Origin of the sequence: Streptomyces sp. PA03-1a (assembly GCF_033792805.1) — a bacterium.
Taxonomy (GTDB): domain Bacteria; phylum Actinomycetota; class Actinomycetes; order Streptomycetales; family Streptomycetaceae; genus Actinacidiphila.
Map to the genome: position 1 here is coordinate 1 of NZ_JARAVO010000010.1, position 57,671 is coordinate 57,671.

Annotated in this window: 48 protein-coding genes (1 of these 48 running past the window's edge); 31 read left to right on the plus strand and 17 right to left on the minus strand. The window is 71.4% G+C overall.

Translation table 11 applies throughout. From position 1 onward, the window contains the following. The 8 genes from PV341_RS03650 to PV341_RS03685 all read left to right on the plus strand — a co-directional run. Positions 1 to 296 (plus strand): LAETG motif-containing sortase-dependent surface protein (locus tag PV341_RS03650; RefSeq protein WP_500356679.1); only part of this gene is annotated, 296 nt, incomplete at its 5' end. A 162-nt stretch (positions 297 to 458) separates the two neighbouring features. Beyond that, on the plus strand, positions 459 to 1,745 hold the full coding sequence (locus PV341_RS03655; RefSeq protein WP_500328038.1) for a M14 family zinc carboxypeptidase: 1,287 nt from the start codon (positions 459 to 461) through the stop codon (positions 1,743 to 1,745). A gap of 90 nt (positions 1,746 to 1,835) precedes the next feature. Next, a complete protein-coding gene (locus tag PV341_RS03660) occupies positions 1,836 to 2,591 on the plus strand; it encodes a GntR family transcriptional regulator (protein WP_500328037.1) in 756 nt (251 codons plus the stop codon). 253 nt (positions 2,592 to 2,844) lie between these two features. Next, positions 2,845 to 3,282 carry an RpiB/LacA/LacB family sugar-phosphate isomerase gene (locus tag PV341_RS03665; protein ID WP_500328035.1) on the plus strand — a complete coding sequence of 146 codons (438 nt, stop codon included), beginning with the start codon at positions 2,845 to 2,847 and terminating at the stop codon, positions 3,280 to 3,282. Next, positions 3,279 to 3,446 carry an SPOR domain-containing protein gene (locus PV341_RS03670; protein WP_326572633.1) on the plus strand — a complete coding sequence of 56 codons (168 nt, stop codon included), beginning with the start codon at positions 3,279 to 3,281 and terminating at the stop codon, positions 3,444 to 3,446. Before PV341_RS03665 ends, PV341_RS03670 begins: the two co-directional genes overlap by 4 nt. A gap of 50 nt (positions 3,447 to 3,496) precedes the next feature. After that, positions 3,497 to 3,913, plus strand: coding sequence for a (deoxy)nucleoside triphosphate pyrophosphohydrolase (locus tag PV341_RS03675; protein WP_499513742.1), 417 nt, complete (start codon positions 3,497 to 3,499; stop codon positions 3,911 to 3,913). Positions 3,914 to 4,053: 140 nt separating this feature from the next. After that, positions 4,054 to 6,675: a SpoIIE family protein phosphatase gene (locus PV341_RS03680; RefSeq protein WP_500328034.1), complete on the plus strand. Its 2,622-nt coding sequence runs from the start codon at positions 4,054 to 4,056 to the stop codon at positions 6,673 to 6,675. 145 nt (positions 6,676 to 6,820) lie between these two features. After that, on the plus strand, positions 6,821 to 9,439 hold the full coding sequence (locus tag PV341_RS03685; protein WP_500328033.1) for a SpoIIE family protein phosphatase: 2,619 nt from the start codon (positions 6,821 to 6,823) through the stop codon (positions 9,437 to 9,439). Positions 9,440 to 9,473: 34 nt separating this feature from the next. Here PV341_RS03685 and PV341_RS03690 read toward each other — a convergent pair whose 3' ends face one another. From PV341_RS03690 to PV341_RS03705, 4 genes are read right to left on the minus strand one after another with little or no spacing between them, the layout of a single operon-like run. Further along, positions 9,474 to 10,241, minus strand: coding sequence for a succinate dehydrogenase/fumarate reductase iron-sulfur subunit (locus PV341_RS03690; RefSeq protein ID WP_500328032.1), 768 nt, complete (start codon positions 10,239 to 10,241; stop codon positions 9,474 to 9,476). Then, positions 10,238 to 12,151, minus strand: coding sequence for a fumarate reductase/succinate dehydrogenase flavoprotein subunit (locus PV341_RS03695; RefSeq protein ID WP_500328030.1), 1,914 nt, complete (start codon positions 12,149 to 12,151; stop codon positions 10,238 to 10,240). Before PV341_RS03695 ends, PV341_RS03690 begins: the two co-directional genes overlap by 4 nt. Beyond that, entirely contained in the window at positions 12,151 to 12,996 is an 846-nt protein-coding gene (gene sdhC, locus PV341_RS03700) for a succinate dehydrogenase subunit SdhC (RefSeq protein ID WP_500356681.1), read from the minus strand. The genes PV341_RS03695 and sdhC overlap by 1 nt, the downstream gene beginning before the upstream one ends. A gap of 9 nt (positions 12,997 to 13,005) precedes the next feature. After that, on the minus strand, positions 13,006 to 13,299 hold the full coding sequence (locus PV341_RS03705; protein ID WP_499513748.1) for an Rv0250c family protein: 294 nt from the start codon (positions 13,297 to 13,299) through the stop codon (positions 13,006 to 13,008). A gap of 352 nt (positions 13,300 to 13,651) precedes the next feature. On the opposite strand from PV341_RS03705, the gene PV341_RS03710 reads away from it, so the two are divergent. From PV341_RS03710 to PV341_RS03740, 7 genes are all read left to right on the plus strand, one after another. Next, positions 13,652 to 15,412: an ABC transporter family substrate-binding protein gene (locus tag PV341_RS03710; RefSeq protein ID WP_500356683.1), complete on the plus strand. Its 1,761-nt coding sequence runs from the start codon at positions 13,652 to 13,654 to the stop codon at positions 15,410 to 15,412. Between the two features lie 250 nt (positions 15,413 to 15,662). Beyond that, positions 15,663 to 17,558 carry a translational GTPase TypA gene (gene typA, locus PV341_RS03715; RefSeq protein ID WP_499513750.1) on the plus strand — a complete coding sequence of 632 codons (1,896 nt, stop codon included), beginning with the start codon at positions 15,663 to 15,665 and terminating at the stop codon, positions 17,556 to 17,558. A gap of 705 nt (positions 17,559 to 18,263) precedes the next feature. Next, positions 18,264 to 19,898: a peptide ABC transporter substrate-binding protein gene (locus PV341_RS03720; RefSeq protein ID WP_500356684.1), complete on the plus strand. Its 1,635-nt coding sequence runs from the start codon at positions 18,264 to 18,266 to the stop codon at positions 19,896 to 19,898. Positions 19,899 to 20,052: 154 nt separating this feature from the next. Next, complete coding sequence (locus PV341_RS03725) at positions 20,053 to 20,985, plus strand: ABC transporter permease (RefSeq protein WP_500328025.1); 933 nt, start codon at positions 20,053 to 20,055, stop codon at positions 20,983 to 20,985. Next, on the plus strand, positions 20,978 to 21,940 hold the full coding sequence (locus tag PV341_RS03730) for an ABC transporter permease (RefSeq protein ID WP_500328023.1): 963 nt from the start codon (positions 20,978 to 20,980) through the stop codon (positions 21,938 to 21,940). Before PV341_RS03725 ends, PV341_RS03730 begins: the two co-directional genes overlap by 8 nt. Positions 21,941 to 21,951: 11 nt before the next feature. Continuing rightward, the gene (locus PV341_RS03735; RefSeq protein ID WP_500356686.1) at positions 21,952 to 23,007 is read left to right on the plus strand and encodes an ABC transporter ATP-binding protein; all 1,056 of its coding nucleotides are present in this window, start codon (positions 21,952 to 21,954) and stop codon (positions 23,005 to 23,007) included. Continuing rightward, positions 23,000 to 24,112 carry an ABC transporter ATP-binding protein gene (locus PV341_RS03740; RefSeq protein ID WP_499513755.1) on the plus strand — a complete coding sequence of 371 codons (1,113 nt, stop codon included), beginning with the start codon at positions 23,000 to 23,002 and terminating at the stop codon, positions 24,110 to 24,112. The genes PV341_RS03735 and PV341_RS03740 overlap by 8 nt, the downstream gene beginning before the upstream one ends. Positions 24,113 to 24,175: 63 nt before the next feature. On the opposite strand, the gene PV341_RS03745 is transcribed toward PV341_RS03740, so the two are convergent. The 5 genes from PV341_RS03745 to PV341_RS03765 all read right to left on the minus strand — a co-directional run bounded on the left by PV341_RS03745 (position 24,176) and on the right by PV341_RS03765 (position 31,119). Further along, positions 24,176 to 25,144, minus strand: a complete 969-nt coding sequence (locus PV341_RS03745) for a phosphotransferase enzyme family protein (RefSeq protein WP_500328020.1) — start codon at positions 25,142 to 25,144, stop codon at positions 24,176 to 24,178. A 155-nt stretch (positions 25,145 to 25,299) separates the two neighbouring features. Continuing rightward, entirely contained in the window at positions 25,300 to 26,997 is a 1,698-nt protein-coding gene (locus PV341_RS03750) for an ABC transporter family substrate-binding protein (protein WP_500328019.1), read from the minus strand. Positions 26,998 to 27,028: 31 nt separating this feature from the next. After that, positions 27,029 to 29,101 (minus strand): ABC transporter ATP-binding protein, encoded by a 2,073-nt coding sequence (locus tag PV341_RS03755; protein ID WP_500328018.1) that lies wholly within the window; start codon positions 29,099 to 29,101, stop codon positions 27,029 to 27,031. Next, on the minus strand, positions 29,098 to 30,084 hold the full coding sequence (locus PV341_RS03760; protein WP_499513759.1) for an ABC transporter permease: 987 nt from the start codon (positions 30,082 to 30,084) through the stop codon (positions 29,098 to 29,100). The genes PV341_RS03755 and PV341_RS03760 overlap by 4 nt, the downstream gene beginning before the upstream one ends. 54 nt (positions 30,085 to 30,138) lie before the next feature. Continuing rightward, on the minus strand, positions 30,139 to 31,119 hold the full coding sequence (locus tag PV341_RS03765) for an ABC transporter permease (protein ID WP_499513760.1): 981 nt from the start codon (positions 31,117 to 31,119) through the stop codon (positions 30,139 to 30,141). A gap of 409 nt (positions 31,120 to 31,528) precedes the next feature. Between PV341_RS03765 and PV341_RS03770 the strand changes: the two genes are divergently transcribed. Genes PV341_RS03770 through PV341_RS03790 form a run of 5 tightly spaced genes read left to right on the plus strand, consistent with a single transcriptional unit; the run spans position 31,529 to position 37,132 of the window. Further along, entirely contained in the window at positions 31,529 to 33,151 is a 1,623-nt protein-coding gene (locus PV341_RS03770) for a peptide ABC transporter substrate-binding protein (protein WP_500356687.1), read from the plus strand. 5 nt (positions 33,152 to 33,156) lie between these two features. Beyond that, positions 33,157 to 34,080 carry an ABC transporter permease gene (locus PV341_RS03775; RefSeq protein WP_500356689.1) on the plus strand — a complete coding sequence of 308 codons (924 nt, stop codon included), beginning with the start codon at positions 33,157 to 33,159 and terminating at the stop codon, positions 34,078 to 34,080. Continuing rightward, the gene (locus tag PV341_RS03780; protein WP_500328014.1) at positions 34,073 to 35,074 is read left to right on the plus strand and encodes an ABC transporter permease; all 1,002 of its coding nucleotides are present in this window, start codon (positions 34,073 to 34,075) and stop codon (positions 35,072 to 35,074) included. The genes PV341_RS03775 and PV341_RS03780 overlap by 8 nt, the downstream gene beginning before the upstream one ends. Beyond that, on the plus strand, positions 35,074 to 36,099 hold the full coding sequence (locus PV341_RS03785) for an ABC transporter ATP-binding protein (protein ID WP_500356691.1): 1,026 nt from the start codon (positions 35,074 to 35,076) through the stop codon (positions 36,097 to 36,099). Before PV341_RS03780 ends, PV341_RS03785 begins: the two co-directional genes overlap by 1 nt. Continuing rightward, a complete protein-coding gene (locus tag PV341_RS03790; RefSeq protein ID WP_500328011.1) occupies positions 36,083 to 37,132 on the plus strand; it encodes an ABC transporter ATP-binding protein in 1,050 nt (349 codons plus the stop codon). Before PV341_RS03785 ends, PV341_RS03790 begins: the two co-directional genes overlap by 17 nt. A gap of 86 nt (positions 37,133 to 37,218) precedes the next feature. Here PV341_RS03790 and PV341_RS03795 read toward each other — a convergent pair whose 3' ends face one another. The 5 genes from PV341_RS03795 to PV341_RS03815 form a co-directional block, all read right to left on the minus strand. After that, complete coding sequence (locus tag PV341_RS03795; protein WP_500328048.1) at positions 37,219 to 38,289, minus strand: ABC transporter ATP-binding protein; 1,071 nt, start codon at positions 38,287 to 38,289, stop codon at positions 37,219 to 37,221. A 35-nt stretch (positions 38,290 to 38,324) separates the two neighbouring features. Beyond that, positions 38,325 to 39,416 carry an ABC transporter ATP-binding protein gene (locus PV341_RS03800; RefSeq protein ID WP_500328010.1) on the minus strand — a complete coding sequence of 364 codons (1,092 nt, stop codon included), beginning with the start codon at positions 39,414 to 39,416 and terminating at the stop codon, positions 38,325 to 38,327. Positions 39,417 to 39,453: 37 nt separating this feature from the next. Continuing rightward, positions 39,454 to 40,431 carry an ABC transporter permease gene (locus PV341_RS03805; RefSeq protein WP_500328009.1) on the minus strand — a complete coding sequence of 326 codons (978 nt, stop codon included), beginning with the start codon at positions 40,429 to 40,431 and terminating at the stop codon, positions 39,454 to 39,456. Between the two features lie 80 nt (positions 40,432 to 40,511). Beyond that, positions 40,512 to 42,293, minus strand: coding sequence for an ABC transporter substrate-binding protein (locus tag PV341_RS03810; protein ID WP_500328008.1), 1,782 nt, complete (start codon positions 42,291 to 42,293; stop codon positions 40,512 to 40,514). 86 nt (positions 42,294 to 42,379) lie between these two features. Further along, the gene (locus tag PV341_RS03815) at positions 42,380 to 43,408 is read right to left on the minus strand and encodes an ABC transporter permease (protein WP_500328006.1); all 1,029 of its coding nucleotides are present in this window, start codon (positions 43,406 to 43,408) and stop codon (positions 42,380 to 42,382) included. 435 nt (positions 43,409 to 43,843) lie between these two features. On the opposite strand from PV341_RS03815, the gene PV341_RS03820 reads away from it, so the two are divergent. Further along, positions 43,844 to 44,860, plus strand: a complete 1,017-nt coding sequence (locus PV341_RS03820) for a hypothetical protein (protein WP_500328005.1) — start codon at positions 43,844 to 43,846, stop codon at positions 44,858 to 44,860. On the opposite strand, the gene PV341_RS03825 is transcribed toward PV341_RS03820, so the two are convergent. Further along, positions 44,857 to 46,989, minus strand: coding sequence for a S9 family peptidase (locus tag PV341_RS03825; protein ID WP_500356693.1), 2,133 nt, complete (start codon positions 46,987 to 46,989; stop codon positions 44,857 to 44,859). The genes PV341_RS03820 and PV341_RS03825 overlap by 4 nt on opposite strands. Before the next feature lie 188 nt (positions 46,990 to 47,177). On the opposite strand from PV341_RS03825, the gene PV341_RS03830 reads away from it, so the two are divergent. From PV341_RS03830 to PV341_RS03865, 8 genes are all read left to right on the plus strand, one after another. After that, the gene (locus PV341_RS03830; RefSeq protein ID WP_431950994.1) at positions 47,178 to 47,372 is read left to right on the plus strand and encodes a hypothetical protein; all 195 of its coding nucleotides are present in this window, start codon (positions 47,178 to 47,180) and stop codon (positions 47,370 to 47,372) included. 50 nt (positions 47,373 to 47,422) lie between these two features. After that, on the plus strand, positions 47,423 to 48,316 hold the full coding sequence (gene mshB / locus PV341_RS03835; RefSeq protein ID WP_500328003.1) for an N-acetyl-1-D-myo-inositol-2-amino-2-deoxy-alpha-D-glucopyranoside deacetylase: 894 nt from the start codon (positions 47,423 to 47,425) through the stop codon (positions 48,314 to 48,316). After that, positions 48,313 to 48,669 carry a DUF6113 family protein gene (locus tag PV341_RS03840; RefSeq protein ID WP_499513773.1) on the plus strand — a complete coding sequence of 119 codons (357 nt, stop codon included), beginning with the start codon at positions 48,313 to 48,315 and terminating at the stop codon, positions 48,667 to 48,669. Before mshB ends, PV341_RS03840 begins: the two co-directional genes overlap by 4 nt. Positions 48,670 to 48,863: 194 nt before the next feature. After that, positions 48,864 to 50,936: a VanW family protein gene (locus tag PV341_RS03845; RefSeq protein ID WP_500328002.1), complete on the plus strand. Its 2,073-nt coding sequence runs from the start codon at positions 48,864 to 48,866 to the stop codon at positions 50,934 to 50,936. A 136-nt stretch (positions 50,937 to 51,072) separates the two neighbouring features. Next, positions 51,073 to 51,987 (plus strand): ABC transporter ATP-binding protein, encoded by a 915-nt coding sequence (locus tag PV341_RS03850; protein WP_500356695.1) that lies wholly within the window; start codon positions 51,073 to 51,075, stop codon positions 51,985 to 51,987. Then, complete coding sequence (locus PV341_RS03855; protein ID WP_500328000.1) at positions 51,984 to 52,697, plus strand: ABC transporter permease; 714 nt, start codon at positions 51,984 to 51,986, stop codon at positions 52,695 to 52,697. Before PV341_RS03850 ends, PV341_RS03855 begins: the two co-directional genes overlap by 4 nt. Positions 52,698 to 52,710: 13 nt before the next feature. Further along, positions 52,711 to 53,958 (plus strand): sensor histidine kinase, encoded by a 1,248-nt coding sequence (locus PV341_RS03860; protein ID WP_500356697.1) that lies wholly within the window; start codon positions 52,711 to 52,713, stop codon positions 53,956 to 53,958. Next, positions 53,888 to 54,496: a response regulator gene (locus tag PV341_RS03865; RefSeq protein ID WP_500356698.1), complete on the plus strand. Its 609-nt coding sequence runs from the start codon at positions 53,888 to 53,890 to the stop codon at positions 54,494 to 54,496. The genes PV341_RS03860 and PV341_RS03865 overlap by 71 nt, the downstream gene beginning before the upstream one ends. Before the next feature lie 80 nt (positions 54,497 to 54,576). Here the strand turns inward: PV341_RS03865 and PV341_RS03870 are convergent, their stop codons facing one another. Beyond that, the gene (locus PV341_RS03870; protein WP_500327997.1) at positions 54,577 to 55,401 is read right to left on the minus strand and encodes a transglutaminase family protein; all 825 of its coding nucleotides are present in this window, start codon (positions 55,399 to 55,401) and stop codon (positions 54,577 to 54,579) included. A 10-nt stretch (positions 55,402 to 55,411) separates the two neighbouring features. Next, the gene (locus PV341_RS03875) at positions 55,412 to 56,437 is read right to left on the minus strand and encodes a GNAT family N-acetyltransferase (RefSeq protein ID WP_500328047.1); all 1,026 of its coding nucleotides are present in this window, start codon (positions 56,435 to 56,437) and stop codon (positions 55,412 to 55,414) included. Between the two features lie 113 nt (positions 56,438 to 56,550). Here PV341_RS03875 and fdxA point away from each other — a divergent pair, with 113 nt between their 5' ends. Both fdxA and dapC read left to right on the plus strand, forming a co-directional pair. Then, positions 56,551 to 56,871 (plus strand): ferredoxin, encoded by a 321-nt coding sequence (fdxA, locus tag PV341_RS03880; RefSeq protein WP_018561461.1) that lies wholly within the window; start codon positions 56,551 to 56,553, stop codon positions 56,869 to 56,871. Between the two features lie 94 nt (positions 56,872 to 56,965). Next, positions 56,966 to 57,671 carry the 5' portion of a succinyldiaminopimelate transaminase gene (gene dapC / locus PV341_RS03885; RefSeq protein ID WP_500356700.1) on the plus strand. It continues 407 nt past the right edge of the window, so only the first 706 of its 1,113 coding nucleotides appear in the window; its start codon is at positions 56,966 to 56,968; the stop codon falls past the right edge of the window.

Sequence of the window (57,671 nt, forward strand, 5' to 3'; positions counted from 1 at the left end):
AGATGTTAATAAGAGACAGCCGAGGGGGTCTCGGTCGCGGCGAGGAGACCACCCCCGCCGCGACCGAGACCCCCTCGGCCACCGCCCCGGCCTCGGAGTCGGCGTCGGCGTCCGCCTCGGCGTCCGAGTCCGTCGAGGCCGCGACCTCCGAGTCCCCCAACGGCGGCTCGGGTGACCTCGCCGAGACCGGCAGCAGCAACGTGGGCATGATCTCGGCCGCCGCGGCCGTGCTGCTGGCCGCCGGTGGCGGTGTGGTCCTCGCGACCCGTCGCCGTCAGGCCGCCGGCCGGCACTGACCGCGCACCGGCACCCGCCGGGCGGAGAAGGGGTACGGCTGCGTCAGCAGCCGTACCCCTTCGCCGTGTCGGGTCCGACAGCCGCCCGACGCGCTCTAGCCCCGGCTCCGTACGGATTGGAACAATCCGAACCTGACCGTAGGGACCGATGCGGGGGGCTGCATGACATCTCCGGGGGAGACCGCTGTCGGCGAGCGCTACCCGACCGTGGACGAGGTCGCCGCGGAGGCCAGGGCCCTGGCGCTCCGCCGGCCCGACGTCTGCCGGCTGCGGACGGTGGGCCTCTCCCGGGCCGGGGAGCCGCTGCTGCTGCTCTCGGTCGGGCACGGATCGCGCAACGTCCTGGTCGTGGCCGGCCCGCACGCCAACGAGATGGTCGGCGGTGCCACCGTGCTGCTGCTGGCCCGGCGGGTCACCGCCGACCCCGTGCTGCGGGACGGGGCCGACGCCGCCTGGCACTTCCTGCTCTGCGCGGACCCGGACGGCGCCCGGCTCAACGAGGCCGTCCCCGACGCCCGGTTCACCATGCTCGGCCACTACCGGCACTTCTTCCGCCCGCGCGCCGCCGAGCAGCCCGAGTGGCTGCCGGACGACGGCACGCTGGACGGCGCACTGCCCGAGACCCGCGCGCTGATCGGGGTCATCGACGAGCTGCGGCCGGTGCTGCAGTGCTCGCTGCACGGCATCGACGTGGGCGGCACCTTCATCCAGGTGACCCGGGAGATCCCACGGCTCGCGGAGCGGATCGCCAAGTCCGCCGCCGAGTTCGACATCCCCCTGGAGGCCGGTTCCTCCGACGCCTTCCACTGGCCGAGCCCCGGCCCGGGGGTGTACGTGCTGCCGCCGCCCGGCGGCCCGCGCGAGGACGCCTCCAACTCGACCTGGACGTACGCCCACCGGTACGGCGGGGTCACCGCGATCGTCGAGGTGCCCATGTGGGCGTGCGACCGCGCCGCCGACACCTCGCCGCACCCGGGTGCCGACGGCGCGCTGCGCACGGCGGGGGAGGCGCTGCGCCGCGCGAGCCTGCTGGTCGGCGGGCTCATCGGGGAGGTGGGCCCGCACCTGCCCGGGGACGGCGGGCCGTTGCTGCGCGCGGCGCGGGAGATCGTCGCGGTCGGCCCGGCGCTGGCCGCGGACTGGGACCCGGCCCTGCGCACCGCGGCCGCGCCGCCGCTGCCCGCGATGACCCGGGCGCGGGTCAGCAGCGTCGAGATCTACGCGCAGCGACTGCCGCTGCGCGCCGCCGCGATGCTGCTGCGGGTGGTCCGTACCGTGGACCACGGGCCGACCCCGCTGGTGGCCGTGCGTGAACTGCTGGAGGGGCTGGTGGCGGACTGGTGCGAGGCGTACGAGACCGCCCACCGGGCCCGCTGGATCCCGGTGCGCCAGCAGGCGGAGCAGCACGCACGGGTGGTGCTCGCGGCCTTCGATCTGCTGCCCGGGTGACGCGACACGGGTAAAGCCTTGCGGAAGGCTTGCGGGTGGCAACCCTGAGTTGTCAAGCTGTTGCACACAGTCAACCCGAGGGAGGGGCACGTGCCTTTCGGTGAGCAGCCCGCGTACCTGCGCGTCGCCGAGGATCTCCGCCGCAAGATCCTCGACGGCAGCCTCCCTCCGCACACCCGCCTGCCCTCGCAGGCCCGCATCAGGGCGGAGTACGGGGTGTCGGACACCGTCGCCCTGGAGGCCCGCAAGGTGCTGATGGCCGAGGGCTTCGTCGAGGGCCGGTCCGGCTCGGGCACGTACGTGCGCGAACGCCCCGACCCGCGGCTGGTCGTGCGCACCGGCTACCGGCCGGGCAGCGGCCAGGCGACGCCGTTCCGGCAGGAGCAGGCCGACGAGGGCTTCAAGGGCACCTGGGAGTCGAACAGCTTCCAGGAGGCGGCGAACGCGCGCGTCGCGGAGCGGCTCGGCATCAAGCCGGGCGACCGCGTGATGCGCACGCGGTACCTCTACCGGACGGAGGGCGAGCCGATGATGATGGCCACCTCCTGGGAGCCGCTGTCGGTGACCGGCCGCTCGCCCGTCCTGCTACCGGAGGAGGGCCCGTTGGCCGGTCAGGGCGTGGTGGATCGCATGGCCGCGCTCGACGTCGTGGTCGACAACGTGGCCGAGGACGTCGGCGCCCGGCCAGGACTCGCCGAGGAGACCGCGGTGCTGGGCGGGGTGCCCGGTCACGTGGTCATCGAGATCCACCGGACGTACTACGCCTCCGGGCTCCCCGTCGAGACCGCGGACATCGTCATCCCGGCCGACCGCTACCGGGTGTCGTACCGGATGCCGGTGAAGTGACGCCGCCCGGGCGCCGGGCGAGGCGGGCAGCGCCGCTTCCGCGCCGGTGTCCGCAAATCCGCTGGTGGGCCGCGTGGGCGCGGGGCGCCGGCGGTGCGCGGGGTGTGCAGGGCGGCTCCGGGGCGCGCGCCGATGCGCGCGAGGCGCGGACAAGAGCCCCTTCTGAGTCAACTCCCAATCGAACATGGCCCGATCGAGTCGAATACTGCCCGAACGTGTCCGGCGCGTCACGTTCGGGCGTAGGCTCCGGCATATGCGCATCGCCGTTTCCTCGGACATGGACGAGCCCGTTGCGCGGCTGGTCGTCGACGAACTGCGCCGCCGCGGCCACACCGTGATCGCCTACGGCGCCCTGCGCGCCGGCGACCGCAAGGACTGGGCGTGGAGCGCGGAGAGCGCCGCCCGGGACCTCGCGGAGGGCCGCGCGGACCAGGCCGTCGTGTGCTGCTGGACGGGCACGGGGGCCGCCATCGCCGCCAACAAGGTGTCCGGCGTCCGTGCCGCCCTGTGCGTCGACGCCTACTCCGCGGACGGCGCCCGCAAGTGGAACGACGCCAACGCCCTCGCCCTGAGCCTGCGTCTGACCAGCGAGCCCCTGCTCAAGGAGATCCTCGACGCCTGGTTCGCCGGCGTCCCGAGCGGCGAGGACGACGACCGGGCCAACGTGGCGCACCTGGAGGACATCCGATGAGCGAGCTGGTCTGGGTCGTCATACGTCAGGACGACAACGGCAACCGATACCGGGTCGGCCGCTACGCCACCCGGCAGGAGGCCGAACATGTCGCCGACACCCTGGACGCGCGCGGCCACAAGCAGCTGTACCTCATCGAGCGGATCGACCGCCGCGCGTCGTAGCCGTCCACCGACGGCCGCCGCGGACAGCCGCCACGGATAGGGTGCCGCCCATGACGACGCACGACGTGACGGTGGTGGTCGGCGCGGCCGTGCTCGACCGGGGCAGGCTGCTCGCGGCGCGGCGCAGTGCGCCGCCGGAGCTGGCGGGGCGGTGGGAACTGCCCGGCGGCAAGCTCGAACCCGGGGAGACGGCGCCGCAGGCGCTGACCCGTGAGCTGCGCGAGGAACTGGGCGTGGAGGCCGAGGCGCTGGAGCGGGTCCCCGGCGAATGGCCACTGGGTCGCGGCTACGTCCTGCAGGTGTGGACGGCCCGCATCCTGTCCGGGGAGCCCCGGCCGCTGGAGGACCACGACGAGCTGCGCTGGCTCACCCCCGACCGTCTCGACGAGGTCGACTGGCTCGACCAGGACCGTCCCGCGGCCGCCTGGGCGGCGGCCCGGGCCGTCCAGGGGCCGACCCCGGGCTGACCGACCCGGCTTCCCCGGGACCGCCCCACGGCGCGCCAGGACGGATATGCGGCGCGGAATATCGGGTATGGGGGGATTGATCCGCCGACGGTCGGCCGGCCCTGAGCCGGTGGCCCTGCAATGGTCTGGGGTCCCCACACGTGAGCGGGAGCGAGGACGGCACAGGCAAGGGCGAGGACCCGGGACCCCCCGAGTCCCCGGCCGGGCACGGACGTGCCCACGCCGGTCTCCAGCCCGGACCCGCGGGACCGGCGCCGGGCGGGCCCACCGCTTCGGGGAGGCTCCTGGACACACTGCGGCTGGCCGTGGTCATGCTCGACACCTCCGGCCGCGTCCTGCTCTGGAGCCCGCTCGCGGAGGAGATGCTCGGCTGGGCGGGCGAGCACATCGTGGGCCGCCGGGTCTCCGCCCTGATCGGCCCCGGCGAGGACGGCCGGCCGTGGAGGACACCGCCCGCCGCCCGCCGGACGGCCTCCGTGCCCCGCCCCGGTCCCGCCGAACGCATCCTCGCCGAGCTGCTGCGCACCGGCCGCTGGGAGGGCATCCTCTCCGTCCGGCACCGCGACGGCCACCAGGTGCAGGTCGAGGCGCGCGCCTCGCTCCTCGTGGACGGCGACGGCCGGCCCTTCGTCCTGGTGTCGATCGCCGAGACCAGCCGGATCCGCAGCATGGAGCACGACCTGGCGGCACTGGACTCGCTCTTCGGCTCCTCGCCCCTCGGCGTCGCGATCTTCGACACCGAGCTGCGCTACGTCCGTGTCAACGAGGCCCTGGCGCGGATGAACGGCGTCCCCGCCCAGGACACCCTCGGGCACCGCGTCGAGGAGATCGTGGCCGCCGAGGCCGCCGACGAGCTCGCCACCCTCCAGCGGCACGTGCTGGCCACCGGGCGCGCGGTCATCGACGTCGTGGTGCCGGGCCCGGCCGGGGGGTGGCGCTCGGTGTCGTACCACCGGCTGGAGGACCGGGCGGGCCGGGTGCTGGGCATCAGCTGCACCGTGATGGACGTGACGGAGCGCCAGCAGAGCGCCGAGAAGATCGAGCGGGCCCGGCGCCGGCTGGCGCTGCTCAACGACGTCGGCTCACGCCTGGCGGACCTGCTGGACGTACGGCGGATCGCCGAGGAACTGGCCAGGACCGTCGTGCCGCGGTTCAGCGACTACAGCGGGGTGATCCTGCACGCGGCCGTGCCGGACGGCGGGGAGCTGCCCGGCGCCCCGTACGGGGAGCGCACCGAGATGCGCCAGCTCGGCATCGGGGCGGCCAAGGAGGGCCCCCTGGTCGACCGGATGATCGGCATCGGCAAGGTCATCCAGGTCGACCGGGCGTCCGTCTTCGGCTCCGTGCTGCACAGTGCGCGGCCCGCCCTGGTGCGCAGCGCGGACGAACTGCGCGACACCGTCGCCACCTTCCCGGGCGACCCCAAGGTGCAGGCCGCCCTGGACCTCGGCATCCACTCGCTGATGGTCGCCCCGCTGCGGGCCCGCGGCATCGTCCTCGGGCTGCTGGTCGTCAGCCGCGCCGGCGGGCGCGAACCCTTCGACGCCGACGACGTCGCCCTCGCCATGGAACTGTGCGACCGCTCCGCCGCCGCCCTGGACAACGCCCGCCTCTACATCCGCGAACGCGAGGGCGCCCTGATGCTGCAGCGCAGCCTGCTGCCGCAGAGCGTGCCCGAGCCGCCCGGCGTCGACCTCGCCTTCCGCTACGTCCCCGGCAGCACCGGGGCGGCGGCGGGCGGGGACTGGTTCGACGTCATCCCGCTCGCCGGCGGCCGGGTCGCCCTCGTGGTCGGGGACGTCATCGGCCACGGGCTGCGCGCCGCCGCCACGATGGGCCGGCTGCGCACCGCCGTACGGACCCTTGCCGCCCTGGAGATGGCGCCGGAGGAACTGCTGCGCCGCGTCGACGACCTCGGCGACGACCTGGCCGCGGGCACCGCCGAGGGCTGGACCGCGACCTGCGTCTACGCCGTCTACGACCCCTCCACCCGGCGGCTCGTCGTGGCCCGCGCCGGGCACCCGCCGCCGGTCCTGGTGGAGCCCGGCGCCCACGGGGGCGGCCGGGCCCGGCTGCTGGACTCCCCGGCCGGGGTGCCGCTGGGCGTCGGCGGCGTGGACTTCGAGTCGGTCGAGCTCGACGTGCCCGACTCCTCCGTCCTCGTGCTCTACACCGACGGCCTGGTCGAGGCGCGCGGCGAGGACATCGGGATCGGCATGGACCGGCTCCGGTCGGTGCTCGCCCGCCGTCCGCTGCGCTCCCTGGAGGAGGCCTGCGACGACCTGCTGGCCACCCTCGCCCACGGCCGTGAACCCGACGACGTGGCCCTGCTCATGGCCCGCCTCGGCGGCCTCCCGGAGGGCAGCACCGCCCACTGGACGTTCGCGGCCGAGCCGAGCGCCGTCCGCCGTGCCCGGCGCCAGGTACGGGAGACCCTCCGGGACTGGGGGCTGCGCGACCTCACCGACGTCACCGTGCTGCTCGTCAGCGAACTCGTCACCAACTCCCTGCGGTACGCCCGCGGACCCATCGGCGTGCGCATGGTGCGCGGCACCTCGCTGCTGGTCGAGGTCTCCGATCCGCTGCCCGACCCGCCCCGCCGGCGCGCCGCGGGCGAGGAGGACGAGGGCGGCCGCGGGCTGCAACTGGTCGCCCGCACCTCCCGTCGCTGGGGCACGCGGCACGGGCCGCTGGGGAAGACGGTCTGGTTCGAGCTCGCCCTCCCCGCCCCGGTGACCGCCCCGGGCGGCCCGCGCGGATGACCGGTCACGCACGGTTCGGCGGGCCGGAGCAGGGTAGTTGAAGTGGGGCGTCGGCGGAATTCGTACGCCTCGAGATGATGCTGTGATCGACAAGTGCATGTGCGGAACGGGGGTAATGCTGAATACTCGGCACCAGCCGGTCCGTATGTGTGAGCTGGAGGGGTCGGGCGTGAACGATGAGCCGTCGGGGGTTGTTGGGCCCCGGAACCCTGAGGCCGTGACACAGAGCGCCTGGCAGTCCAGTCCGCCCGGCTCCCTCTACGACTACATCCGGGTGGCCTCGTTCTCCCTCGGCCCCGACGGGCGGATCGAGCAGTGGAGCGAGCGCGCCGAGGAGTTCTTCGGCGTACCCGCCTCCGAGGCGCTGGGCCAGGACCCGATCACCGCCTTCGTCCCCGAGGACCGGCGTACCCGGGCGCACGAGCGCATCGCGGAGATCCTCGACGGGCGCGAGTGGATCGGCACCGTGCCGTACCGCGACAAAGCCGGCCAGGAGGGCCTGGCCGAGGTCTACGTCATGCCCTCGCGGAGCGAGACCGGCGGGCGCGGGGCGCTCTGCATCGCCGTGGACGTCCGCGTCCTGCGTCAGATCGAGACCGATCTCGCCTCCTCGCAGGCGGTGTTCGGCCAGTCGCCGATGGGCTTCATCCTCTTCGACACCAACCTCAAGCTGCTCCGCGTCAACCAGCGCTTCGCCACCGTCTTCGGCCGCAGCCCCGGCGACCACCGGGGCCGCACCCCGCACGACTTCCTCTCCCGCGTCGAGGCGGACCGGCTCACCGCCGCGCTCAAGCAGGTGCTCGACAGCGGCGACCCGGTGCTCGACATGACGATCGTCGGCACCGTCTCCTCGGGGTCCGGCGCCAACAACCGCAGGCGCTGGGCGATCTCGCTGTACCGGCTGCACAGCGGCAGCGGCCGCCCCATCGGCGTCGCCGGCCTCGCCCAGGACGTCACGGGACGCCAGCGCGCCGAGCGGGAGGCCGCGCACACCCGGCGCAACCTGGCCCTGCTCAACGAGGCCAGCCGGCGCATCGGCAGCTCCCTGGACCTGGAGACCACCGCCCGCGAACTGCTCGACGTCGCCGTGCCGCACTTCTGCGACCTGGCCTCCGTCGACCTCTACCAGGCGCTCCTGGTCGGCGAGGAGGGCCCGGTCGGCACCGCGGACGGCAGCGGCGAGGTCCGCCGGGTCGCCTTCGCAAGCGCCGTCTCCGACGCGCCCGTCGCCCCCCTGGACGGCGGCCACACGGGCGGCCCGGTCTCCGTGGGCGCCGTCCACCGCTACCCCTTCAACTCCCCCTGGGCGGGCGCCCTGCGCACCGCCCAGACCCAGGTCATAGGCGCCGACGGCGGCGATCCGGAGGTGGAGCTCGGCGAACTCGGCGGGGGCCTGGTGCAGTCCACCCTCGCCGTGCCCGTCGTCGCCCGCGACACCGTCCTGGGCCTGGTCCAGTTCGCCCGCGCCAAGGGCAGCGAACCGTTCTCCGAGCGCGACCGGATGCTCGCCGAGGAACTCGCCGCCCGCGCCGCCGTCTTCATCGACAACGCCCGGCTCTACCGGCGCGAGCACGAACGCGCCCTCATCCTGCAGCGCAGCCTCCTCCCGCCCGGCAACCCCGAGGCCGCCGGACTCGACATCGCCTGCCGCTACCTGCCGGGCAACATGGAGACCGAGGTCGGCGGCGACTGGTTCGACGTCATCGAGCTCCCCGGCCACCGCACCGCGCTCGTCGTGGGCGACGTCATGGGCCGCGGACTGCGCGCCGCCGTCGCCATGGGCGAGCTGCGCACCGCCGTACGCACCCTGGCGCTCCTGGACATCGAGCCCGCCGACGTGCTCTCCGCCCTCGACGAGGTCGCCCGCGGCCTCGGGGGCAGCGGCGACGGCCGCAGCAACCGGCGCGGCAAGGAGGCCGACGGCTCGGACCTGTCCGAGGTCTACCTCGCCACCTGCGTCTACGCCGTCTACGACGCCATCACCCGGCGGGTCACCATCGCCAACGCCGGCCACCTGCCGCCGGTCCTGGTCGAACCCGGCGAGCAGGCCATGATGCTGGAGGTGCCCACCGGCATGCCGCTGGGCGTCGGCGGCGAGCCCTTCGAGGAGGTCGAGGTCGACCTGCCGGACGGCGCCCTCCTGGCCCTGTACACCGACGGTCTCGTCGAGTCCCGCAACCACCCGCTCGACGAGGGCCTGCGCGCCTTCCGTGCCGCGCTCGACGAACCCCAGCGCCCGCTGGAGGACGTCTGCGACCACATACTCGCCCGGCTCGACACCGCCCACGGCGAGGACGACATCGCCCTGCTCATGGCGCGCGTCCACGGCCTGCCCGAGGACTCCGTGGGGGACTGGACGCTGGAGCCCAACCCCCGTTCGGTGGCCCGCGCCCGCGAGCTCGCCCGCGACTGCCTGGTCGCCTGGGGCCTGGCCGCGCTGGTCGACACCACCGAACTGCTCGTCAGCGAACTGGTCACCAACGCCCTGCGGCACGGCCAGGGCGACATCCGGCTGCGCCTGCTGCGCGACCGCACCCTGGTGTGCGAGGTCTGGGACGACGCGCTCGCCCAGCCGCGCCGCCGACGCGCCCGGGCCACCGACGAGGGCGGCCGCGGACTGCAGCTGGTCTCCCTGCTCAGCACCCGCTGGGGTTCCCGGCGCACCCACCGGGGCAAGACCGTCTGGTTCGAGCTGGACCTGCCCTCGGACGGCGAGGGCAGCACCGGCGAGGACACGATAGAGGCGCTGCTCAGCCTCTTCTGAGCAGCGCCTCCACCGCGGGGGAGCACCGCAGGGGTCAGCTCCTGCGCCGGATCCTGTTGCCGAGCCAGACCAGCGGGTCGTACTTGCGGTCCACCGCGCGCTCCTTGAGGGGGATGAGCGCGTTGTCGGTGATCTTGATGTGCTCGGGGCAGACCTCGGTGCAGCACTTGGTGATGTTGCAGTAGCCGAGCCCGTGCTCGTCCTGGGCGGACCGTTTGCGGTCCAGGCCCTGCTCCTCCGCCGCGTCCAGCGGGTGCATGTCCAGCTCCGCCACCCGCATCAGGAAGCGCGGACCGGCGAACGCCTTCTTGTTCTCCTCGTGGTCACGGACCACGTGGCAGGTGTCCTGGCACAGGAAGCACTCGATGCACTTGCGGAACTCCTGCGAGCGCTCCACGTCCTCCTGGAGCATCCGGTACTCGCCCGGCGCCACGCCCTCGGGCGGGACGAAGGACGGCACCTCCCGCGCCTTCTCGTAGTTGAAGGACACGTCCGTCACCAGGTCCCGCACCACGGGGAAGGTCCGCATCGGCGTGACCGTGATGGTCTCGTCCCGGCCGAACACCGACATGCGGGTCATGCACATCAGCCGCGGCCTGCCGTTGACCTCCGCACTGCACGAGCCGCACTTTCCGGCCTTGCAGTTCCACCGCACCGCCAGGTCGCCCGCCTGGGTCGCCTGCAGCCGGTGGATGATGTCGAGGACCACCTCGCCGTCGTGGACCTCGACCTGGTAGTCCTGCAGCCCGCCGCCGTCCGCGTCGCCACGCCAGACCCTGAAGTGCGCCGTGTACGTGCTCACCGGTCCAGCTCCTCGTCCGTCAGGTACTTCAGCAACTCGTCCTTCTCGAAGAGCGCGAGCAGGTCGGGCCGGATCGGGTCCATCTCGCGCCGCGTGACCGACACCTCGCCGAACGCGTCCGCCGGCTCGGCCAGTTCGCAGACCAGGTTGAGCTTGCGCCAGCGGCGGTCCATCTCCGGGTGGTCGTCGCGGGTGTGGCCGCCCCGGGACTCCGTGCGCTCCAGCGCCGCCCGGGCCACGCACTCGCTGACCAGCAGCATGTTCCGCAGGTCGATGGCGAGGTGCCAGCCCGGGTTGAACTGCCGGTGCCCCTCGACGCCGGCACGCCGGGCCCGTACCCGCAGCGCGTCCAGCCGGGTCAGCGCCTCCTCCATCTCGCCCTGCCGGCGGATGATGCCGACCAGGTCGTTCATGGTCTGCTGCAGTTCCTGGTGGAGCGTGTACGGGTTCTCCGGGACTTCGTCCGGCACGGCCCCGGCCTCCGCGCTGAACGGCCGCAGCGCCTCCGCCGCGGCGGCGTCGACCTGCCACTCCGCGACGGCCGGACGCGTGCCGCCGGTCCCGGCCGCGTACTGCGCCGCGTGCAGGCCCGCCCGGCGCCCGAAGACCAGCAGGTCCGAGAGCGAGTTGCCGCCCAGCCGGTTGGAGCCGTGCATGCCGCCGGCCACCTCGCCGGCCGCGAACAGCCCGGGCACCCCGGTCGCCGCAGCCGAGTCCGGGTCGACGTCCACGCCGCCCATCACGTAGTGGCAGGTGGGGCCGACCTCCATGGCCTCGGCGGTGATGTCGACGTCCGCCAGCTCCTTGAACTGGTGGTGCATCGAGGGCAGTTTGCGCCGGATGACCTCGGCCGGCAGCCGGGTCGACACGTCCAGGAAGACCCCGCCGTGCGGGGAACCACGGCCGGCCTTGACCTCGGAGTTGATGGCGCGGGCCACCTCGTCGCGGGGGAGCAGTTCCGGGGGCCGGCGGTTGTTGTCCGGGTCCTCGTACCAGCGGTCGCCCTCGTCCTCGCTCTGGGCGTACTTCTCCTTGAAGACGTCCGGGACGTAGTCGAACATGAACCGCTTGCCCTCGGAGTTCCGCAGCACCCCGCCGTCGCCGCGCACCGACTCGGTGACGAGGATGCCCTTCACCGACGGCGGCCAGACCATCCCCGTCGGGTGGAACTGCACGAACTCCATGTTGATCAGCGGTGCCCCGGCCAGCAGCGCCAGTGCGTGCCCGTCGCCGGTGTACTCCCAGGAGTTCGACGTCACCTTGAAGGACTTGCCGATGCCGCCGGTCGCCAGCACCACGGCCGGCGCCTCGACGACGAAGAAGCGCCCCGACTCGCGGACGTAGCCGAAGATCCCGGAGACGCGGTCGCCGTCCTTGAGCACCCGGGTGACCGTGCACTCCTGGAAGACCTTCAGCCGGGCCTCGTAGTCCCCGTGCTCCCGGTAGTCCTCCTGCTGCAGCGAGACGATCTTCTGCTGGAGGGTGCGGATCAGCTCCAGGCCCGTACGGTCGCCGACGTGCGCCAGGCGCGGGTACTCGTGACCGCCGAAGTTGCGCTGGGAGATCTTCCCGTCCTTCGTGCGGTCGAAGAGCGCCCCCCAGGTCTCCAGCTCCCACACCCGGTCCGGCGCCTCGCGGGCGTGCAGTTCCGCCATCCGCCACTGGTTGAGGAACTTCCCGCCGCGCATGGTGTCGCGAAAGTGGACCTGCCAGTTGTCGTGCGGATTGACGTTGGCCATGCTCGCGGCGATGCCGCCCTCGGCCATCACCGTGTGCGCCTTGCCGAAGAGCGACTTGCAGATCACGGCGGTGCGCATGCCCTGCTCGCGCGCTTCGATGGCGGCGCGCAGCCCCGCCCCGCCCGCGCCGACCACGACGACGTCGTACGCGTGCCGTTCGACTTGTGCCATCAGAAGAACCTCGGATCGTCGAACGCCCCACTGGCGACCAGGTAGACATAGAGATCGGCGAGCGCCACGCTCACCAGCGACAGCCAGGCCAGCAGCATGTGGCGGGAGTTGAGCTTCCCCACCCAGGTCCACATGCGGTAGCGCACCGGATGCCGGGAGAAGTGCCGCAGCCGGCCGCCGACGATGTGCCGGCAGGAGTGGCACGAGAAGGTGTACGCCCAGATCAGGGCGATGTTCACCAGCAGCACCAGGGTGCCGAGGCCCATGTGGCCCCACGCCCCGTGCTCGTCCCGGAAGGCGAGCACGACGTCGTAGGTCAGGATCCCGGCGACCGGGATGGCGAAGTAGAAGAAGTACCGGTGGATGTTCTGCAGGATCAGCGGGAACCGCGTCTCACCGGTGTACTTCTCGTGCGGCTCGGCCACCGCGCAGGCGGGTGGCGAGGCCCAGAAGCCGCGGTAGTACGCCTTGCGGTAGTAGTAGCAGGTCAGCCGGAAGCCCAGCGGGAAGATCAGCACCAGCAGGGCGGGGGACAGCCCCCACCAGTCGCCGAACAGCGGCCAGCGTGCGCCGAGCGGCATGTCCACGCAGTTCGAGCCCAGGCAGGGCGAGTAGAACGGCGAGACGTACGGCTCGGCGTAGTAGTGCGCGTTCGCGAAGGCCCGCCACGTCGAGTAGACGACGAAGGCGCCCAGGCCGAGCGCGGTGAGCAGCGGCTGCAGCCACCAGCGGTCGGTGCGCAGGTGTCGTGCCGGAATGGCCGCGCGCCCGGCGGAAAGGACGCCGTGGCGCGCGGGTGGAGCGGGTGGTGTCGGTGGAGCGGGCGGTTGTGTGTCGGTGGCCAAGGACTACTCCTAGGGCGCTCGGCGGTCCGGCGCCCCCAGCCCTTCGTCTTCCGCGCCGGACCAGAGACTGGGGTCGTACGGCGTATCCGGGATCGTCACCATCTCCTGCCGCGCCTTCTGCCCGGCCGGGGTGGTGCCGACGCTGTCGCGCAGCAGCGCGAGGTCGTCGCTGAGGTGCTTGGTGTCGGCACGGACACGCCTCATGTCCAGGCTGTCGCCGACGTGCTGCTCCAGCTTGGACACGGCCCGGCCCAGTTCATCCAGCCGGCGTTGTACCGATGCAAGTTCGTCCTGCAGGGACATGGCTGTCCTCACCTCCGCCACGTTGCGGGTGCACGACGCTAACGCCAAGCGAGTGTCGCGCGTCACAGTCGCGCTTGGGAAGAGATCTGCAGGGATCGTCCCACCTACGGGTGGCGCGCGCCCGGTGCGAACGCGCCGTGGCGCGTGATTCCCCCGAAGGCCGCGCACCCGTGCGGGGGTGGTGTCCGGCGCACGGGGCCGGGGCCCGCGCAGGCGTTGCGCCGGGCGGGTGGGAGGCGGGGGCACGCGACGTGTCGACGGCGTCCGCGGTCGCGGAATGGCTTTCAGTAGGTGCGATAAGCGGCAAATAGGCCGTCCTGTGATCATGGCCCCCTCGCGGAGGTACGCACGCATGGCCCGCAGCGCCACCTTGATCCGCTCCGCGACCGCCGTGGCACTCGCCGCCGTGGTCGCCGCCTCCGCCGGGTGCTCCGCCGGCAAGGACGACCCCCTCGCAGGGACCGACCTCGCCTCGGCGCCCCGGGACGGGGTGCGCGACGGAGGCACCCTGCGCTGGGCCGTGGACGCGGCGCCCGGCACCCTGAACGCGTTCCAGTCCGGGGCGAACGACGCCACCGCCCTGGTCGCCGCGGCCGTGCTGCCCGCCGCCTTCCGGCTGGACGGGAAGGGCCGCCCGTACCTGGACACCGACCTGCTGCGGTCGGCCACGGTGGTGCGGAGCGAGCCGCAGCAGGTCGTGTCGTACCGGCTCAACCCCAAGGCGGTCTGGAGCGACGGCCGCCCGATCGGCGCCGCCGACTTCGCCGCCCAGTGGAAGGCGCTGCGCGGCACCGAGGACGCCTACTGGACCGCGCGCAACGCCGGGTACGACCGGATCTCCTCGGTCAAGGCCGGCAAGGACGCGCACGAGGTGAAGGTCACCTTCGAGAAGCGGTACGCGGACTGGCAGTCGCTGTTCACCCCGCTGTACCCCAAGGCCGTCACCGGCACCGCCAAGGCCTTCAACGAGGGGGCGCGCCGCGAGCTGCCGGTGGCCGGCGGGCCCTTCGCCGTCCGCAGCGCGAGCGGGAAGTCCGTCACGCTGGTCCGCAACACCAAGTGGTGGGGCGACCGCGCCAAGCTGTCCCAGCTGGTCCTCGCCGCCACGCCCGCCCACCAGCGGGCCGCCGACCTGGCCTCCGGCGCGCTGGACGTGGCCGAGGTCGACCGTGACGTGACCGGCAAGCACGTGGCCGTCTACCGGACGCGCGCCGCCTCCTACACGCAGCTCGCCCTCAACGGTTCCACCGGGCCGCTCGCCGACGAGCAGGTGCGGCACGCCGTGGCCCGCGCGGTGGACCGCCGGGCCATCGCCAAGGCGGTGCTGGCGCCCCTCGGCCTGCCCGACGAACCGCTCGGCAACCACCTGCTGCTGCTCACCCAGGCCGGGTACGCCGACCACAGCTCGGCCCTGGGCACGTCCGACACGAAGGCCGCCCGCGCCCTGCTCGCCGACGCGGGCTGGCAGCGCACCGCCCTGGACCCCGGGGCCGGGGCGGGCGGCGGCGGTGCCGGGGCGGCGGAACGCAACCAGGCGGCGCCCGCGCACAAGGTCGAGGTCAGCGTCGTCGAACCGGACAAGACGGTGCTGCGCAAGAACGGCAAGGCGCTGACGCTGCGCTTCGTCCTGCCCAAGTCCTCGGCGACCCTGAACACGGTCGGCGAGCGCATCGCCACGATGCTCTCCGGCATCGGCGTGCGCACCGAGCTGCAGCGGGTCTCCGACGACAGCTTCTTCCGCGACCACATCGCGGCCGGCGACTTCGACCTCGCCCTGTACGGCTGGCCCGGCACGGCCTTCCCGGCGACCGACACCCGCCCGATCTTCGCCAAGCCCGAGCCCGCGCCGGACGGCTCCCTGGTGGTCGAGCAGAACTACCCCCGGGTCGGCACCGACCTCATCGACCAGCTCTTCGACCAGGCCGCCGGCGAGCTCGACCCGGCCGAGGCCCGGGACTTCGCCGCCCGCGCCGACGCCCGGATCTGGGCGGCCGCGGGTTCCATCCCCCTCTACCAGCGCCCCGAGCTGGTCGCCCTGCGCAAGGACGTCCTCAACGCGGGTGCCTTCGGTTTCGCGACGCCGCGCTTCCAGGACATCGGCTTCAGGAAGTAGGGCCGCACACGTGACGTCCGTCACGGTGGCCGGGCCCGCGCTTCCACCGTGCGAGGTGCCGTCCTCCCCCCGCCCTGCGGATCGGGGAGGCGGCCCGGCCCCGACCGACCCGGGACGATCATGCCCGGGCGGCCCTTGCCGCCCGGGCCCCGTACCATGGGGTGAGGCCGTGGCTTGACTCGCCCGGCGGGCTAGGTGTGCCGACGAGGGCACGCCGCCCCACCTACCTACCCGGGAGAAGCGCCCCAGTATGCCCACGCGTAACGACATTCGTAATGTCGCCATCGTCGCCCACGTCGACCACGGCAAGACGACGCTGGTGGACGCCATGCTCAAGCAGGCCGGAGCCTTCGCCGCGCACCAGCATCTGGACGACCGGATGATGGACTCCAACGACCTGGAGCGCGAGAAGGGCATCACCATTCTCGCGAAGAACACGGCCGTGAAGTACCACCCCAAGGGTGGCGGCGAACCCATCACGATCAACATCATCGACACCCCCGGCCACGCCGACTTCGGCGGCGAGGTCGAGCGCGGCCTGTCGATGGTCGACGCGGTCGTGCTGCTGGTGGACGCCTCCGAGGGCCCGCTGCCGCAGACCCGCTTCGTGCTGCGCAAGGCGCTGGCCGCGAAGCTGCCGGTCATCCTCTGCATCAACAAGACCGACCGCCCGGACTCCCGGATCGACGAGGTCGTCAACGAGACGTACGACCTGTTCCTGGACTTGGACGCGGACGAGGACCAGATCGAGTTCCCGATCGTCTACGCCTGCGCGCGGGACGGCGTGGCCTCGCTGACCAAGCCGGAGAACGGCACCGTCCCGGCCGACAGCGACAGCCTGGAGCCGTTCTTCTCCACGCTGCTGGAGCACGTCCCGGCCCCGGTGTACGACGAGGCCGCCCCGCTGCAGGCGCACGTCACCAACCTGGACGCCGACAACTTCCTGGGCCGTATCGCGCTGCTCCGCGTCGAGCAGGGCGAGCTCAAGAAGGGCCAGACGGTCGCGTGGATCAAGCGTGACGGCTCGATCGCGAACGTCCGCATCACCGAGCTGATGATGACCGAGGCGCTCACCCGCAAGCCCGCCGAGAAGGCCGGCCCGGGCGACATCTGCGCCGTCGCCGGCATCGCCGACATCACCATCGGCGAGACGCTGGCGGACCCGGAGAACCCGATCGCGCTGCCGCTGATCACGGTGGACGAGCCGGCGATCTCCATGACCATCGGTGCGAACACCTCGCCGCTGGTCGGCCGTGGCCCCGGCGGCAAGGGCGCCGACAAGTCGGCGGTCAAGGACCGCAAGGTCACCGCCCGCCTGGTCAAGGACCGCCTGGAGCGCGAGCTGATCGGTAACGTCAGCCTCCGCGTGCTGCCGACCGAGCGCCCCGACACCTGGGAGGTGCAGGGCCGTGGTGAGCTGGCCCTGGCCATCCTCGTCGAGACCATGCGCCGGGAGGGCTTCGAGCTGACCGTCGGCAAGCCGCAGGTGGTCACCCGCGAGGTCGACGGCAAGGTCCACGAGCCGGTCGAGCGCATCACCATCGACGTGCCCGAGGAGCACATGGGCGCCGTGACGCAGCTCATGGGCACCCGCAAGGGCCGGATGGACAACATGTCCAACCACGGCTCCGGCTGGGTCCGCATGGAGTTCGTCGTGCCCTCCCGCGGTCTGATCGGCTTCCGCACCGAGTTCCTGACCGGCACCCGCGGCACGGGTATCGCCCACTCCATCCACGAGGGCCACGAGCCCTGGTTCGGCCCCCTGGTGACCCGTAACAACGGCTCCCTGGTCGCCGACCGTGCCGGTGCCGTCACCGCCTTCGCGATGACGAACCTCCAGGAGCGCGGTGTGCTCTTCACCGACCCGGGCACCGAGGTGTACGAGGGCATGATCGTCGGCGAGAACTCCCGCGCCGACGACATGGACGTCAACATCACCAAGGAGAAGAAGCTCACGAACATGCGGTCCTCGTCGGCCGACTCGTTCGAGGCGATCGTCCCGCCGCGCAAGCTCTCCCTGGAGCAGTCGCTGGAGTTCTGCCGCGACGACGAGTGCGTCGAGGTGACCCCGGAGACGGTCCGCATCCGCAAGGTCGTCCTGGACCAGAAGGAGCGCGGCCGCACCGCCTCCCGCGCCAAGCGCTGAGGACCCTGCGGTCCGCGCCGGCGGCGCGGACCGCACCCTCGGCGGTTGCGCGGACACCGGCCCGGCCGTCCCCGTCCCACGGGGGCGCCGGGCCGCTTCGCGGCCGCTCCCGGACGAGTGCGGCGCGGATGCGACATCACGGGACATCCACGTCGATCACGGCGTGCGTGGAGCGCCGTTCTCCGTGAGGGCGGTCACATCGAGGGCCCTTTCCGGGCCGGTTGTGACCGAACTCACCGGGGCTCCGCCCGTTGCGCGCGGTTCGGTTCCCGGCGCGGCGATGTGTCGCGGTTGCGCCAGTGGCGTGGGCGCGACAGCTCGTTCCCTGTCGGCCCGTCAGGCACGTACATTCGCGTGGAATCTACGCGCTTTGAGGGCAACCGGATTTCAGTCCTGCGACGTCCGGATACCGGACGACGTTCACCGGTACTTGTGTTACAAGTCCGTTTCGTCGGTGTCTGTCTACAATCTAAATGTCCGAATTGCGGGATTGTTTTGGACCGGTTGTGACCAAAACGAGATCGTAAGTGTGTGGTTCGTAGGCCCAACGTGACCGATAGTTGGAGCCGTTGAGCTCGGGTCAATGGGTCCAAGCGCTTATGGGGAGCGCCGACTCACGAGCACAGGTGACCGGTATCACTGTCAGGGGTGTCAGTGAGGCCGGCCCTTTCACGTAAGAACAGTGACTCCTGAGGAGGCAAACCCATGCGCGGTGCCAAGAGCGCCACTTGGGTCGCAGGTGCGATCATCGTCGCTATGGCTGCTACCGCTTGCGGTGGCGGCGGTGGTGACAAGGGCAGCAGCAACGACGCTGGCGGCGTCAACCCCAACGGCAAGTTCTCCGTCGAGGTCGGCGAGCCGCAGAACCCCCTGCAGCCTGCCAACACCATGGAGTCCAACGGCAGCATCGTCGTCCGCTCGCTGTTCGCGCAGCTCGTGGACTACGACCCCAAGGGCAACATCGTCATGGTGAACGCCAAGTCGGTGGACACCAAGGACAACAAGACCTTCACGGTCACCCTGAAGGACGGCTGGACCTTCCACGACGGCACCCCGGTGACCGCCGAGTCCTACGTCAAGGCGTGGAACTGGGCCGCCAACATCAACAACGCCCAGACCAACGCGTCGTGGTTCGCCGACATCAAGGGCTTCGCGGACGTCCACCCCGAGAAGGAGGGTGCGAAGCCGAAGGCCGACGCCATGTCCGGCCTGAAGGTCGTCGACGACAAGACCTTCACCATCGAGCTCACCACCCCGATCCCGTACTTCGTGTACAAGCTCGGTTACGAGGTGTTCTCGCCGCTGCCGGAGTCCTTCTACAAGGACCCGAAGGCCGCGGGCGAGAACCCGGTCGGCAACGGCCCGTACCAGTTCGTCAAGTGGGACCACAAGAAGCAGATCGAGGTCAAGCGCTTCGACGGCTACAAGGGCCCGGACAAGGCGAAGAACGGCGGTGTGATCTTCAAGAACTACACCGGCCTCGAGGCTGCGTACGAGGACCTGAAGTCCGGCAACGTCGACGTCCTGCGTCAGATCGGCCCGAAGGACCTCCCGGTCTACCGCGACGACCTCGGCGACCGCGCCGTGGACCAGGCGTACTCCGCCATCCAGTCCATCGTCCCGGCCTTCTACTCCAAGCAGTGGAAGAACGTCGACCCCAAGGTCATCCAGGGTCTGTCGATGGCGATCGACCGCGACACCATCACCAAGACCGTGCTCCAGGGCACCCGTGAGCCCGCCACCGGCTTCGTCGCCAAGGGCGTGCTGGGCTACCAGGACAACGTGGGCGGCGACGTCTTCAAGTACGACCCCGCGAAGGCCAAGGAGCTCATCCAGGCCGGCGGCGGCGTCCCCGGCAACAAGATCTCCATCCAGTACAACGCCGACGGCGGCCACAAGGAGTGGGTGGAGGCCGTCTGCAACAGCATCACCAACGCGACGGGCATCAAGTGCGCCGGCGACTCCAAGGCCGACTTCCAGAGCGACCTGGACGCCCGTGAGGCCCACGAGGTCAAGTCGATCTACCGCAGTGGCTGGGTGCTCGACTACCCCGTGAACGCCAACTTCATCCGTGACCTCTACGGCACCACCTCGGCGGGCAACCAGTCCGGCTTCTCCAACAAGGAGCTGGACGCGCTGATCAAGAAGGCCGACACCGCGGCCACGCTCGACGAGTCGGTCAAGGAGTACCAGGAAGCCGAGAAGAAGATGGTCGAGCTCATGCCCGCCATCCCGCTCTGGTACTACAAGGTCAACGCCGGCTACTCGGAGAACGTCACCAACGTCCAGTACGCCCAGAACGGTGACCCGATCCTCACCGGCGTCGAGGTCAAGAAGTAACCATCGCGTAGTGAGCACGCTGGCGCGGGGCTGACGGAGACGTCGGACGCGCGGGGTGCAGGCAACGGCTGGGGGGCCCTTCTCCCGTCTTCCCGAAGAGGAGGACGGGGGAAGGGCCCATCTCTGCTGCCACAGCGACTGACATGGAGGCACGATGGGGCGTTACGTCGCGCGGCGACTGCTCCAGATGATCCCGGTTTTCATCGGGACGACTCTGCTTATCTTTCTCATGGTCTACGCCCTCCCCGGCGACCCCGTACGGGCGCTCTTCGGCGACAAGGGCGCGGACCCGGCGACCGTGGCGCGGATCCGTCACGACCTCGGTCTCGACCAGCCGATCCTGAAGCAGTACTGGGATTACATGACGGGCATCATCCTGCACTTCGACTTCGGCAACCAGATCGCCAGCGGTCGGCCGGTGCGGGACGTGCTCGGCGAGGCCTTCCCGGTGACGATCCGGCTCGCCTCGCTCGCCTTCGCGATCGAACTGGTCGTGGGCATCGCCCTCGGTGTCTGGGCCGGCATGCGGGCGGGCAAGCTCGCCGACTCGCTGGTGCTGATCTTCACCCTGCTGCTGATCTCGGTCCCGGTCTTCGTCCTCGGCTTCATCTTCAAGCTGGTCTTCGCCTTCCAGCTCGGGTGGATGACACCGAACGTCCAGGACGACAGCAACTACAACCAGCTGCTGATGCCCGCCATCGTGCTGGCCGCGCTCTCGCTGGCGTACGTGGCGCGCCTCACCCGTACCTCCATAGCCGAGAACCTGCGCGCCGACTACATGCGGACCGCCATCGCCAAGGGCCTGCCCCGGCGCCGCGTGATCGGTGTGCACCTGATGCGCAACTCGATGATCCCCGTCGTCACCTTCCTCGGCACCGACATCGGCGCCCTGATGGGCGGCGCGGTCGTCACCGAGGGCCTGTTCAACATCCACGGTGTCGGCGGCACGATCTACGAGTCCATCCTGCGCCGTGAGGGGACCACGCTGGTTGGCCTCGTCACCGTCCTCGTGCTGGTGTTCCTCTTCACCAGCCTGCTCGTCGACCTGCTCTACGCGGTCCTGGACCCGAGGATCCGTTATGCCTGACGTCACCAAGACCGCCGTCGAGAACGCGGACCCGATGGGGGCCACGGCCGCGGACGCCGCTGCCGCCACCGGGCCCGCGCCCGCGGCGGAGAAGGCGCGCAGCCTGTGGGGCGACGCCTGGCGGGACCTGCGCCGCAACCCCTACTTCGTGGTCTCCGGCATCCTGATCCTGCTCCTCCTGCTGATCGCGGTCTTCCCGGGCCTGTTCACCAGTGCCTCGCCGACCTACGCCGACCTGCGGAACCACTACCTGGGCAAGCCCGAGTACGGCAAGGTCTTCTCCGCGGAGTGGCTCGGCTACGACGGGCAGGGCCGCAGCGTCTACGCCCGTGTGATCTACGGGACCCGCGCCTCGATCACGGTCGGCGTCAGCGTGACCCTCCTGGTCACCGTGCTGGGCGGCCTGATCGGCATGATCGCCGGCTACTTCGGCGGCTGGGTCGACACGATCCTGTCCCGGCTCACCGACGTCTTCTTCGCGGTGCCCTTCCTGCTCGGCACGCTGGTCGTCCTGAACTCCTTCACCGACCGCACCGTCTGGGTGGTCTCCGGCGCCCTGGCCTTCCTCGGCTGGACGCAGATCGCCCGCGTCATGCGCGGCTCGGTGATCACGATCAAGCAGGCCGACTACGTGCACGCGGCCCAGGCGCTGGGCGCGAGCACCACCCGGATCCTGTTCAAGCACATCCTTCCGAACGCCGTCGCCCCGGTGATCGTCGTCGCCACCATCGCGCTCGGCGGTTACATCTCGGCCGAGGCGACCCTGTCCTACCTCGGCCTCGGTCTGCCCACGTCCGTGGTCTCCTGGGGTCAGGACATCTCCGGCGGTGCCCAGCAGATCCGTACGGCGCAGCACATCATGCTGTACCCGTCGATCATGCTGAGCATCACGGTCCTGGCGTTCATCATGCTCGGCGATGCGGTCCGCAACGCCCTCGACCCCAAGCTGCGCTGAGGGAGGCGTACGTGACCACCATCGACAAGAACGCGGACGTGCCCGCGCCCCGTACCGGGGACGCCGCCGCTCCGCTGCTGGAAGTGCGCGACCTGCACGTGGAGTTCCACACCCGTGACGGCGTCGCCAAGGCCGTCAACGGTGTGAACTACACGGTGTCGGCCGGTGAGACCCTGGCAGTGCTGGGCGAGTCCGGCTCCGGCAAGTCCGTCACCGCGCAGGCGATCATGGGCATCCTCGACATGCCGCCCGGGAGGATCCCGCAGGGCGAGATCCTCTTCCAGGGCCGGGACATGCTCAAGATGTCGGGCGAGGAGCGCCGGAAGATCCGCGGCCGCAAGATCGCGATGATCTTCCAGGACGCGCTGTCCTCGCTGAACCCGGTGCTGACCGTCGGCTACCAGCTGGGCGAGATGTTCCGGGTCCATCAGGGCCTGTCCAAGAAGGAAGCCAAGGCCAAGGCCATCGAGATGATGGACCGGGTCCGCATCCCGGCGGCGAAGGAGCGGGTCAACGACTACCCGCACCAGTTCTCCGGCGGTATGCGCCAGCGCATCATGATCGCGATGGCGCTCGCCCTGGAGCCCGAGCTGATCATCGCCGACGAGCCCACCACGGCGCTCGACGTGACGGTGCAGGCGCAGGTCATGGACCTGCTCGCGGACCTGCAGCGCGAGTACAACATGGGCCTGATCCTCATCACCCACGACCTCGGCGTGGTCGCCGACGTCGCGGACAAGATCGCCGTGATGTACGCGGGCCGGATCGTCGAGACCGCGCCGGTCCACGAGATCTACAAGCGCCCGGCGCACCCGTATACCAAGGGCCTGCTGGAGTCGATCCCGCGCCTGGACCAGAAGGGCCAGGAGCTCTACGCGATCAAGGGCCTGCCCCCGAACCTGCTGCGCATCCCCACCGGCTGCGCCTTCAACCCGCGCTGCGAGATGGCGCAGGACATCTGCCGCACCGAGGTCCCCACGCTGCACCGGGTGACCGAGCAGGACGGCAGCGAGCTGCCGGGCCGCGGCAGCGCGTGCCACTTCTGGAAGGAGACGATCCATGGCTGACGTCACCAAGAACGACGAGGCCGTCTCCGACGAGGTGGCGGCGGTCGAGGCCGCGATCGCGCAGCCGGTCAAGCGGGGCGAGCCGATCCTCCAGGTGCGCAACCTGGTCAAGCACTTCCCGCTGACCCAGGGCATCCTCTTCAAGAAGCAGATCGGCGCCGTCAAGGCCGTCGACGGCATCTCCTTCGACCTGTACCAGGGCGAGACCCTGGGCATCGTGGGCGAGTCCGGCTGCGGCAAGTCCACCGTCGCCAAGCTGCTGATGAACCTGGAGCGGGCCACCGCCGGCGAGGTCTTCTACAAGGGGCAGGACATCACCAAGCTGTCCCGCCGCGCCCTGAAGGCCGTGCGCCGGAACATCCAGATGGTGTTCCAGGACCCGTACACCTCGCTGAACCCGCGCATGACGGTCGGCGACATCATCGGCGAGACCTTCGACATCCACCCCGAGGTGGCACCGAAGGGCGACCGGCGCCGCAAGGTGCAGGAGCTGCTGGACGTCGTCGGCCTGAACCCGGAGTACATCAACCGGTACCCGCACCAGTTCTCCGGCGGCCAGCGGCAGCGCATCGGCATCGCCCGCGGCCTGGCGCTCAACCCGGAGATCATCATCTGCGACGAGCCGGTCTCGGCGCTGGACGTCTCCGTGCAGGCGCAGGTCATCAACCTGATGGAGAAGCTGCAGGACGAGTTCAACCTCTCCTACATCTTCATCGCGCACGACCTGTCGATCGTCCGCCACATCTCCGACCGTGTCGGCGTGATGTACCTGGGCAAGATGGCCGAGATCGGTACCGACACCGAGATCTACGACCACCCGACCCACCCGTACACCCAGGCCCTGCTCTCGGCCGTGCCGGTGCCGGACCCGGAGGCGCGCGAGCACCGCGAGCGCATCATCCTCAGCGGTGACGTCCCGTCGCCGGCCAACCCGCCGTCCGGCTGCCGCTTCCGCACCCGGTGCTGGAAGGCACAGGACCGGTGTGCCACCGAGGAGCCGCTGCTGGCCATCCCGCAGCGCTTCAAGGGCGAGGACACCCCGGCCGCGCACGAGTCGGCGTGCCACTTCGCCGAGGAGAAGGACGTCGTCCACGCGGTGAACTGAGCACCGCCCGCACCACCCACGAGGGGCGCCCGCACGATTGCCGTGCGGGTGCCCCTCGGGCGTTCACGGCCGTACGGGGCGGCCGTCCGGCCCGGCGAGCGCGAGAGCGGTGAGGAAGGCCCCCTGGTGTGGGTCGGCCCAGTCGTCGTTCTCCGTGGCGTCCAGGAGCGTCCAGATGCCCCACTCGACCTGCATGTAGCGCACGGCCACCGGCCACAGGGCCACCTCGGCCGCGGTCAGCGTGCAGTGGCGGCGGTAGGCGTCGTGGAAGACGGCCCATTCGCCGGGCGTGAACGGCCGCGGCGGGGCGCCCGGGGACTCGGTGTGGAAGAGCAGCAGCGCCAGCGCGAGGTCGAGCAGCCGGGGCGCGTACTCGGCGTTCTCCGGGTCGATCAGGACCGGGCCGCCCTCGGCGTAGACCAGGTTGTTCGCCTTGAAGTCCATCGACGCGACGACACGGGGCAGGCCCGCGTCGCGCAGGGCGGGCAGCAGATGCGTCATCAAGGTCCGCGACCACAGCTCCAGCCGGGCCGTCGCGGCCTCGCGGACCGCCGGGGCGTGGCGGGCCAGGGCGGGGCGCAGCGCGTCGAGCTCGGCTTCGAGGTCCGCCGCTTCGTGGTCCGGCCAGATGAAGGCGGGGACCGCGGCGGGGCCGTCGGCGCTGTGGGCGTGCAGCCGTCCCAGCAGGTCGCCCGCCGCCTCGATGTCCGCCCCCGTACCGCGGTAGGGCCGGCCCTCCACCCAGGGGTAGGCCACCCAGTCCCCCTCGCCGATCCTGGCCGGGTTCGCGGCCGCCCCGTCGAGCGGGGTGACCACCGGGACGCCCCGCGCCGCCAGCGCGCGCGTCCAGCCGGCGACGGCCGCCGCCGCGGTCTGCGGCGATGCGGCCTTCTTCAGCGCCGCTTCCGTACCGGCCACACGGCAGCGGAAGACCGGCGAGTGCGGGTGGACCGAGCGGGCGGGACGGTCGCCCTCGGCCACCCCGAAATGGGCGAAGACGTCGGCGAAGGGCCGGGAGCGCGCGAGGGGCATGGCGGGGATCCTGTCCTGCCGGGAGACCCGGCCGCGGCGTGCGGGGCGGTCAACGGTCCCATGGCGGCGCCCACTTCGGCCACGCATATAGAGCGGTCCGCCCCGCCACCGAGGTGCGGTGACGGGGCGGACGCGGTGCCGGGAGCCGGCGCGGCTTACTTCAGGTAGCCGATGTTCTCGTAGCGCAGGTCCTGGAAGCCGTAGGCGCCGATGTTGGCCAGGTCCTTCTTCACCGCGTAGATGTCGGGACGCTGGTACAGCGGCAGCAGGTTGGCCTGCTGCCAGATCAGCAGGTCCGCGGCGTTGGCGTCGTCGATCGCCTGGGCCGGGTCGGTGTCGGCGGCGGCCTTGTTCATGGCCGCGTCCAGCTCGTCGCTGCCGACGCCGGTGTAGTTCTGCTGGATGTTGTCACCCACGGGCTTGGCGTAGATCGACTTGGTCGACGACACCGGGAAGGACGTCCCGAGCCAGGAGAAGGCCGTCAGGTCGAAGCTGCCGGTGTTGACGTACTTGTCGAAGAACTCCTGCAGCGGCACCGACTTGATGTTCAGCTTGATGCCGACCGCCTTGAGCATCGGCTGCATCAGCTTGCCCTCGTTGGCGGAGGTGCTGACGTTCGCCGGGATGACGAAGTCCAGCTCAAGGGTCTTGCCGCCCTTGGTGCGGAACTCGCCGCTCTGCTTCCAGCCGGCCTCGTCCAGCAGGCTCTTGGCCTTGGCCTGGTCGAAGGTGCCGATGCCGGTGGAGTTGTCCTTGTAGCCCTTCTGGTTGGTGACGAAGAAGTGGTTGTTCAGCGGCTTGGCGTCCCAGTCCAGACCCTGCAGGTCGGACTCGGCGATGGCCTGCCGGTTCAGGGCGGACATGATGGCCTGGCGGACCTTGACGTCCTTCAGCGCGCCGCGGGCACCGTTGAAGGTGACGTGGCGGTAGTTGGGACCGGCCGCCTTGCGGATGTCGGCGCCCTTGACCTCCTTGGCCTGCTTGTAGGCGGCCGAGTCGGGGCCGACGTTGAAGAAGTCGACCTCGCCGTTGGCGAAGGCGCCGGCGGTGGCGTCCGAGTCCAGCGCGCGGTAGATGATCTTGTCCAGGATGGCCTTGTTGCCCCACCAGCTGTCGTCGCGCACGACGGTCAGGGTCTTGGTGGTCTTGTCGATGCCCTGGAACTTGAAGGCGCCCGCGGTGACCGGGAACTTGCCCAGGTAGCCGGTGTTGAAGCCGTCGGCGGTGCCGACGACCTTGGCCGGGTAGAGCGGGCTGAACAGGCCCTTCCAGTCACCGTAGGGGCTGGAGAAGGTGACCACGGCCTCCTGGTCGTTGGCGCCCTTCGCCACGCTGCTGATCAGCTCGTAGCCGGTGCTGGAGGAGATCTTGTACTTGGCGTCCTTGCCGTTCAGCGCCTTCCAGCTGGCCTCGAAGTCCTTCCAGGACAGCGGGGTGCCGTCGGACCACTTGGCCTTGGGGTTGATCTTGTACGTGACGACCTGCTTGCCGGCGGTGTCGGCGACCTCGGCGGAGGTCAGGTAGTCCGGGTTCGGGGTGACCGTGCCGGCGGCGTCCGACATCATGATGATCGGCATCACGGCGCGCTCGACGTCGTAGCCGTCGGCCAGGGTGCCGTCGATCTGGTTGTAGTTGAAGTTCTCGGCGATCTCGCCCAGCGGCCAGTTCAGGGTGCCACCCTGCTTGAGCTGGTCGCGGTCGGTGGCCTTGATGTTGTTGGCGCTCGACTTGGGCACCGAGTTCTTCTTGGACGCGGCGTCGCTCTTCCCGTCCCCGCCGCCGCACGCGGTCAGGGTCAGCGCGCTCGCCGTGGCCAGCGCCACCACGGCGACGGACATACGTGTTCTGTTCAACGGACTCTCTCTCCTCTTACGGGGTGGGAAATCACACGACGGTGACGGCGGCGGCGAAGTGGCAGGCCGCGGTGTGGTCGCCCGCCAGTCCGGTCGGTGCCGGGTCCTCCTCGCGGCACCGGCCGCGGTCGGACTCGTCGAGGGAGGCGAACTTCGGGCAGCGGTTGCGGAATCGGCAGCCGGTCGGCACGTCCGCGGGGCTGGGAAGGTCACCGGTGAGCAGGATGCGCCTGCGATCGCGCTCCTTGCGGGGATCGGGCAGCGGCACCGCGGAGAGCAGCGCCTGGGTGTACGGGTGGGAGGGTGCTTCGAAGACGGCCTCGGCGGACCCGAGTTCGACGATCCTGCCGAGGTACATCACCGCGATCCGGTCGGCGATGTGCCGCACGACGGACAGGTCGTGCGCCACGAAGAGGTAGCTCAGGTTCATGCGCGCCTTGAGCTCGTCCAGCAGGTTGAGCACACCGGCCTGGATGGACACGTCCAGGGCCGAGACCGGCTCGTCCAGGACGACCAGCTTGGGCTCCAGCGCCAGCGCCCGCGCGATGCTGATGCGCTGCCGCTGCCCGCCGGAGAACTCCGCCGGGAAACGGTCCACGTGGTCCGGGTCGAGGCCGACCTGGTTCAGCAGTTCCGGCACCCGGGCGGCGATGCGGTCCCGGGACCAGCCGTGGGTCCTAAGGGGCTCGGCGAGGATGTCGCCGACCGGCATCCGCGGGTCGAGCGCGGCCATCGGGTCCTGGAAGACCACCTGAAGGTCGCGACGGAGCGCCTTGCGGTCGGCGCCCTTCAGGCCCCGGATGTCCTTGCCGAAGACGGTGACCGTGCCGGACTGCCCGGAGGGCAGGTCGAGGATCTCCAGCAGTGTCGTGGTCTTGCCGCAGCCCGACTCGCCCACCAGGCCGAGCGTTTCGCCCTCGCGGACGTCGAAACTGATGCCGTCGACCGCGCGGACCTCGCCGACCTTGCGCTTGATGACCGCACCGTGGAGCAGCGGGAAGTGCTTGACCAGCCCGTCGACCTCCAGCACCGGGGCGCGGTCCGCGCGGGGCACGGAGTCGGCAGGGGCCTGCGGCACGGGCGGTACCGGGTAGATGGTCGCGGGGTCGAGGGAGCCGCCCGCCACCAGCTCGTGGCTGCGGTGGCAGGCCGTGGGGTGGTTGCCCCCCTCGCGCACCGTCAGCTCGGGCTCGATGCGCCGGCACACGTCGATGGCGATGGGGCAGCGGGCCGCGAAGGGGCAGCCGGTCGGCAGGTCCACCAGCGAGGGCGGGTTGCCGTCGATCGGGGTCAGCGCGTGGCGCCCGCCGTCGTCGAGCCGCGGGATCGAGCCGAGCAGACCGATGGTGTACGGCATGCGCGGGGTGTAGTAGACGTCGTCCACGGTCCCGGTCTCCACCGGGCGGCCCGCGTACATCACCTGGACCCGGTCGGCGAAGCCGGCCACCACGCCCAGGTCGTGGGTGATCATGACGATGGCGGCGCCGGTGACCTCCTGGGCCTTCTTCAGGACGTCGAGGATCTGCGCCTGGATGGTCACGTCCAGGGCGGTCGTCGGCTCGTCGGCGATGATCACCTCGGGGTCGTTGGCGATCGCCATGGCGATCATCGCGCGCTGGCGCATGCCGCCGGAGAACTCGTGGGGGAAGGCGTCGGCGCGCCGCGCCGGGTCCGGGATGCCCACCAGGTCCAGCAGCTCGATCGCGCGCTTGCGGGCGGTGTCCTTGTCCAGGTCCTGGTGGATCCGCAGCGCCTCGACGATCTGGTTGCCGACGGAGTAGACCGGGGTCAGCGCGGACAGCGGGTCCTGGAAGACCATCGCGATGTCCTTGCCGCGGATCTCGGTCATGTCCCGGTCGTCCAGCTCCAGAAGCTCGCGGCCGTGCAGCTTGACCGAGCCCTTGATGTCGGCGGTCTCCGGGAGCAGTCCGAGGACCGCGAGGGAGGAGACCGACTTGCCGGAGCCGGACTCGCCGACGATGCCGAGGACCTCGCCGGGACGCACGGAGAAGGACACGCCGCGCACGGCCCTGACCGGCCCGGCCTCGCTCGGGAAGGAGACGTGGAGGTCGGTGACCTCAAGGGCGGGGGGCGTCTCGCTCACGACGTGCGTCCTTCCTTGGACGTGCTCTTCTTGGTGGTGCGGGGTGCGCGGGCCTTGGCGCCGCTGGAGTTGGGGTCGAGGGCGTCGCGCAGGCCGTCGCCGATGAAGGCGATGGACAGGCAGATCAGCACCAGGCAGCCGGCCGGGAAGTAGAACAGCCACGGGAAGGACGGGGCCGCCGGGGTGCCGGTGGCGATGACCGTGCCCAGCGAGACGTCGGGGGACTGCACGCCGAAGCCGAAGTAGGACAGGCTGGTCTCGCCGATGATCGCCGCGCCGACCTGGATCGTCCCGTCGATGATCAGCATCGAGGCCATCGACGGCAGGATGTGCCGGAAGATGATGACCGGCGCGGGCACGCCCATGTACTTGGCGGCCTTGACGAATTCACGGTCCTTCAGGGTGAGCGTCATGCTGCGGACCACCCGGCCGGTGATCATCCAGCTGAAGGCCGCCAGCAGCACCACGAACACCAGCCAGGTGGTGCCCTGGAACAGGGGCGACAGCACCGCGATGATCAGGAAGCTGGGCATGACCAGCAGCAGGTCGACCACCCACATCAGGGAACGGTCCGTCCAGCCGCCGAAGTAGCCGGCGCTGGCGCCGACCGCGGCGGCGACGAACGTGCAGATGAGACCGGTCAGGATGCCGATGACCAGTGACTTCTGCATACCGCGCGCGGTGAGTGCGAAGAGGTCGGAGCCGGTCTGGTCGGTGCCGAACCAGTGGCTCGCCGACGGCGGCTTCTGGAAGGCGGTGAAGTCGAGTTCGGTGTAGTCCCACTTGTAGAACAGCGGTGAGACGTACGCCATCAGGAAGAGCAGGACCAGCATGACCAGGCCGAACAGGGCCATGCGGTTGCGCGCGAAGCGGACGGCGGTGAGCCGGAGCCGGCTGCTCGCGCGGCGCTTGGCGGGCTGGTCGCCCGGCGCGGCGGCGGGCACTTGCGCCGGAGGCTGTACGGAGGGGGTCTGGACGGCCATGGGTGGAGGCTCCTGGGAACGCGGTTTCGGGGCGGCGGAGGGGTGCGGTGGGTCTCAGCGCACCCGTACGCGGGGATCGAGCGCCGCGTAGAGCACATCGGACAGCAGGCCGGCGATCAGGACCACGAACGCCGTGAACATGCCGACGGCGGCGACCGCGTTGACGTCGTTCGTGCTGATGGAGTTGACCAGCCACTCGCCCATGCCGTGCCAGCCGAAGATCTTCTCCGTGAAGGTCGCGCCGGTGAAGAGCAGGACGACGTTGTAGACCAGCAGCGGGACCACCGGGAGGACCGCGGTGCGCAGGCCGTGCTTCATCAGCGCCGCCCGCCGCGACAGGCCCTTGGCCCGGGCGGTGCGCAGGAAGTCGCTCCCGAGGACGTCCAGCATGGTGCTGCGCTGGTAGCGGCTGTAGAGGGCCACCTGGATGACGATCAGGGTCAGGCTGGGCAGCAGCAGGTGCTGCAGCCGGCTGGCGAGGATCTCCCCTGTCCCGGTCAGGCCGGGATCGTACTCGCCGGTGTACTCGATGACCTTGTGGCCCACGGCGTCGTTGATGTCGATCGCCCAGAGCTTGAAGGTAACCGCGATCACGAAGACCGGCATGGCCAGCACGAAGAACGACGCCAGTGTGGTGACCCGGTCCGATGTCCGGTACTGCCTGATGGCCCCCCAGGCGCCCACCAGGACACCGCCGATGGAACCCAGGATGGTGGCGATCAGCAGCAGGCGCGTGCTCACCCCGACGCGCCGGCCGAACTCGTCGTTGACCTCACCGCCCGTGACGGTCCGTCCGAGGTCCCCGTGGGCCACGCCGTTCGCCCAGTGGGCGAAGCGGACCACGACCGGGGTGTCGGGGTTGAGGTTGTAGTCGTTCAGGGTGGCCGTCACAGAGGACGCGGCCACCGGGGGGTTGCGGCCTGCGAAGTTGGCCCGCGGGTTGAGGCTGATCGCCGCCAGGAAGTACGTGAGGGAAGCCGCGATGAGAACCAGCGCCACGTGGTTGATCAGTCGGCGCAGCAGGTAACGGCCCACGGCTCACACTCTCAGTCGGTTCGTTTCGAACAAATAACAAGGTTGAACTTTCTTTGCCGGCCGCGTCTGACATAGTTGTGTAGCACGGCCGAAACATTTGCACCCGGGCCGTCTGCGCAGGTCGTGCGCATTCCACTCGGGCTTGAAGGGTTGATGGGACTTTCGCAACCGAATTATGGCCGCGTCAACGAGCGCCGGTTCGTCGTGATGGATCCTTTATTTTTTTGGTCGAAATTTAACCCGACTATCGGGATAACCCTCATTGACGGGCCGGCGCATAGGGAAAACCCTCTGTCCCCCCTCGGGAACCCCCGGGCCGGTGAGCCGCTGTGCAATATGTATGGGTTTGCGATGTCATGGTGAGTCTCGTGTCCTTCATGGCGTAGAGAGCTCCCCGAGGAGGCATCCGATGCGACGGAGCGCGGCGAGGTGGGCCGCCGGCACGGCCGTGGCCGCCCTGGTGGCCACCGGCTGCGGGGGCGCAGGAGGCGGCTCGACCGGCGCCTCCGGGGTGTTCAGCGCCTCGTGGACCGATCCGCAGAATCCGCTGGAGCCCGCCAACACCAATGAGGTGCAGGGCGGCAAGGTGCTGGACATGATCTTCCGCGGCCTGAAGAAGTACAACCCGAGGACGGCGGCCGCCGAGAACGTCATCGCCGACGCGATCACCACCACCGACCAGCGGACGTTCAGGATCAGGCTCAAGGACGGCTGGACCTTCAGCAACGGCGAGAAGGTCACCTCCGGTTCGTTCATCGACGCCTGGAACTACGGGGCGCTGGTGACGAACAAGCAGATCAACGCGTCCTTCTTCCGGTACGTCGAGGGCTACGACAAGGTCCACCCTCGGTCCGGCAGGCCGGCTGCCGGGAAGCTCTCCGGCCTGACCAGGCAGGACGACCTGAACTTCACCGTCAAGCTCAACCAGAAGTTCTCCACCTGGCCCGACACCCTCGGCTACGCCGCCTTCATGCCGCTGCCCCGGGCGTTCTTCACCGACCACGCCGCCTGGCTGCGCAAGCCCGTCGGCAACGGCCCGTACCGCGTGGAGTCCTACACCAAGGGCCAGGGCATGCGCCTGCGGACGTGGGCGGGGTACAAGGGCGCTGACGCGGCCGTCAACGGTGGCGTGGACCTCAAGGTCTACACGGACAACACCACCGCCTACACCGACCTGCAGGCCGGCAACCTCGACCTGGTCGACGACGTCCCCGCCTCCCAGCTGAAGAACGTGAAGGGCGACCTGGAGGGCCGCTACCTCAACACCCCGGCCGGCATCATCCAGACCCTCGCCTTCCCGCTCTACGACAAGGCCTGGTCGGGCGAGAACTCCGAGAAGCTCCGCCAGGGAATCTCCATGGCGATCAACCGCAAGCAGATCACCCGGCAGATCTTCCAGAACACCCGCATCCCGGCGCGGGACTGGACCTCACCCGTGCTCGGCGCGGACGGCGGCTTCGACGACACCCTCTGCGGCCGCACGTGCGACTACGACCCCGCCCGGGCCAGGCAGCTGGTCAAGGAGGGCGGCGGCCTCCCCGGAGGCACCATGAGGATCACGTACAACGCCGACAGCGGTTCCCACAAGGACTGGGTCGACGCGGTCTGCAACAGCATCAACAACGCGCTGGGCAAGGACGACGCCTGTGTCGGGGACCCCGTCGGCACCTTCGCCGACTTCCGCAACCAGATCGTCAACAAGCGGATGAAGAACCCGTTCCGGGCCGGGTGGCAGATGGACTACCCGCTGATCCAGAACTTCCTGCAGCCGCTGTACTACACCGACGCCTCGTCCAACGACGCGCACTTCAGCGACCCGCGGTTCGACGAGCTCGTCGACCGGGCGAACGCCGAGAGCGACACCGCCAAGGCCGTCGACACCTTCCAGCAGGCCGAGCGGATCCTGCCGCAGCAGGTCCCGGCGATCGCCCTGTGGTACCAGAACGGCAGCGCGGGCTGGTCCGGGCGGCTCTCCGCCGTCGCCCTCAACCCCTTCAGCGTCCCCGTCTACAACCAGATCAAGGTCAGCTGACGCCCATGGGACGGTACGTCATCCGCCGTCTGGTGCAGATGATCCCGGTCTTCGTCGGCACCACCGTGCTGATCTTCGTCATGGTGTACGCGCTCGGCGACCCGGTCCAGGCCCGGTGCGGGGACCGCGCCTGCGACCCCGCCACGGCCGCGCAGATCCGCCACGACCTGTACCTGGACCACCCGCTGTGGCAGCAGTACCTGCACTACATGGGGCAGATCTTCCGCGGCGACTTCGGGGTCGCGTGGAACGGCCAGCCGGTCACCGAGCTGCTGGCCACCGCCCTCCCGGTCACGCTGCGGCTGACGGTCCTCGCCGTCCTCTTCGAGATCGTCATCGGCATCACCCTCGGCGTCCTCACCGGGCTGCGCCGCGGCCGTCCCGCCGACACCGCGACGCTGCTCGGCACCCTCGTCGTCATCTCCGTGCCGACCTTCGTCACCGGCTACGTGCTGCAGTACCTGCTCGGCGTCAAGTGGAACCTCATCGCGCCCTCGGTCTCCTCCGAGGCCCGGTTCGACGAACTGATCGTGCCGGCGCTCGTGCTGGCCCTGACCTCGCTCGCCTACGTCACCCGGCTCACCCGCGCCTCCGTCGTGGAGAACGTCCACGCCGACTACGTCAGGACCGCCGTCGCCAAGGGGCTGCCGCGCCGCCGGGTGATCATCCGTCACCTGCTGCGCAACTCCCTCATCCCGGTGGTCACCTTCATCGGCACCGACATCGGGGCACTGATGGGCGGGGCCATCGTCACCGAGCGCATCTTCAACATCCACGGCGTGGGCTACCAGCTCTACCAGGGCATCCTGCGGCTCGACTCGGCCACCGTGGTGGGCTTCGTGACCATCCTGGTCATCGTCTTCCTCCTCGCGAACCTGCTGGTGGACCTGCTCTACGCCGTCCTCGACCCGAGGATCCGCTATGCCTGAGCCGCGCAACCACCCCGACGAGGCCATGGAGCCGGCCGGCGGGACGGGAGCCGCCATGGGCCTGGGGCAGGACGAGGCACGCACCCTGGAGCGGGCGCCCGGCCCCGGAACGGCGCCGCCCGCCCCGGCCGCCCTCCCCGGGGCGGACCGGCCGCGCAGCCTGTGGTCGGACGCCTGGCGGGACCTGCGGCGCAACCCGGTCTTCGTGATCGCCGCGCTGGTGATCCTCTTCCTCGTCGTCATCTCCGTCTGGCCACAGCTCATCGCCCCCGGCAACCCGCTCAGCTGCAACCTGGACAACTCCCAGAAGGGCTCCGCGCCCGGCCACCCCTTCGGCTTCGACACCCAGGGGTGCGACGTTTACACCCGGGTCGTCCACGGGGCGCGCGCCTCGGTCACCGTGGGCGTCTGCGCCACCGTCGGAGCGGCCCTGCTCGGCGCGCTGCTCGGCGGCCTCGCCGGTTACCACGGCGGCTGGGCCGACGCGGTGCTGTCCCGGGTGAGCGACATCTTCTTCGGCATCCCGATCGTCCTCGGCGGCCTGGTCTTCCTGTCCGTCGTCACCAGCACCACCGTCTGGCCGGTGGTGGGCTTCATCGTGCTGCTCGGCTGGCCGCAGATCGGCCGCATCGCCCGCGGCTCGGTGATCACCGCCAAGCAGAACGACTACGTCCAGGCCGCCCGCGCCCTCGGCGCCGGCACCACCCGTCTGCTGCTGCGGCACATCGCGCCCAACGCCGTCGCGCCCGTCATCGTCGTGGCGACCATCGCGCTCGGCACGTACATCTCCCTGGAGGCCACCCTGTCCTACCTCGGCGTCGGGCTGAAACCGCCCACTGTCTCCTGGGGCATCGACATCTCCCAGGCCTCCACCCAGATCCGCAACGCACCGCACATGCTGCTGTGGCCGGCCGGGGCGCTGAGCGTGACGGTGCTGGCCTTCATCATGCTCGGTGACGCGGTGCGTGACGCCCTCGACCCCAAGCTGCGCTGATGGACGGAGGAACGATGGCCGCCGCAGCCCGGGACGAGCCGCCCCTGCTCGACGTCCGCGACCTGCACGTGGAGTTCCGCACCCGGGACGGCGTCGCGCGGGCCGTCAACGGGGTCTCCTACGCGGTGCGTCCCCGTCAGACGCTCGCCGTGCTGGGCGAGTCCGGCTCCGGCAAGTCCGTGACCGCGCAGGCCGTCATGGGCATCCTCGACTCGCCGCCCGGGTTCGTCACCCGCGGCGAGATCCTCTTCCGCGGCGAGGACCTGCTCACCATGGGCGCCGAGGAGCGCCGCAAGGTGCGCGGCGCCAGGATGGCGATGATCTTCCAGGACGCGCTGTCCGCCCTCAACCCCGTGCTGACCGTCGGCGAGCAGCTCGGCGAGATGTTCCGCGTCCACCGGGGGATGTCCCGCAAGGACGCCCGGGCCAGGGCGGTGGAGCTGATGGACCGGGTGCGGATCCCCGCGGCGCGCGAACGCGTCGGGCAGTACCCGCACCAGTTCTCCGGCGGCATGCGCCAGCGCATCATGATCGCGATGGCGCTGGCCCTGGAGCCCGAGCTGATCATCGCGGACGAGCCCACCACCGCGCTGGACGTCACCGTGCAGGCGCAGGTCATGGAGCTCCTGGCCGAGCTGCAGCGCGAGTACGGCATGGGCCTGATCCTGATCACCCACGACCTCGGCGTGGTCGCCGACGTCGCCGACCACATCGCGGTGATGTACGCGGGCCGGATCGTGGAGACCGCGCCGGTCCACGAGATCTACAAGCGGCCCGCACACCCGTACACCAAGGGCCTGCTGGACTCGATCCCGCGCCTGGATCAGAAGGGCCGGGAGCTCTACGCGATCAAGGGCCTGCCCCCGAACCTGCTGCGCATCCCCACCGGCTGCTCCTTCCACCCGCGCTGCCCCCTGGCCCAGGAGGTGTGCGCCACCGACGAGCCGGAGCTGTACCGGATCAGCGCGCGGCGGGGCAGCGCCTGCCACTTCTGGAGGGAGTGCCTCGGTGAGCACCAGCGGTGAGCCCGTGCTTCAGGTGCGCGGGCTGTACAAGCACTTCCCGCTCACCCAGGGGATCCTCCTCAAACGGCAGATCGGCGCGGTGAAGGCGGTCGACGGCGTCGACTTCGACCTGTACCGGGGCGAGACCCTCGGCGTCGTCGGCGAGTCCGGGTGCGGCAAGTCCACCGTGGCCCGGCTGCTGGTCCACCTGGAACGGGCCACCCGAGGGCAGATCCTCTACAAGGGGCAGGACATCACCAAGCTGTCGGGCAGGGCCCTGAAGGCCGTGCGCCGGAACATCCAGATGGTCTTCCAGGACCCGTACACCTCGCTCAACCCGCGGATGACGGTCGGCGACATCATCGGCGAGCCGTACGAGATCCACCCCGAGGTGGCCCCGAAGGGTGACCGGCGCCGCCGGGTGCAGGAGCTGCTGGACGTCGTCGGCCTGAACCCGGAGTACATCAACCGCTATCCGCACCAGTTCTCCGGCGGCCAGCGGCAGCGCATCGGCATCGCCCGCGGGCTGGCGCTGCGGCCCGAGGTGATCGTCGCCGACGAGCCGGTCTCGGCGCTGGACGTCTCGGTGCAGGCGCAGGTCGTCAACCTGATGGAGAGGCTGCAGGACGAGTTCGACCTCTCCTACGTCTTCATCGCGCACGACCTGTCCATCGTCCGGCACATCTCGGACCGGGTGGCGGTGATGTACCTCGGGCGGATCATGGAGACCGGCGACGGCACCCAGATCTACGAGCACCCCACCCACCCGTACACCCAGGCGCTGCTGTCGGCGGTGCCGGTGCCCGACCCCGGGGCGCGCGAGCACCGTGAGCGCATCATCCTCAGCGGTGACGTCCCGTCGCCGGCCAACCCGCCGTCCGGCTGCCGCTTCCGCACCCGGTGCTGGAAGGCGCAGGAACGCTGCACGCTGGAGGTGCCGGAACTGGCGGTGCCCGCGGTGTTCCGCGGTGTGGACTCCCCGGCGGCGCACGACAGCGCGTGCCACTTTGCCGAGGAGAAGACGGTGGTGCCGCCCGAGCCGCCCGGCGGGTGAGCCACGGAAAGGCACGACCCGCGCCCGGTGGTGCAGGGGTGTGGGCGCGGGTCGGGGCTCCGAACGGAGACGTCTGTCGGCCCGGGTCAAAGGGTCCTGTCGGCGGGCGTCTCCTCGGCCGCGGCGAGCGCGGGGTCGAGGACGACGTCCTCGCCGCGTGCCGCGGTCGTCGGTTCCTCGGGGAAGTGGCACGCGCTCAGGTGCCCCTCCCGGTTCCCCTCCAGGCGTACCAGGGGCGGTTCCTCGGTCGCGCACTTGTCCTGCGCCTTCCAGCAGCGCGTGCGGAAGCGGCAGCCGGACGGCGGGGAGACGGGCGAGGGGACGTCGCCGGCGAGCCGGATCCGCTCGTTCGCCTCCCGCTCGTCCGGGTCCGGCTCGGGCGAGGCGGACAGCAGGGCGTGGGTGTACGGGTGGCGGGGCCGTTCGTAGATGTCCCGGCGGTCGCCGACCTCCACGATCCGCCCGAGGTACATCACGGCCACGCGGTGCGAGAAGTGCCGCACCACCGCGAGGTCGTGGGCGATGAAGAGGAAGGCGATCCCCAGTTCCCGCTGCAGGCGCTGCAGCAGGTTGACCACCTGGGCCTGGATCGACACGTCCAGCGCCGACACCGGTTCGTCCGCCACGATGAGCTTGGGCCCCAGCGCCAGTGCCCGGGCCACCCCGATGCGCTGCCGCTGGCCCCCGGAGAACTCGTGCGGGAAGCGGTTGTAGTGCTCGGGGTTGAGGCCCACGGTCTCCAGCAGCTCGCGCACCCGCTTCTCGCGGCCGCCCGGCGGGTTGATCCCGTTGATCTCCAGGGGCGCCGACACGATGTGCCCGACGGTCTGCCGCGGGTTGAGCGAGGCGTACGGGTCCTGGAAGATCATTTGGATCTCGGAGCGGATCGGGGCCAGCTCCTTTCGCGAGGCGTGCGTGATGTCCCGGCCCCGGTAGGCGATGCGTCCCGCGGTGGGCTCCAGCAGCCGCGTCACCAGCCGCCCGGTGGTGGACTTGCCGCAGCCCGACTCGCCGACCAGGCCCAGGCTCTCGCCCTCGGCGACGGCGAGGTCGATCCCGTCCACGGCCCGCACGTCCGCCACGTGGCGCTTGACCAGGAAGCCGCTCCGCACGGGAAAGTACTTGCGCAGGCCGGTCACTTCGAGCAGCGGGCTCATGGTCTCCCTCGGCGTGTCGTCCTGCTGCGGGGCGCTCACCGCGCACCTCCGCCCAGCCGCGGCCGGATCTGCCCGGCGAAGATCTCCCGCTTCCGGTCCTGGCCCAGGTGGCAGGCGGAGCCGCGCCGCTCGCCCTCGGGGATGCCGGGCCGCTCGGTGACGCAGCGCCCGCCGGCGACCTCCTCGGTGAAGGTGCACCGCGGGTGGAAGGGACACCCTGAGGGCGGGTTGAGCAGGCTGGGCGGTGTGCCGGGGATCGGGGACAGGGGCAGGTCCACCGGCGCCGACAGCCGCGGGATGGAGGCCAGCAGGCCCCAGGAGTAGGGGTGCTCGGGCGTCTTCAGGATCTCGCGCACGGTGCCGCGCTCCACGCAGCGCCCCGCGTACATCACCATCACGTCGTCCGCCGTGTTGGCCACCACGCCCAGGTCGTGGGTGATGATGACGATCGCCGTGCCCGTCTCCCGCTGCAGGTCCTTCAGCAGGTCCAGGATCTGCGCCTGCACGGTGACGTCCAGGGCCGTCGTCGGCTCGTCCGCGATGACCAGCGCCGGGTCGCAGACCAGCGCCATCGCGATCATCGCGCGCTGCCGCATGCCCCCGGAGAACTGGTGCGGGAAGTCGTCCACCCGCAGCCGCGGCTGCGGGATCCCCACCCGGGCGAGCATCTCGACCGCCCGCTCCCGGGCGGCCTTCTTGGAAGCGCCCATGTGCTTCATGTACGGCTCGGCGATCTGCCGGCCGACCGTGTAGTACGGGGAGAGCGCGGTCAGCGAGTCCTGGAAGATCATCGCCATCTTCCGGCCGCGCAGCCGTTCCAGGGTCCGTTCGGGGGCGCCCGTCAGCTCCTGCCCGTCCAGCACGATCTCGCCGCGGATGGTGGTGTTGCGGGGGTTGTGCAGACCGAGGACCGCCAGGTTGGTGACCGACTTGCCGGAGCCGGACTCGCCGACGATGCCCAGGGTCCTGCCGCGCTCCAGGTCGAAGGAGAGCCCGTCGACGGCCTTGACCACGCCGTCCTCGGTGGCGAACTGCACGTACAGGTCACGGACCGACAGGAACGGCCCGGACGGCGCGGGGTCCCCGGGCCCGGGCGGCCCCGCCTCGGTCTTGGTGAGGATGTTCAACGGTGCTTCTCCTCTGCGTGCCGGGGAACGTCCCGGCTCACGAAAGCCTGATCCGGGGGTCGATGAGGGCGTAGGCGGCGTCGACGACGATGTTGCAGGCGACGATGATCGTGGCGCCGATCAGCATCACGGCCATCTCCAGCGGCAGGTCGCTGCGGAGCACGGCCTGCACGGACAGCAGGCCGAGGCCGTGCAGTCCGAAGGTGACCTCGGTGATGATCGCGCCGCCGAGGACCGCGCTCAGGTCGATGCCGAAGATGGTGATGATGGAGGCGGCGGCGCCGCGCAGCGCGTACCGCAGGAACACGTAGCGGGAGGACATGCCCTTGGCGCGGGCGGCCCGGATGTGGTCCTCGGACATCTGCTCCACCATCAGCGAGCGCGTCTGCCGGCTGTAGTTGGACCAGAAGATCACCGACAGCACCATGCAGGGCAGGATCAGCCCCTGCACCGAACCCCACGGGTCGTGCGACCAGTCCGGGTCGTGTCCGCGGTCCAGCAGGTGCCAGCTGCTGGCGAACAAGCCGATGGCGATCGGTCCGAGGAAGTAGATCTGCACGGAGTTGCCGACCAGCGAGATGCCGCTGGCGATCCGGTCGAAGGCCTTGCCCTGCTGCCAGGCGGCGATCAGCCCGAGGCCGACGCCGACGCACAGGAAGACGGTGGCGCCGCCGACCGCCAGCGACAGCGTGGTCGGGTAGCGGTCGGCGATGGTGCCCCAGACGGGTTGCTGGTCGGCGAAGGAGTAGCCGAAGCACGGCGCCGGGCAGTACCCGATGGGCATGTCGCGGCCGGCGAAGATGCCGACCATGAAGTGCCAGTACTGGGTCCAGATCGGCAGGTCCAGGCCGAGGTTCTTGCGGATCAGGGCCACGTTCTGCGGGCTGCAGTTCTTGCCGCAGGACAGCAGCGCCGGGTCGGAGGGCAGGAAGAAGAAGAGGAAGTACGTGATGGCGCTGATCAGCAGCAGGATGACCAGCGCGCCCAGCACACGGCGTACCAGGAAACGCAGCATGGGTCAGGCTCTCCGTCGGTTCCGTCGGGGCGCCGGTCCCGGCCCGGGGAGAGGCCGGGACCGGCGTGTCTGCGCGGGGACTACTGCTTGACGAAGATCGTGTTCGGGTTGATGGTCCCGTAGACCTCGTTGTAGGTGACGCCGCCGAGGCCCGAGCCGTGGATGTTGAAGTACTTGTCGAAGATGAACGGGATCTGCGACGTGTCGTTCTTCAGCACGTACTCGGACAGGGTCCGCCACTCGTCGTTCTGCTTGTTGATGTCCGTGATCGCCAGGATGCGGTCGATCTCGGAGTTGACGTGCTCGTCGTTGAGGAACGAGTAGTTGTTGGTGCCGTCGGCGAGGTTGCGGCCGTCCAGGGTCGGCGGGACCACGGTCGAGGCGCTGGGCCAGTCCGCGCCCCAGCCGGTGCGGTAGATGTCGTACGGGGTGTCGAGCTTGCCGACGACCGTGTAGTACGAGGTCGGGTCGATGGCCTTGCGCTGGACGTCGAAGCCGGCCTTCTCCAGGGCCTTCTCGATGGTCAGCGACACGTTCTGCCAGCGCGGGGTGTTGGCGTAGGCGTAGGAGAGCTTGACCTTGCCGGTGACCCCGGCCTCCTTCAGCAGCTCCTTGGCCTTGTCGACGTCACCGGTGGGCTTGTCGAGCTTGCCGAAGGGGTCGTACTTCTTCCAGCCGGCCACGGTCGGGCTGATCAGGGTGGTGCCGAGCTCGCCCTGGGCGCCGCCGCCGAAGGCCTGCTGGACCTGGGTCATGGGGAAGGCGTACATGATCGCCTGGCGGATCTTCGGATCCGTGATCCGCTTGGTGTTGATGTTGATGACCTCGACGTACGGCTGGTACTGGTTCACCGTCCGCGACTTGTACTGCGCGTCCGTCGTCAGGGTCTGCATCTTCGACGGGTCGGAGGAGCCGGACAGGTTCACCGCGTACTTGTCGTTGCCGTCCTCGGCCGCGAGCCGGTTGGTCAGGCCCGGTTCGGCGATGCCGAGCTGGAAGTTCCAGCTGTCCGGGTAGGCGTTGCGGATCGGGTCGGTCTTCGGGTCCCAGTTGGTGTTGCGCTCGAAGACCAGCTCCTTGCCCGGCTTGTAGCTGGCGATCTTGTACGGGCCGGTCGCGACCGGGTGGTTGTTGTACTTCTGCTTGTCGTCCTTGGCCTTGGGCACCGGCGAGATGTTGGGCATCGCGGCCGCGTAGGGCGTGTCGGCGTGGGCTTCCAGGAAGTGGAAGACGATGGTCTTGTCGTCCGGGGTGTCGATCTTGTCGGAGGGGATCTCCTTGCCCTCGTACGGGCCGGTGTACGCCTTGCGGTAGTCGGCGCCGTAGAGCCACTTCTGGATGTACTGCGGGCCCTGCGTCTGGTAGTCGGCGAAGAGCCGCTCGATGCCGTACTTGACGTCCTTGGAGGTGACCGGGGTGCCGTCCTCGAACTTCAGGCCGTCCTTGAGGGTGAAGGTCCAGGTCTTCGCGCCGTCGGAGGACTTGCCGGTGTCGGTGGCGAGGTCGCCCACGAGGATCGTCTTGCCGGTCTTGGCGTCGATCTTGTAGCCGGTCAGCGAGCGGTTGTAGAGCAGCTGGACCGACAGCTGGTCACTGACGTACTGCTGGCCGGGGTCCAGGTAGTCGAAGCCCGCCTGGTCCAGGTCGTACGCCGTGCCGCCCTTCGCGGCCCCCGGGACCTCCGGGGCGGGGCCCTTGGAGTCGGCGGCCGTGCCGATGCCGAAGTTCTGCACGGTGGCCTGCTTGCCCTCGCCGCCGCCGGTGCCCGTCCCCCCGCCGCCACCGCTGCTGCATGCGGCGGACAGTGTCAGAGCCCCCAACGCCAGGAACGCGGAGGCGTAACGCGCCTTGCGAATTCTCATTGATCCCTGCCTGTCAGTGAACCGAACTGCGGATACCGACGCGCCCGGTCTCCCCCCACAGGGGCCCGGCGCGGCGGCTTGGACACCTAGCGCACGGTCTTGGGATCGAGTGCGTCCCGGACCGAGTCCCCGAGCAGGTTGAAGGCGACCACGAAGATCACCATGGCGATGCCGGGGAAGAACATGAAGGTGACGTCGGATTCGTAGTACGCCGCGGCCTGCTGGAACATCAGTCCCCAGTCCGGGGTGGGCGGGAGGATTCCGACGCCGAGATAGGAAAGGCCCGCCTCGGCGGTGACGTTCACCGGGAGCAGCAGGGTCGACTGGACCAGGATCGTGGACCAGATGTTCGGCAGCAGTTCTCTGCGGATGATCCGCGCCGACGAGGCGCCGCTGATCCGCGCGGCCTCGATGAACTCGCGCTCGCGCAGGCTCAGCACCTGGGCGCGCACCAGCCGGCCCACGCTCATCCAGCCGAGGACGAACTGGACGATGACCAGCGCCGCGATGCGCACGTAGGTCGGCTCCTCGTCGCGCGGGGAGACGAAGAGGGCCACGATCACCGGCGTGAAGGCGATGAAGAACAGCTGCTGCGGGAAGGACAGCATCAGGTCCGAGAACCGGCCCACGAGGTAGTCGGTGCGCCCGCCGAGATACCCCTGGACGAGCCCGATGAGCACGCCGACGACGACGGAGACCGTGGTCACGGCGAGGGCGATGCCCAGCGAGGTGCGGATTCCATAGATCAGCAGGGTGAACACGTCCCGGCCGAGCTGGGGTTCGAGCCCGAACCAGAAGTCGCCGTCGATGCCGCCGTTGGGCTTGAGCGGGATCCCGTAGCTGTTGAGCAGGCCCAGGTCCTGGCCGTACAGCTCGTAGGGGTTCTTGCCGTACACCTTGGAGATCAGCGGCGCGGCCAGCGCCACGACGAGGTAGAAGAGCACGACGCCGGCGCAGACCATTCCGGTGCGGTCGCGGCGGAAGCGCATCCAGGCGAGCCGGCCCGGGGAGCGCCCGACGAGTTCGGAGGGTTCCTTGCCGGTGCCCTCGACGGGGGCGGGCGCCTCTGCCGGAACGGGTTCCGGCCGGTTCGCGGCCGTGCTCGGACTGGACATGGTCATCTGCCCCCGCACCAAGGAGTTTTGGTGGCGCATGTGAACGCCCGTGGCTAGCTAGCCGGTATTGGGCAATGGATTTGGCGGCCAGTCAAGGGGGTGAAGCGATCGGGAGACGAGATCGCCGTTATCTTGGGGCAAGGTTTTGGATATCGTCGCGAACGCGTGCTTGACAGCTTCCGCGGTCCATCCGCGAATGCGGAGGATTCGGGATGAAATTCTTTTACACGCAGGCAACTTGATCGACGCATCACCGATATACGGACGCGCCACGCTGAGCAGCGTACGGCCGTGCGGGTGCCGTGGGCCGGCCGGGGTGATCACACATCGCCCCGGCCGGCCGCCGTACGTCCGCGGTGAACGCTGGACCGGCCCGGTACGTATCCCCTCGGAAGGCCAAAGGACAGTGCTGCCGGAGGGGCCGGGGAGGTGGCCATGCGGCAGGCGTATCGGCTCGGAGGAACGGTCTGTGCCGCCCTGGCGGCCGCCGAGGCGGCCTGGCTGGGCCAGGACCTCGTCCAGTTCCGGGCGGAGGGCGCCGTCAGGGTGTGGGCGGGTCTCGCGGTACCCGTCGGCGGGGCGCCGTTGGTGACCTCCACGGTGGACCTGCTGCTGCTCGGGCTCTACGTGGCCGCCGCGGTCGCGTCCCTCAAGCCCGGCGGCGTCGGGGTCCTCGGGGCGGCCGCGGTGCTCACCCTGGCGCTGCGCACCCCCACGGCGTACCTTCTGGCCCCCTCCTCGGGCGGCAGCCCGCCCGGACTGCAGGGAGCCCTGCTGGTGACCGCGGGCGGGCAGATCGCCGGTGCCCTCGTACTGCTGGTCGTCGTACGGCGCACCGGCGAGGACGCGCCCGCCCCGCCGCGGCCCGCGGCGGGCGTGCTGGCGGGGATGCTGCTGCTCGTGGTGGCGCTCATCACCGGCGTCCTGGAGTTCTCCCGGCGGTCGGACCCGGCGGCGCCGCTGCCGCCGGGCTTCTTCTGGCGCACCGTGGGAGGCGGCTACCTGGTGGACTCCCAGTTGGGGGCGCCCTACGAGTGGCTGGTCTGGGCGACGGCCGGCCTGGCCGCGGCCGCGGGCTTCGCCGCGTTCGTACGGGCCCCGTTCGCCCGGCCGCTGGGCATCTGTGTGGCCGGGCTGCTCGCCGTGACCGCGGTCCCGGTGATCGGCACCTCGAGGATCGACGCCCCGGGCGCCGACGACTTCGCCGCCGCCTTCGCGGTGGGCGCCGCGCTGGTGGTGACGCTGTTGCTCGTCCCCGGCGACCTGGCGGCGGTGGGCGTACCGGGCGGCGATCCGTACGTGGAGGCGGAGGTCCCCACGGCGGCGGACAACCTGTCCATGCCGCTGTACGAGCAGACCGCCGTCCTCCCCGTCTTCGGCTCCTACCCGCAGCCGCCGCCGCCCGGCCCCGCCTCTGAGGCGCGGGCGGCGTACCTGCAGGACCCGCCCTAACCTGTCACGACGCCCAGGGAACGCTTCAGGAACGCGACCTGGAGCAGGAGCAGGTTCTCGGCGACCTCCTCCTGCGGCGTCATGTGCGTGACCCCGGACAGCGGGAGCACCTCGTGCGGGCGGCCCGCGGCCAGCAGTGCGGAGGACAGCCGCAGGGTGTGCGCGGCCACCACGTTGTCGTCGGCGAGGCCGTGGATGATCATCAGCGGCCGGACCTCGTCCGCCGGGTCCGCCAGTCCGGCGTCGGTGACCAGGGAGTTGGCGGCGTACACCGCCGGCTGCTCCTCGGGGTGGCCGAGGTAGCGCTCGGTGTAGTGCGTGTCGTACAGCCGCCAGTCGGTGACCGGCGCGCCCGCCACCGCGGCGTGGAAGACGTCCGGGCGGCGCAGCACGGCGAGCGCCGCCAGGTACCCGCCGTACGACCAGCCGCGGATGCCCACCCGGGTCAGGTCCAGGGGGTAGCGGCCGGCCAGGGCGTGCAGCACGTGGACCTGGTCGTCGAGCGTGACGCCCGCGAAGTCGCCGGCGATCGCCTTCTCCCAGGCGGGGGAGTGCCCGGGGGTGCCCCGGCCGTCCGCGACGACCACCGCGAAGCCCTGGTCGGCCAGCCACTGCGCCTGCAGGTAGCCGCGCTGGGCGCTCACCACCATCTGGCCGTGCGGCCCGCCGTACGGGTCCATCAGCACCGGCAGGGGTCCGTCGCCCTCCCGGTGCCCCGAGGGGAGCAGCACCGCCGCCGGGACGCCGCGCTCGCCCGCGCTGACGAGCACCGGGCGCGCGGTGAGGACCGGGGTCTGGGCGTGCGAGGCGATCTGCGTCACCGGCTCGCCGTCCCGCAGCACCCGGACGGCCGTGGCGGCCGACTCCAGCGACGCGGACGACAGCACCGTCACGGCCCCGGCGCGCACCGCGGAGTGCACGCCCGGGCCGCCGCTCAGCCGGACCGCTCCGGCGGGGCCTCCGTCGGCGCGGTACACATGGATCTCGCCGGTCTCCGGGTCCTTGGCGCCGTGCCCCGCCGAGGCGGACAGCAGGACGCCGTCGCCGTCCGTCCCGAGCACCGCACGCACGTGCAACTCCGGTCCCGTCCAGGGCTGTTCGCCGACGAACAGCGCTCGCGAGCCGTTCTCGTCGGAGATGCGCACGAGGCGCTCGCCGGACAGCCAGGCGGGCACCCCGGGGAAAAGATCAAGCCAGATTTCATCGCTGTCCCGGTGCACCTCCCGGGTGCCGCCGGTGGAGGTGTCCACCGTCAGGTACAGCTGCTCGCGCTGGTCCCGGGTCTGGACCAGCAGCAGCGGCGGGCCCGCCGCCGACCAGTGCACCTGAGCGAGGTACGGATAGCGCTCGCGGTCCCACTCCACCGGCGTCGCCGCCCCGTCCAGCGTCAGCAGGACCAGCGTGACCTCGGCGTTCGGGGTGCCGGCGGCGGGGTAGGCCACCTCGGCGGGCGGCTGCGCGGGGTTCGCGGGGTCGGCGATCCACCAGCGGCGGACCGGGGACGCGTCCACGCGGGCCGCCAGTACGGAGGCACCGTCCGGGGCCCACCAGTAGCCGCGGCTGCGGGACATCTCCTCGGCGGCGATGAACTCCGCCAGTCCGTAGCCGACGTCCGGGCCCTCGGGCTCGGCCAGCGCCCGGTCCTCGCCGCCGTCGGCGCCCACCACGCGCAGCGCGCCGTCCGCCACGTAGGCCACCCGGCGGCCGTCCGGCGACGGACGCGGGTCCACCACGGGGCCGGGCACGGCGATCTCACGGGCCGTGCCGGCCCGCAGCTCCGCCGTGAAGAGCCTTCCGGACAAGGCGAACGCGGCCAGCTCCACCGCGTCGTCGGTCGCGTAGCCGACGATTCCCGCCGAACCTTCCCGGCTGCGCTCCCGGCGCGCCCTCTCCTGCGGCGACAGTTCCTCCGCCGCGCCCGACAGCAGCACCCCGGGGTCCGCCGCGACCCGCTCGGCACCGGACTGCGGGTCCAGCACCCACAGCAGGTGCGAGCGGTCGGTGCCGGAACGGGAGCGCAGGAAGACGATCCGGCCGCCGTCCGGCGACACGGTGAAGGCGCGCGGGGCGCCGAGCGAGAACCGCTGCGTGCGGGCGTACTGCCGCGGGAACGAGAGCGCTTGCGTCATGGGGGGAGTGTGCCACCGCCCGCCGGTGAGCCCGGCGCACGCCAACCACGAGATCCGGCCATGCGCCCCCGCGTGCTCCCGTGCGACGAGCTATGCGGTGCGCCACAAAGTTATGATCCACTGCCGAGAGTGGGTAACAACCGGTTGGCAAGTGCTGTCGGACTCTGAGGCCCTGGAGGTGTGCCGCTGTGGCACTTTCGATTTCGGCGGTGCTGCTGCTGCTGATCGTCGTCTTCCTGCTGGTCAGGAAAGCCGGTTTGAAGGCGGGGCACGCGGTGGTCTGCGTACTGCTCGGGTTCTACCTGGCGAGTTCCTCCATCGCGCCGACGATCCGGGACCTCACCACCAACGTCGCGGGCATGATCGGCGACTTCAAGTTCTGAGCCCGTGGCTTCCCCCTGGTGAGCCGCGGGGCCTGCCCTAGGCTCTCCTCATGACCGCACCGCCCGCCCGCCGACTGCTGCTCGTCCACGCGCATCCCGACGACGAGTCGATCAACAACGGCGCCACCATGGCCAAGTACGCCGCCGAGGGCGCGCTCGTCACGCTGGTGACGTGCACCCTCGGCGAGGAGGGCGAGGTCATCCCGCCCGAGCTGGCGCACCTGGCCCCCGATCGCGACGACACCCTCGGCGCGCACCGGACCGGCGAACTCGCCGACGCCATGGCGCAGCTCGGCGTCACCGACCACCGTTTCCTGGGCGGCCCCGGGCGCTTCCGGGACTCCGGGATGATGGGCGTGCCGCAGAACGACCGGCCGGAGAGCTTCTGGCAGGCGGACCTCGACCTCGCGTCCTCGTACCTCGTGGAGGTGATCCGCGAGGTCCGTCCGCAGGTCCTGGTCACGTACGACCCCGACGGCGGCTACGGCCACCCCGACCACATCAAGACGCACCGGGTCTCCATGCGCGCCGCAGAACTGGCCGCGGAACCGGCCTACCGGCGCGACCTCGGCGGCCCGCACTCCATCGCCAAGATCTACTGGAACTGCATCCCGCGCCGCGTGGTCGAGGAGGGCTTCGCCCGGCTGCGCGGGGCCGGCCGGCAGATCCCCTTCGAGGGCATCGCGACCGCCGACGACGTCCCGGGCGTGGTGGACGACGGCCTGGTGACCGCCGCCATCGACGTGGAGGCCCGCTACGCCGGGCAGAAGGCCGCGGCGATGAAGGCCCACGTCACCCAGATCGCGGTGGACGGCCCGTTCTTCGCGCTCTCCAACGACCTCGGACAGCCCTTGTTCGGTGCCGAGTTCTACCGTCTGGTCAAGGGCGTGCCCGCGCCGGCCGGGAGCCTGGAGGACGATCTGTTCGCGGGGACCGGGGCATGAGGCGCGCCGCCTACCCGTTGCTCGTGGTCCTGGGCGTGCTGGTCGCCGTCGCGGGGTCGCTGGTCCAGGCCGCCTGGTTCCCGGGCGGGTTGCTGCTCGCGCTCGCCGGGAGCGCGGCGCTCTTCCACGGCGGCGCCCGGCTGACCGGCACGCGGCTGGGCGCCGTGGTGCCGGCGGCGGTGTGGCTGATCACCGTGATGCTGCTGAGCTCCGCCCGCCCGGAGGGTGATTTCCTGTTCGCCAACGGAATCAGTCCGTACGTCTACCTGTTGGGCGGAGCGATGGCCGGCGTGATGTCGGCCACGCTTGTGCAACCCCGTCCTCCCGCCGGTGGATCACTTGAGGCACCATAGGCGCCACGTTGCGTCCGTTACGGAGCGAGCGTCGCCCGTTTTGGCGGTTGACGTCACATAAACCCCTTTGATCAGGGCGGTCTCCATCCGGCGGGCAGGCGGCTCCGACGCGGCGCCCAGTATGGTGGTGCGCGCCGCCGGGCCGCCCGCGGAAAGGCCGTGACGGGTGGCGAAGCGAACCGGGAGAGCCTGCTTTGAGTCGTGAAACTGATCGTCCGTCCCCCGGCCCCCAGGGCCGGGGCGGAGCCGCGTACCCGTCGGGTACCCCGCCGTACGGAACCCGACCGTTTCCGTCGCTGCATCCGCAGGAGGACCCGCGCGACGGGGCCGCGACCGGGGAGCCCGCTGCGGCTCCCGCCGCGGAGGAGACCAAGACCGAGACCACGCTGACCACCCGGGTGCGCATCAACATCCCCGGGTCCCGGCCGATCCCGCCGGTCGTCGTCCGCACGCCCGTCGAGGGCGGCGCGGAGGGAGGGGCGCCCGCCGGGTCCGCCCCGTCGGCCCCCGAGGCCGAGCCGGCCCCGCTGTCCACGGGCTGGGCCGCCGGCGGCGGCACCGGGGCCGGTCAGGGCGTTCCGGCGCCCGCGCCGGAACCCGCCGCGGAGCCCGCGCCCGCGCCCAAGGGCGAGAAGCCGGCCAGCGACTGGTTCGCGCCGCGGAAGGCCGCACCCAGGCCCGAGGCCGGCCCGGGACCGGGCCCGGCGCCCGGTCCCGAGGCGACGCAGGGGTTCTCCGCTCCCGAGGTCACCCAGCCGATGCGGCTCGGCGACATCCCCGCCCAGCCGGGCCCCATGGAGCGCGGACCGGTCCCGGGACCTGGCGCCGCCCCCGGCGGCCCGCGACGCGGTGGCATCCCGTACCTGAACGACGGAGCGGTCGGCCCGGCCGGTCCCGGCGGTCCGGTGGCGCCGGGTGGCCCCGGCGGCCCCGCGGGTCCCGGTGGCCCCGTGATGCCGGGCGGCCCCGGCGGCCCTGGGGGCCCCGCGGGTCCCGGACGCCCCGCGCCGGCACCACGCCCGTTCCCCGGCGGCCCCGGCGCGGGGCCCGCCGGTCCCGGAGCAGGCGCGCCCTTCCCGGGGCAGCAGCCACCGGCCGGCCCCACCACGGGCCCGGTCACCGGGGAGATGCGGGTGCCCCCGGCGGGCCCTGCCGCCGCCCGGCCGCCGTTCCCCACGCCGTTCCCGTCCTCCGCGGCCGACCGGATGTCCGGCGACACCGTCGTCAGCGGCATCCCGGCGGTTCCCCCCGCGGGACCGTCCGCCAACCGGCCGGCCCCGCCCGCCGGCCGTCAGAGCGCGGCGCAGCCCGAGGCCAAGGGCCGCTCCAAGCTCATACTGGCGGGCGTCGGCGTGCTGGGTGTGCTGGGCATCGCCTACGGCGCGGGACTGCTGATGGACCACTCCGACGTCCCGGCCGGTACGACCGTCTACGGCGTCGGGATCGGCGGCAAGACCAAGGACCAGGCCGTCGCGGTCCTCGACCAGGCGCTCGGCTCCCGGAAGAACGCGCCGATCACCGTCACCGTCGGCGACCAGCGCACGTCGCTGAAGCCCGCGGCCGCCGGTCTCGTCCTCGACACCGACGCGACCGTCCGCAACGTGGCGCACCGCGACTACAACCCGGTCACCGTCATCGGCTCGCTGTTCGGCGGCTCGCGCGCCGCCGAACCCGTGCTGACCACGGACAGCGAGAAGCTCCGCGCCCAGTTGGAGAAGCTCTCCCGGGGGCTCGGCGGCTCGGGCTCCGAGGGCATGGTCAAGTTCGTGAAGGGCAAGGCCGTCGCCGTCCCCGGCAAGCCCCACGAGGGCGTGGACGTGGCCGCCTCGATCGACACCGTCACCGCCGCCTACGCCACGCAGGTCGCCACCGGCAAGGCCGGCGCGGTCAGCCTGAAGGTCACCACCGTCCAGCCCAAGGTGACCCAGGAGGCGCTCGACAAGGCCGTCAGCGGCTTCGGGAAGACGGCCATGTCCGGATACGTCATGGTCCGAGCGGGCGCCGCGGAACCCGTCCCGTTCAGCCCGCAGAACTCGCTGTCGAAGATCCTCACGATGGTGCCCGACCAGGACGGCAACCTGACGCCGTACATCGACCGCAAGGTGCTCAAGGGCCTGTACGGCGGCGCCTTCGACGGCGTCCTGGTCGAGCGTGGGGACGGCAGCAAGACCGCCGTCACCCCGGAGGACGTCGCCTCCGCGATGCTGCCCGCCCTGCAGACCACCGACACCGCCAAGAAGACGGTGACCATCGAGGGCACGTCCTGACCCCCGGTCGCCCGATCCACGCGTGAAGGGTGTGGCCCCGGTACCCGTACCGGGGCCACACCCATGACATCTGTCATCCGCGGGACAGGACGCCCGGCACTGCCGCCCGGACCGTGCCGTCGGCGACGCTGCTGCCATGACCGCAACAGTGTTCACGCACGTGAGCAAGAGCTTCGGTCAGGTCCGGGCCGTCGACGACCTGAGCCTGACCCTCCACCCGGGTGAGACCGTCGCCCTGCTGGGCCCCAACGGCGCCGGCAAGTCGACCACGCTGGACCTGCTGCTGGGGCTGCGCACGCCCGACTCCGGCACCGTCGAGGTCTTCGGGACCACCCCGCGCCGGGCGATCACCGAGGGCCGGGTCGGGGCCGTGCTGCAGAGCGGCGGCCTCATGGAGGAGGTCACCGTGCGCGAGCTGGTACGGCTCGCCTGCGACCTGCACCCGCGGGCCCACCCCGTCGCCGAGGTGATGGCGGCCGCCGGGCTGGAGTCCATCGCCGACCGCAAGGTCGACAAGCTCTCCGGCGGCCAGGAGCAGCGCGTGCGCTTCGCCCTGGCCACGGCGGGCGCGAGCGACCTGCTGGTCCTCGACGAGCCGACCACCGGCATGGACGTCTCCGCCCGGCAGGCCTTCTGGGAGGCCATGCGCGGCCAGGTGAAGCAGGGCCGTGCGGTGCTCTTCGCGACCCACTACCTGGAGGAGGCGGACGCCGTCGCCGACCGGGTGCTCGTCCTGCAGGGCGGCCGGCTGGTGGCCGACGGCACCGCCGCCGAGATCAAGGCGCGGGCCGGGGCCCGGCGTATCGTCTTCGACCTGGACACCCCGCCGGACGAGCCCGCCCTGCGGGCCCTGCCGCGGGTCACGGACGTGGAGGTCACCGGGCGCACGGTGCGCATCCGCTCCACGGACGCCGACGCGACGGTGCACGCGGTCTACGCGGCTGGGCTCTACCCCCGGCACCTGGAGGTCGCCGGGCTCGGCCTGGAGCAGGCCTTCCTGGCCATCACGGACTCGTCCAAGGAGTCCACGGAGGAGGTGGCGGCGCGATGAGGACGCTGGCCCGGCTGGAGATCCTGCGCGTCCTGCGCAACCGCAGGTTCATGTTCTTCTCGGTGCTGTACCCGGTGCTGCTCTTCATGATCCTCACGGCGGGGCAGAAGGCCGCGATGGTGCCGTACTACATGGTCGCGATGTGCGCCTTCGGCGCCATGACCGCCGTGCTCATGGGCAACTCCGAGCGGATCGCCCGGGAGCGCGACAAGGGCTGGGTGCGCCAGCTGCGGCTCACCGCCCTCCCCGGGCGCGGCTACGTCCTGGCGAAGATCGCCGCGGCCGCCACGGTCAGCCTGCCCTCGATCGTGCTCGTGCTGCTCGCCGGCGGCGCCGTGAAGGGCGTGCGGATGGCCGCCTGGCAGTGGGCCGGGGTGCTGCTCACCAGCTGGGCGGGGAGCTTCGTCTTCGCCGCGCTCGGCGTGGCCATCGGCTACGTCGCCTCGGCGGAGACCGCCCGCCCCATCGCGATGATCGCCTACTTCGGGCTCGCGCTGCTCGGCGGCCTGTGGATGCCCTTCAGCTCCTTCCCCGGCTGGCTGCGCGACATCGCGAACCTGCTGCCGGCCCGGCCGTATGCGGCGCTCGGCCAGGCCGTCGAACTCGGCCAGGCCCCGCACGCCCGGGACATCGCCGTACTGGTGGTCTACGGGCTGGTCTTCGCCGGGACGGCCGCTTGGATGTACCGCAAGGACACCGCGAAGGCCTGAGAGGAGAACGATCGTGGCCGCCGGAACGACACAGCAGCGGGAGGCCGCCGAGCCCCGGGACGCCCCGGCCATCGGCAGGGCCCCGGAGAACCGCCGCCAGGCCGTGGTCAAGCTGGTCTGGGTGGCCATGTGGATGCTCTACCTGGGCGCCCCGGTCAGCGACCTCGCCGAGGGCGGGCACGGCCTCACCGCGACCGTGCTCGGCTGGCTCGGGCTCACCGCCTTCGTCGCCGCCTACCTGGGCATCGTCTTCCTGCGGACCAACGCGGAACACCAGCCGCGGTGGGTGTACGGGCAGCTCCTGCTGCTCGGCGCGCTGGGCCTGCTGATGACGTTCACCCTGGGCGACGCCTTCCTCGTGCTGTTCGTCTACCTGGCCGTCGGCTGCGGGGCAGTGCTGCCCGGTCGGCAGGCGCGCTGGGCGATCCCGCTGGTGACCGCGGTGCTCGCGGCCGTCGCCGGGCTCACCGGGGCGAACCAGGCCACGGTGGTCTCGCTGCTCGTGCCGTGCCTGCTCGGCGGCTACGCCATGACCGGGGTGCGCCAGCTGGTGCGCACCACCCGCGAACTGCGCGAGGCCCGGGCGGCGGTGGCCCAGCTGGCCGCCACGGAGGAACGCCTGCGGCTCGCCCGCGACCTGCACGACCTGCTCGGCCACTCGCTCTCGCTGATCACCCTCAAGAGCGAACTGGCCGGGCGCATGCTGCCCGGCCGTCCCGAGGACGCCGCCGCGCAGGTCGCCGACATCGAGCGGGTCAGCCGGCAGGCCCTCGTGGACGTGCGGGAGGCCGTCAGCGGCTACCGCAGGCCCACCCTCGCCGCCGAGCTCGCCGGCGCCCGTGGCGCGCTGCAGGCCGCCGGGGTCCGCGCCGAGCTGCCCGCGACCGTGGCCGCCCCGCTCGCCCCGGAGGCCGAGGGCGCGCTGGCCTGGGCCCTGCGCGAGGCCGTCACCAACGTCGTACGGCACAGCGGCGCCGCCCGCTGCGTGGTGACCGTCGCCGAGGACGACGGCACGGTACGGCTCACCGTCGCCGACGACGGGCGCGGCCCGGGCCCCGGCGGCACACGGCGCGGCAACGGGCTGACCGGCCTGGAGGAGCGCCTGATGCTCGCCGGTGGCCGTCTGGAGACCGCCGCGGACGGCGGCTTCACCCTCCACGCCGTCGTCCCTGCCGACTACGCTCACGGCCATGATCCGGGTGCTGCTGGCGGAGGACCAGTCGATGGTGCGCGAGGCCCTGGCCGCGCTGCTGGGGCTTGAGGACGACATCGAGGTGGTCGCGCAGGTCGCGCGCGGCGAGGACGTCGTCGGAGCGGCCCGCGACGCCGGGGCGCAGGTCGCCCTCCTCGACATCGAGATGCCCGGCGCGATGACCGGCCTCGACGCGGCCGCCGTGGTGCGGGCGGAACTGCCCGGGGTCCGCGTCGTCATCGTCACCACCTTCGGCCGGCCCGGGTACCTGCGCCGGGCCATGGAGGCGGGCGCCGACGCGTTCCTGGTCAAGGACGCGCCCGCGGGGGAACTCGCGGAGGCGGTGCGCAGGGTGCTGCGGGGGGAGAAGGTGATCGACCCGGTGCTCGCCGCCGCCGCGCTCTCGGAGGGGGCCGACCCCCTCACCCCGCGCGAGCGCGACGTCCTGCGCGCGGCGGCCGACGGTTCCCTCAACGCGGACATCGCCCGGCGCCTCCACCTCTCCGAGGGGACCGTCCGCAACTACCTCTCCACCGCGATCCAGAAGACCGCCGCGCGCAACCGCGCAGAAGCGGTCCGCATCGCCCTCGAACGCGGCTGGCTCTAGCCGCCCGCCGCCCGTGCCCACCCGTTCCGCCTCGCGGCGGACCGCCTGCCACAACCCGCCTGCGTGCCGGCACCCCCCGGTCAGTTGAGGAGCGCCCGGGCGGCCCGCGCCTGCCGCCGCATCGCGGTCGCGGCGGAGGGCTCCGCCTCGGCGAGCACGTCCGCGTACGCCTCCATCTCCGCGGCGCCCCGCGCGAAGTCCCCCTTCCGCACCAGGAGTTGGGCGTGTTCGAGGCGCAGCCGTGCCGGATGGTGGGGCAGCAGCAGCGCCAGTTCGACCGCCCACAGCTGCGTCGTCAGGTGCTCCGGCCGTGCCGAGGCCCACGCGCGGATGTTGTTGAGCACCCGCAGCACGATGTCCAGGGGATCCGCGGGTTCCAGCATCGCCGGGGAGGGCGCGGCCCCCGTCGCGCCCGCCACCAGCAGGCGCACGTCCTCCTCCCCGAGCCGCCGGCCGCCGTTGAAGGGGTCGGTCAGCACGAAGACGCCCGCGGGGTCGCCGAAGCCCACGACGAAGTGCCCGGGGAGGGCGACGCCGTGGACCGGGCCGCCGGCGCGCCGGACGACCTCCATCCAGACCACCGACAGCAGGATCGGCAGCCCGCGCCGTCGCTGCAGCACCTCGTGCAGCAGCGAGGACTCCAGCCGCTGGTAGTCGGCCGGGGAGCCGCCGAACCCGCAGCGGCCGGCGAGCAATTCGGCGGTGGCGTCGGCCCACTCGGCGGGGCCGGTGAGGCCGTATGGCAGGAGCCCGGCGAGACGGTCGAGTTCCATCTGCGCCGCGTCCGTCCCGGCCTCGTCGAGGGACGGGTCGGCCTCGGCCCCGATGAGCAGGCACAGGTCCGCGAGGTCGGGGCGCACCTCGCGGGCGGCCTCGGCGAAGCGCTGCCTGGTGGAGTCGTCCATACCGGGGTTCTCACCCTTCCGCGGACAGCGGGCCGCGCCGGTAGTGGTACGCGTGGTGGGTGGTGAAGCCCATCCGGTCGTAGAGGGCGCGCGCGCCCTCGTTGTCGGTCTCGACCTGCAGGTACGCGCCGGAGGCGCCCTCGTCCAGGGCCTTGCGGGCGAGCGCGGCCATCACGGCCAGGGCCAGTCCGCGCCGCCGGTGGGAGGGGGCCACCTCGACGGCGCCGAAGGAGGCGAAGCGGCCGTCGACGACGCAGCGCCCGATCGCCGCGGGCCCGGTGTCGGCGGGGTCGCCGTCCCCCGGCACCGTGGCGAACCACACCGAGGGGCCGCCGGTGAGCACCTTCAGGGCCGCGTCGCCGAGGTCACCCGTGCGGTGGTAGCGGGCGAGCCACGCCGCGTCGGCCTCGCGGGACAGGCGTACGGCCTCGGCGCCGGGCAGGTCCGCGATCGGCGCCAGGGCGGCCGTGCGCAGCAGGGCGTGGCCCTCCGCCGTCCAGCCGAGGCCGCCCAGCGCCTGCGCCAGCGTCTCGTCGGAGTCCTCGCTGCCGGTCGTGACCTGCACGTACGCCGGCAGTCCGCGATCGCCGTACCAGCGGGCGATCCGCGCGGCGGCCTCCGTCAGCGGGACACCCGGATCGCCCAGGGGCAGCACGGAGTTGGCGCGCCGGGTGAAGCCGCCGGCCGCCCGCAGCGTCCACGCGCCCAGCCGGGCGGCCTCCTGCGCGGGCCAGCAGCGGGAGGCCGATTCCTGCAGCTCCCTGGCCGTCGCGCGGGGCGCACGGGCGCCGCGGCGCGCCGGTGCGTCGGGCACGATCTTGCCCGCGACCAGGGACGATTCCGCGATGCGGACGGTCTCCCCGTCCCGACGGGTGACAACAAGCACCCCTTCGTTCCACGATGTGAGAATCCCGACGGCGTCGGCGAACACCGGCCGCCCCTCGACGATCTCCGCGATCCTTCGGACCGAAACGCGTTTGCCCACGTCAGAAGGGGTTATGCGTACCTCGAGCCGGCCTCCGGCGGTGAAATCCATGCTCATGACCGCCCCTCCTGTTCGTCTGCTGCCCAAGAACGGAGATACTAGGGGCGGGCATCGACGACGCCGCGCTCCCGCGCGAGACAGCCCTACCGAGGAGGAACGACAGCGTGACCTACGTCATCGCGCAGCCTTGTGTCGACGTCAAGGACAAGGCGTGCATCGAGGAGTGCCCCGTCGACTGCATCTACGAGGGCCAGAGGTCCTTGTACATCCACCCGGACGAATGCGTCGACTGCGGAGCCTGTGAGCCGGTCTGCCCGGTGGAGGCCATCTTCTACGAGGACGACACCCCGGAGGAGTGGAAGGACTACTACAAGGCGAACGTCGAGTTCTTCGACGAGCTCGGCTCGCCCGGTGGTGCCTCCAAGCTCGGGCTGATCGAGCGCGACCACCCCTTCATCGCCGCCCTGCCGCCGCAGGGCGAGTGACCCGACCGTTGCGGGCGGTCCCGTACGGCACACCGCCGTACGGGACCGCCGTGTTTCAGGTAGTGGCAGGCCGCGTGCCTGCGAGGAACGGAAAGTGAGCACCACCGTGGCGCAGCCAGTCTCGTCCAGACTCCCCGTCTTCCCCTGGGACCGGCTCGAACCGTACAAGGCCACGGCCGCCGCCCATCCCGGCGGCATCGTCGACCTGTCGGTCGGCACCCCGGTCGACCCGGTCCCGCACATCGTGCAGCGGGCCCTGGCCGGGGCCGCGGACAGCCCCGGGTACCCGACCGTGTGGGGGACGCCCGAGCTGCGCGCCGCCATCACCGGCTGGGCCGGCCGCCGGCTGGGCGCCACCGGCCTGACCGACGCGCACGTGCTGCCGGTCGTCGGCTCCAAGGAACTGGTCGCCTGGCTGCCGACCCAACTGGGTCTCGGCGCGGGCGACAAGGTGGCGTACCCGCGGCTGGCCTACCCGACCTACGAGGTCGGCGCGCGGCTGGCGGGCGCCGAGGCGGTCGTCTACGACGAACCGACCGAGCCCGACCCGGCCGGGCTGCGGCTGCTGTGGCTCAACAGCCCCTCCAACCCCACCGGTCGCGTGCTGTCCAAGGACGAGCTGACCCGTGCCGTCGCCTGGGCGCGCGAGCACGGCGTGCTGGTGTTCAGCGACGAGTGCTACCTGGAGCTGGGCTGGGACGCCGACCCGGTGTCGGTCCTGCACCCGGACGTCTGCGGCGGCTCCTACGAGGGCATCGTGGCCGTCCACTCGCTGTCCAAGCGCTCCAACCTGGCCGGCT

Excerpts from the sequence above, each read along its gene's own strand:
- mshB (WP_500328003.1), top strand. The coding sequence starts at position 47,423 with ATGACCGCACCGCCCGCCCGCCGACTGCTGCTCGTCCACGCGCATCCC.
- PV341_RS03685 (WP_500328033.1), top strand. The coding sequence starts at position 6,821 with ATGTGTGAGCTGGAGGGGTCGGGCGTGAACGATGAGCCGTCGGGGGTT.
- PV341_RS03760 (WP_499513759.1), bottom strand. The coding sequence starts at position 30,084 with ATGGCCGTCCAGACCCCCTCCGTACAGCCTCCGGCGCAAGTGCCCGCC.
- PV341_RS03730 (WP_500328023.1), top strand. The coding sequence starts at position 20,978 with ATGCCTGACGTCACCAAGACCGCCGTCGAGAACGCGGACCCGATGGGG.
- PV341_RS03785 (WP_500356691.1), top strand. The coding sequence starts at position 35,074 with ATGGACGGAGGAACGATGGCCGCCGCAGCCCGGGACGAGCCGCCCCTG.
- PV341_RS03740 (WP_499513755.1), top strand. The coding sequence starts at position 23,000 with ATGGCTGACGTCACCAAGAACGACGAGGCCGTCTCCGACGAGGTGGCG.
- PV341_RS03825 (WP_500356693.1), bottom strand. The coding sequence starts at position 46,989 with ATGACGCAAGCGCTCTCGTTCCCGCGGCAGTACGCCCGCACGCAGCGG.
- PV341_RS03780 (WP_500328014.1), top strand. The coding sequence starts at position 34,073 with ATGCCTGAGCCGCGCAACCACCCCGACGAGGCCATGGAGCCGGCCGGC.
- typA (WP_499513750.1), top strand. The coding sequence starts at position 15,663 with ATGCCCACGCGTAACGACATTCGTAATGTCGCCATCGTCGCCCACGTC.
- PV341_RS03775 (WP_500356689.1), top strand. The coding sequence starts at position 33,157 with ATGGGACGGTACGTCATCCGCCGTCTGGTGCAGATGATCCCGGTCTTC.
- PV341_RS03655 (WP_500328038.1), top strand. The coding sequence starts at position 459 with ATGACATCTCCGGGGGAGACCGCTGTCGGCGAGCGCTACCCGACCGTG.
- PV341_RS03850 (WP_500356695.1), top strand. The coding sequence starts at position 51,073 with ATGACCGCAACAGTGTTCACGCACGTGAGCAAGAGCTTCGGTCAGGTC.
- PV341_RS03795 (WP_500328048.1), bottom strand. The coding sequence starts at position 38,289 with ATGAGCCCGCTGCTCGAAGTGACCGGCCTGCGCAAGTACTTTCCCGTG.
- PV341_RS03705 (WP_499513748.1), bottom strand. The coding sequence starts at position 13,299 with ATGTCCCTGCAGGACGAACTTGCATCGGTACAACGCCGGCTGGATGAA.
- PV341_RS03720 (WP_500356684.1), top strand. The coding sequence starts at position 18,264 with ATGCGCGGTGCCAAGAGCGCCACTTGGGTCGCAGGTGCGATCATCGTC.
- PV341_RS03820 (WP_500328005.1), top strand. The coding sequence starts at position 43,844 with ATGCGGCAGGCGTATCGGCTCGGAGGAACGGTCTGTGCCGCCCTGGCG.
- PV341_RS03840 (WP_499513773.1), top strand. The coding sequence starts at position 48,313 with ATGAGGCGCGCCGCCTACCCGTTGCTCGTGGTCCTGGGCGTGCTGGTC.
- PV341_RS03810 (WP_500328008.1), bottom strand. The coding sequence starts at position 42,293 with ATGAGAATTCGCAAGGCGCGTTACGCCTCCGCGTTCCTGGCGTTGGGG.
- PV341_RS03870 (WP_500327997.1), bottom strand. The coding sequence starts at position 55,401 with ATGGACGACTCCACCAGGCAGCGCTTCGCCGAGGCCGCCCGCGAGGTG.
- PV341_RS03770 (WP_500356687.1), top strand. The coding sequence starts at position 31,529 with ATGCGACGGAGCGCGGCGAGGTGGGCCGCCGGCACGGCCGTGGCCGCC.
- PV341_RS03865 (WP_500356698.1), top strand. The coding sequence starts at position 53,888 with ATGATCCGGGTGCTGCTGGCGGAGGACCAGTCGATGGTGCGCGAGGCC.
- PV341_RS03725 (WP_500328025.1), top strand. The coding sequence starts at position 20,053 with ATGGGGCGTTACGTCGCGCGGCGACTGCTCCAGATGATCCCGGTTTTC.
- PV341_RS03875 (WP_500328047.1), bottom strand. The coding sequence starts at position 56,437 with ATGGATTTCACCGCCGGAGGCCGGCTCGAGGTACGCATAACCCCTTCT.
- PV341_RS03695 (WP_500328030.1), bottom strand. The coding sequence starts at position 12,151 with ATGGCACAAGTCGAACGGCACGCGTACGACGTCGTCGTGGTCGGCGCG.
- PV341_RS03670 (WP_326572633.1), top strand. The coding sequence starts at position 3,279 with ATGAGCGAGCTGGTCTGGGTCGTCATACGTCAGGACGACAACGGCAAC.
- PV341_RS03815 (WP_500328006.1), bottom strand. The coding sequence starts at position 43,408 with ATGTCCAGTCCGAGCACGGCCGCGAACCGGCCGGAACCCGTTCCGGCA.
- PV341_RS03665 (WP_500328035.1), top strand. The coding sequence starts at position 2,845 with ATGCGCATCGCCGTTTCCTCGGACATGGACGAGCCCGTTGCGCGGCTG.
- PV341_RS03805 (WP_500328009.1), bottom strand. The coding sequence starts at position 40,431 with ATGCTGCGTTTCCTGGTACGCCGTGTGCTGGGCGCGCTGGTCATCCTG.
- PV341_RS03675 (WP_499513742.1), top strand. The coding sequence starts at position 3,497 with ATGACGACGCACGACGTGACGGTGGTGGTCGGCGCGGCCGTGCTCGAC.
- PV341_RS03710 (WP_500356683.1), top strand. The coding sequence starts at position 13,652 with ATGGCCCGCAGCGCCACCTTGATCCGCTCCGCGACCGCCGTGGCACTC.
- PV341_RS03745 (WP_500328020.1), bottom strand. The coding sequence starts at position 25,144 with ATGCCCCTCGCGCGCTCCCGGCCCTTCGCCGACGTCTTCGCCCATTTC.
- PV341_RS03855 (WP_500328000.1), top strand. The coding sequence starts at position 51,984 with ATGAGGACGCTGGCCCGGCTGGAGATCCTGCGCGTCCTGCGCAACCGC.